The sequence below is a fragment of the Paraburkholderia sp. MPAMCS5 genome (genome assembly GCF_036016995.1).
Taxonomy (GTDB): Bacteria; Pseudomonadota; Gammaproteobacteria; order Burkholderiales; family Burkholderiaceae; genus Paraburkholderia.
Map to the genome: position 1 here is coordinate 57,672 of NZ_JAYXBK010000017.1, position 55,397 is coordinate 113,068.

At 62.2% G+C, this 55,397-nt stretch carries 49 protein-coding genes (1 of these 49 only partly in view); 31 read left to right on the top strand and 18 right to left on the bottom strand.

Translation table 11 applies throughout. The features are described from left to right. The 3 genes from cpaB to VOM14_RS27070 all read right to left on the bottom strand — a co-directional run. On the bottom strand, window positions 1-270 hold the 5' end (the start) of the coding sequence (gene cpaB, locus VOM14_RS27060) for a Flp pilus assembly protein CpaB (RefSeq protein WP_327631803.1). The gene continues 738 nt to the left of window position 1, outside the view; the window shows 270 of its 1,008 coding nt (coding positions 1-270); the start codon lies at window positions 268-270; the stop codon falls past the left edge of the window. Between the two features lie 26 nt (window positions 271-296). Then, entirely contained in the window at window positions 297-794 is a 498-nt protein-coding gene (locus VOM14_RS27065) for an A24 family peptidase (RefSeq protein ID WP_327631804.1), read from the bottom strand. Window positions 795-891: 97 nt separating this feature from the next. Further along, window positions 892-1,077, bottom strand: a complete 186-nt coding sequence (locus VOM14_RS27070) for a Flp family type IVb pilin (RefSeq protein WP_327631805.1) — start codon at window positions 1,075-1,077, stop codon at window positions 892-894. A gap of 751 nt (window positions 1,078-1,828) precedes the next feature. Here VOM14_RS27070 and VOM14_RS27075 point away from each other — a divergent pair. Continuing rightward, complete coding sequence (locus tag VOM14_RS27075; RefSeq protein ID WP_327631806.1) at window positions 1,829-2,542, top strand: methyltransferase family protein; 714 nt, start codon at window positions 1,829-1,831, stop codon at window positions 2,540-2,542. A gap of 354 nt (window positions 2,543-2,896) precedes the next feature. Here the strand turns inward: VOM14_RS27075 and VOM14_RS27080 are convergent, their stop codons facing one another. From VOM14_RS27080 to VOM14_RS27090, 3 genes are all read right to left on the bottom strand, one after another. Next, a complete protein-coding gene (locus tag VOM14_RS27080) occupies window positions 2,897-3,544 on the bottom strand; it encodes a hypothetical protein (protein WP_327631807.1) in 648 nt (215 codons plus the stop codon). Window positions 3,545-4,021: 477 nt separating this feature from the next. After that, window positions 4,022-4,753, bottom strand: coding sequence for a glycine zipper 2TM domain-containing protein (locus tag VOM14_RS27085; protein ID WP_327631808.1), 732 nt, complete (start codon window positions 4,751-4,753; stop codon window positions 4,022-4,024). A 334-nt stretch (window positions 4,754-5,087) separates the two neighbouring features. Next, the gene (locus VOM14_RS27090; RefSeq protein ID WP_327631809.1) at window positions 5,088-5,798 is read right to left on the bottom strand and encodes a FadR/GntR family transcriptional regulator; all 711 of its coding nucleotides are present in this window, start codon (window positions 5,796-5,798) and stop codon (window positions 5,088-5,090) included. A 231-nt stretch (window positions 5,799-6,029) separates the two neighbouring features. Between VOM14_RS27090 and VOM14_RS27095 the strand changes: the two genes are divergently transcribed. From VOM14_RS27095 to VOM14_RS27125, 7 genes are all read left to right on the top strand, one after another. Then, window positions 6,030-7,052 (top strand): zinc-binding alcohol dehydrogenase family protein, encoded by a 1,023-nt coding sequence (locus VOM14_RS27095; protein WP_327631810.1) that lies wholly within the window; start codon window positions 6,030-6,032, stop codon window positions 7,050-7,052. Between the two features lie 17 nt (window positions 7,053-7,069). Further along, on the top strand, window positions 7,070-8,203 hold the full coding sequence (locus VOM14_RS27100) for a mannitol dehydrogenase family protein (RefSeq protein WP_327631811.1): 1,134 nt from the start codon (window positions 7,070-7,072) through the stop codon (window positions 8,201-8,203). A 241-nt stretch (window positions 8,204-8,444) separates the two neighbouring features. Next, window positions 8,445-9,731, top strand: coding sequence for an MFS transporter (locus VOM14_RS27105; RefSeq protein WP_327631812.1), 1,287 nt, complete (start codon window positions 8,445-8,447; stop codon window positions 9,729-9,731). A gap of 34 nt (window positions 9,732-9,765) precedes the next feature. Beyond that, window positions 9,766-11,313: a UxaA family hydrolase gene (locus tag VOM14_RS27110; RefSeq protein ID WP_327631813.1), complete on the top strand. Its 1,548-nt coding sequence runs from the start codon at window positions 9,766-9,768 to the stop codon at window positions 11,311-11,313. Between the two features lie 117 nt (window positions 11,314-11,430). Continuing rightward, on the top strand, window positions 11,431-12,669 hold the full coding sequence (locus VOM14_RS27115) for an alpha-hydroxy acid oxidase (RefSeq protein ID WP_327631814.1): 1,239 nt from the start codon (window positions 11,431-11,433) through the stop codon (window positions 12,667-12,669). 11 nt (window positions 12,670-12,680) lie between these two features. Next, window positions 12,681-14,099, top strand: coding sequence for an FAD-binding oxidoreductase (locus VOM14_RS27120; RefSeq protein ID WP_327631815.1), 1,419 nt, complete (start codon window positions 12,681-12,683; stop codon window positions 14,097-14,099). A gap of 376 nt (window positions 14,100-14,475) precedes the next feature. Then, window positions 14,476-16,236: a methyl-accepting chemotaxis protein gene (locus VOM14_RS27125; RefSeq protein WP_327631816.1), complete on the top strand. Its 1,761-nt coding sequence runs from the start codon at window positions 14,476-14,478 to the stop codon at window positions 16,234-16,236. 201 nt (window positions 16,237-16,437) lie between these two features. Here VOM14_RS27125 and VOM14_RS27130 read toward each other — a convergent pair whose 3' ends face one another. Continuing rightward, window positions 16,438-17,148: an IclR family transcriptional regulator gene (locus VOM14_RS27130; RefSeq protein ID WP_327631817.1), complete on the bottom strand. Its 711-nt coding sequence runs from the start codon at window positions 17,146-17,148 to the stop codon at window positions 16,438-16,440. 163 nt (window positions 17,149-17,311) lie between these two features. Between VOM14_RS27130 and VOM14_RS27135 the strand changes: the two genes are divergently transcribed. The 10 genes from VOM14_RS27135 (at window position 17,312) to VOM14_RS27180 (ending at window position 29,780) form a co-directional block, all read left to right on the top strand. Further along, window positions 17,312-18,010 carry an RraA family protein gene (locus tag VOM14_RS27135; protein ID WP_327631818.1) on the top strand — a complete coding sequence of 233 codons (699 nt, stop codon included), beginning with the start codon at window positions 17,312-17,314 and terminating at the stop codon, window positions 18,008-18,010. Continuing rightward, complete coding sequence (locus tag VOM14_RS27140; RefSeq protein WP_327631819.1) at window positions 18,010-18,957, top strand: hydroxyacid dehydrogenase; 948 nt, start codon at window positions 18,010-18,012, stop codon at window positions 18,955-18,957. Before VOM14_RS27135 ends, VOM14_RS27140 begins: the two co-directional genes overlap by 1 nt. 20 nt (window positions 18,958-18,977) lie before the next feature. After that, window positions 18,978-19,907 carry an SMP-30/gluconolactonase/LRE family protein gene (locus tag VOM14_RS27145; protein ID WP_327631820.1) on the top strand — a complete coding sequence of 310 codons (930 nt, stop codon included), beginning with the start codon at window positions 18,978-18,980 and terminating at the stop codon, window positions 19,905-19,907. Between the two features lie 93 nt (window positions 19,908-20,000). After that, window positions 20,001-21,374, top strand: a complete 1,374-nt coding sequence (locus tag VOM14_RS27150; RefSeq protein WP_327631821.1) for an MFS transporter — start codon at window positions 20,001-20,003, stop codon at window positions 21,372-21,374. Window positions 21,375-21,421: 47 nt separating this feature from the next. Continuing rightward, window positions 21,422-22,573 carry a porin gene (locus VOM14_RS27155; protein WP_327631822.1) on the top strand — a complete coding sequence of 384 codons (1,152 nt, stop codon included), beginning with the start codon at window positions 21,422-21,424 and terminating at the stop codon, window positions 22,571-22,573. Window positions 22,574-22,585: 12 nt separating this feature from the next. After that, window positions 22,586-23,632 (top strand): amidohydrolase family protein, encoded by a 1,047-nt coding sequence (locus VOM14_RS27160; protein WP_327631823.1) that lies wholly within the window; start codon window positions 22,586-22,588, stop codon window positions 23,630-23,632. Beyond that, a complete protein-coding gene (locus VOM14_RS27165; RefSeq protein ID WP_327631824.1) occupies window positions 23,629-24,921 on the top strand; it encodes an MFS transporter in 1,293 nt (430 codons plus the stop codon). Before VOM14_RS27160 ends, VOM14_RS27165 begins: the two co-directional genes overlap by 4 nt. Then, a complete protein-coding gene (locus VOM14_RS27170) occupies window positions 24,918-26,159 on the top strand; it encodes an MFS transporter (protein WP_327631825.1) in 1,242 nt (413 codons plus the stop codon). The genes VOM14_RS27165 and VOM14_RS27170 overlap by 4 nt, the downstream gene beginning before the upstream one ends. A 14-nt stretch (window positions 26,160-26,173) precedes the next feature. Further along, window positions 26,174-27,499, top strand: coding sequence for an MFS transporter (locus VOM14_RS27175; RefSeq protein WP_327631826.1), 1,326 nt, complete (start codon window positions 26,174-26,176; stop codon window positions 27,497-27,499). A gap of 595 nt (window positions 27,500-28,094) precedes the next feature. After that, window positions 28,095-29,780, top strand: a complete 1,686-nt coding sequence (locus tag VOM14_RS27180) for a tannase/feruloyl esterase family alpha/beta hydrolase (RefSeq protein WP_327631827.1) — start codon at window positions 28,095-28,097, stop codon at window positions 29,778-29,780. Between the two features lie 207 nt (window positions 29,781-29,987). On the opposite strand, the gene VOM14_RS27185 is transcribed toward VOM14_RS27180, so the two are convergent. Then, window positions 29,988-31,430: an aldehyde dehydrogenase family protein gene (locus VOM14_RS27185; protein WP_327631828.1), complete on the bottom strand. Its 1,443-nt coding sequence runs from the start codon at window positions 31,428-31,430 to the stop codon at window positions 29,988-29,990. A gap of 33 nt (window positions 31,431-31,463) precedes the next feature. Continuing rightward, window positions 31,464-32,648, bottom strand: coding sequence for a fumarylacetoacetate hydrolase family protein (locus tag VOM14_RS27190; protein WP_327631829.1), 1,185 nt, complete (start codon window positions 32,646-32,648; stop codon window positions 31,464-31,466). A gap of 144 nt (window positions 32,649-32,792) precedes the next feature. Between VOM14_RS27190 and VOM14_RS27195 the strand changes: the two genes are divergently transcribed. Further along, a complete protein-coding gene (locus VOM14_RS27195; RefSeq protein WP_327631830.1) occupies window positions 32,793-33,557 on the top strand; it encodes an IclR family transcriptional regulator in 765 nt (254 codons plus the stop codon). A gap of 380 nt (window positions 33,558-33,937) precedes the next feature. On the opposite strand, the gene VOM14_RS27200 is transcribed toward VOM14_RS27195, so the two are convergent. After that, window positions 33,938-34,420, bottom strand: a complete 483-nt coding sequence (locus VOM14_RS27200; protein WP_327631831.1) for a nucleoside deaminase — start codon at window positions 34,418-34,420, stop codon at window positions 33,938-33,940. Between the two features lie 64 nt (window positions 34,421-34,484). Next, window positions 34,485-35,438: a hypothetical protein gene (locus VOM14_RS27205; protein ID WP_327631832.1), complete on the bottom strand. Its 954-nt coding sequence runs from the start codon at window positions 35,436-35,438 to the stop codon at window positions 34,485-34,487. A 634-nt stretch (window positions 35,439-36,072) separates the two neighbouring features. Here VOM14_RS27205 and VOM14_RS27210 point away from each other — a divergent pair. From VOM14_RS27210 to VOM14_RS27220, 3 genes are read left to right on the top strand one after another with little or no spacing between them, the layout of a single operon-like run. After that, complete coding sequence (locus VOM14_RS27210) at window positions 36,073-38,889, top strand: xanthine dehydrogenase family protein molybdopterin-binding subunit (RefSeq protein ID WP_327631833.1); 2,817 nt, start codon at window positions 36,073-36,075, stop codon at window positions 38,887-38,889. After that, window positions 38,886-39,458: a (2Fe-2S)-binding protein gene (locus tag VOM14_RS27215; protein WP_327631834.1), complete on the top strand. Its 573-nt coding sequence runs from the start codon at window positions 38,886-38,888 to the stop codon at window positions 39,456-39,458. The genes VOM14_RS27210 and VOM14_RS27215 overlap by 4 nt, the downstream gene beginning before the upstream one ends. After that, a complete protein-coding gene (locus tag VOM14_RS27220) occupies window positions 39,458-40,699 on the top strand; it encodes a c-type cytochrome (protein ID WP_327631852.1) in 1,242 nt (413 codons plus the stop codon). The genes VOM14_RS27215 and VOM14_RS27220 overlap by 1 nt, the downstream gene beginning before the upstream one ends. A 405-nt stretch (window positions 40,700-41,104) precedes the next feature. On the opposite strand, the gene VOM14_RS27225 is transcribed toward VOM14_RS27220, so the two are convergent. After that, entirely contained in the window at window positions 41,105-41,560 is a 456-nt protein-coding gene (locus tag VOM14_RS27225; RefSeq protein ID WP_327631835.1) for a hypothetical protein, read from the bottom strand. Between VOM14_RS27225 and VOM14_RS31505 the strand changes: the two genes are divergently transcribed. Further along, window positions 41,448-41,777: a DUF6232 family protein gene (locus VOM14_RS31505; RefSeq protein WP_442955589.1), complete on the top strand. Its 330-nt coding sequence runs from the start codon at window positions 41,448-41,450 to the stop codon at window positions 41,775-41,777. The genes VOM14_RS27225 and VOM14_RS31505 overlap by 113 nt on opposite strands. Before the next feature lie 3 nt (window positions 41,778-41,780). Here VOM14_RS31505 and VOM14_RS27230 read toward each other — a convergent pair whose 3' ends face one another. Next, the gene (locus tag VOM14_RS27230; protein WP_327631836.1) at window positions 41,781-42,080 is read right to left on the bottom strand and encodes a hypothetical protein; all 300 of its coding nucleotides are present in this window, start codon (window positions 42,078-42,080) and stop codon (window positions 41,781-41,783) included. A gap of 258 nt (window positions 42,081-42,338) precedes the next feature. Here VOM14_RS27230 and VOM14_RS27235 point away from each other — a divergent pair, with 258 nt between their 5' ends. Beyond that, complete coding sequence (locus VOM14_RS27235; RefSeq protein WP_327631837.1) at window positions 42,339-42,902, top strand: hypothetical protein; 564 nt, start codon at window positions 42,339-42,341, stop codon at window positions 42,900-42,902. A gap of 31 nt (window positions 42,903-42,933) precedes the next feature. On the opposite strand, the gene VOM14_RS27240 is transcribed toward VOM14_RS27235, so the two are convergent. Then, on the bottom strand, window positions 42,934-43,500 hold the full coding sequence (locus tag VOM14_RS27240; protein WP_327631838.1) for a Uma2 family endonuclease: 567 nt from the start codon (window positions 43,498-43,500) through the stop codon (window positions 42,934-42,936). A gap of 338 nt (window positions 43,501-43,838) precedes the next feature. Between VOM14_RS27240 and VOM14_RS27245 the strand changes: the two genes are divergently transcribed. Next, a complete protein-coding gene (locus VOM14_RS27245) occupies window positions 43,839-44,048 on the top strand; it encodes a hypothetical protein (RefSeq protein WP_327631839.1) in 210 nt (69 codons plus the stop codon). Between the two features lie 65 nt (window positions 44,049-44,113). On the opposite strand, the gene cls is transcribed toward VOM14_RS27245, so the two are convergent. Beyond that, window positions 44,114-45,376, bottom strand: a complete 1,263-nt coding sequence (gene cls, locus VOM14_RS27250; protein ID WP_327631840.1) for a cardiolipin synthase — start codon at window positions 45,374-45,376, stop codon at window positions 44,114-44,116. Between the two features lie 364 nt (window positions 45,377-45,740). Here cls and VOM14_RS27255 point away from each other — a divergent pair, with 364 nt between their 5' ends. From VOM14_RS27255 to VOM14_RS27280, 6 genes are all read left to right on the top strand, one after another. Continuing rightward, a complete protein-coding gene (locus VOM14_RS27255) occupies window positions 45,741-46,343 on the top strand; it encodes an amino acid synthesis family protein (RefSeq protein WP_327631853.1) in 603 nt (200 codons plus the stop codon). Continuing rightward, complete coding sequence (locus tag VOM14_RS27260) at window positions 46,312-47,130, top strand: alpha/beta fold hydrolase (RefSeq protein ID WP_327631841.1); 819 nt, start codon at window positions 46,312-46,314, stop codon at window positions 47,128-47,130. Before VOM14_RS27255 ends, VOM14_RS27260 begins: the two co-directional genes overlap by 32 nt. A 1-nt stretch (window position 47,131) precedes the next feature. After that, window positions 47,132-48,055 carry a flavin reductase gene (locus VOM14_RS27265; RefSeq protein ID WP_327631842.1) on the top strand — a complete coding sequence of 308 codons (924 nt, stop codon included), beginning with the start codon at window positions 47,132-47,134 and terminating at the stop codon, window positions 48,053-48,055. A gap of 11 nt (window positions 48,056-48,066) precedes the next feature. Next, window positions 48,067-49,104 (top strand): LLM class flavin-dependent oxidoreductase, encoded by a 1,038-nt coding sequence (locus VOM14_RS27270; protein ID WP_327631843.1) that lies wholly within the window; start codon window positions 48,067-48,069, stop codon window positions 49,102-49,104. Window positions 49,105-49,116: 12 nt separating this feature from the next. Continuing rightward, window positions 49,117-50,586 carry an aldehyde dehydrogenase gene (locus VOM14_RS27275; RefSeq protein ID WP_327631844.1) on the top strand — a complete coding sequence of 490 codons (1,470 nt, stop codon included), beginning with the start codon at window positions 49,117-49,119 and terminating at the stop codon, window positions 50,584-50,586. A 157-nt stretch (window positions 50,587-50,743) separates the two neighbouring features. Then, window positions 50,744-52,168: a purine-cytosine permease family protein gene (locus VOM14_RS27280; RefSeq protein ID WP_327631845.1), complete on the top strand. Its 1,425-nt coding sequence runs from the start codon at window positions 50,744-50,746 to the stop codon at window positions 52,166-52,168. A gap of 60 nt (window positions 52,169-52,228) precedes the next feature. On the opposite strand, the gene gabD is transcribed toward VOM14_RS27280, so the two are convergent. The 3 genes from gabD to VOM14_RS27295 all read right to left on the bottom strand — a co-directional run. After that, window positions 52,229-53,689, bottom strand: a complete 1,461-nt coding sequence (gene gabD, locus VOM14_RS27285) for an NADP-dependent succinate-semialdehyde dehydrogenase (RefSeq protein WP_327631846.1) — start codon at window positions 53,687-53,689, stop codon at window positions 52,229-52,231. Window positions 53,690-53,750: 61 nt separating this feature from the next. After that, on the bottom strand, window positions 53,751-54,458 hold the full coding sequence (locus tag VOM14_RS27290; RefSeq protein WP_327631847.1) for a GntR family transcriptional regulator: 708 nt from the start codon (window positions 54,456-54,458) through the stop codon (window positions 53,751-53,753). 11 nt (window positions 54,459-54,469) lie between these two features. Further along, the coding region (locus VOM14_RS27295) for an ABC transporter ATP-binding protein (RefSeq protein WP_327631848.1) at window positions 54,470-55,397 on the bottom strand (928 nt) is incomplete at its 5' end.

The window sequence follows — 55,397 nt, forward strand, 5'->3', positions numbered from 1 at the left end:
GCCTTTAAGATCCGCGGCGAGCGCATCGCCCTTGTTGTCGTTGACGAGCGCGCCTTGCGGAACCTGCTTGTGCGGCATGTCCTTCCACGCCAGATCGCTGTCGCGCAACAACATGCCTTCGGGCAGATCGGCTGCCGCCACCCGTACGCGATCGACCTCGGGCGCGCGCGCGGGGCCCGGCTGCGATGCGGCCACGAAGAGCGCGCGGAACACCACCGCGCCGATCGCGGCGAACAGCACAAGGAGGGCGAGTTTCAGAAAGCGGGGCATGGGTTTGTATGAGACGGCCGGATAAATTAGAGCGGGTTCAGAAGCGGCAGCCAGACAGCGGCAATGCCACCGGCCGCGAGCGCGACGCCATAGGGCACGGCATGTCGCGGATCGTGTCGCGGGTCATGTCGCGGGCCGCGCGGCGAAACTGCGGTTCGGCGATTGCGGTACCGGTCGATTGCGAGCATCGTGACGCCCAGCATCAGTCCACAGCAGGACACGACGAAGAAGACGGGCCATGCGTATGCGGTCCCTGCCCACAGAAACACGGCAGCAGCGAGCTTGACGTCGCCGCCGCCCATCCAGCCGAATTTGAATAACAGTGCAAAGCCCACGAACGAGAGCGTCGCGGCAGCGGCGTGTGCTGCGAGGGAGGAAAGGCTGATTCCCGTCACGGCGGCATCCACACCGTAAAGACAGGCGACGAGCAAGACTGCGCGCGTGGGCAAACGGCGAAAGCGCAAGTCGCTGAGCGACAGCGATGCCAACACGAGACAGGTTGCAAATTTTGTGGCGTACTGCATCGAATGCTTTCCCTGATGTCCTGCTGCGCCTGCCAGACACCCGGCCCCTTGCGGGAGCCGGGTTGCTCCCTGCTGCGACACAGCCTGGAGACAGCGTTTAGCCGTTCTGGGCGTTGGTCACTTTCGCGATCATGTTGGAGAACAGCGTAGGCAGACCGCCCGCGCCGCTGAACACTGCACCAGCCGCGACGACTGCAATGACGACGATGCCTGCGAGCACCGAATATTCGAGTGCGCTAACGCCGCGTTCGTCACGCGACAGGGACTTAAAGAATTGCAGCATAAGGAGACTCCTGTGGAAAAACTCGTGTGGATACCAAGATTACGGGCCGCTTCTAGTTCGAAACCGTGCTCTTTAGCATCGGTTGTCGAATGCTCTGGAATCTCCGTCGTGCGAGCATGTCGGAAAAGGGCTGCGAACTCTCACACGGCCGAAAACGTTTGCATAGCAGAGGTGCGATGCTAGTCCCGAGCTTTCAACGAACTCATCTTAAGAGGAGCGCATGCGTCCCAAAACCTGGAAATAAGGCTGATCTTCCCGTCAATTCAAAGATAGTGTTAAACCTTAAGTATTTCTGAAGAGACCTTTCACGCAGAGCTCTCCCAGCATGCAAGTTGTAGTGGCAACTAATCACGTCATGAGATATTTCGAGCGAAGTCCGGACCAGTCATTTTTACCGGAGCGGAGTAGGTTTATTCGGCGCGATGGTGTTCGCAAAACAGGGTTCCAGAGAAGACGCATGGGCTGCGGTTGGAGCATTCACACGCGTGTGCTATTTGTTCGATAGTGCCTCTTGATGATCCCTGCTCCGAGTAATGGCGCCGGTCCCTGAATATCGGCGTCAAGACGAAAAAGACGGGCTAAAGAAAACGGGCGCACAGCCGTTAAGACATTCGAAATAGAGTTCGCCCGCTGAAGGCGGCAGATCTCTGATAGCCCCACTTCTGTTATTGATTTCCGGCATTTCCGGCATTTCCGGTACGCGGCTCGCGAGCTGCGCGACGATCCTCCTTAGCATCGACACGCAACGCCAATGGAACAAGAAAACCTGGTGCAGCCACACGCGCACACCGCCGCGATCCACTTCGATAATCCGGTGCTCGCATCGTTTCCTTCTTCTGCCGCACGGCTGACGTCAAAACAACTGGCAATCGAGATTGCGTTGCGGGTTTGCACGGTATCGGCACTGTCCGTATTTCTCGTTTCCGCGATCATCCAGGTTCTGAAAGACCCTTCGCGAGTCACGCTGTTGCTCTTCCTGTTCACCTCGCTTCTGGACATCGGCCTGGTGGTCTTCACTCGTGTGGCGCGCGAGCGTGACTTGAGTCCCGTCAGCATGGTGATGTCCATTACAGGAACCTTCTATTACGTCGCTTTTCGGATGGAGCCCGGCATCCATCTCGTTCCTGAGACGGCAGCCGTCAGCTTGCAAATCGTCGGCATCGTCATTCAGCTCTGGTCGAAGCTCACGCTGCGGCGCTCATTTGGACTTTTGCCGGCGAATCGCGGGGTGGTTGTGAGCGGGCCTTATCGCATCTTGCGGCATCCGATCTACGTCGGGTACATGATTAGAAACGTCGGCTTCTTGCTGCCGAACTTTGGACTTCAGAATCTCGTGGTGTTCGCGGTGCACTTCTGCGTGCAGATCTGCCGGATCGCTCGGGAAGAACACGTATTGTCCAAGGATAAAAGCTACCGCGAATATATGAGCCGCGTGCGATACCGATTGATCTTCGGTGTGTACTGAAGGCTTGTGTTGACGAGCGCGATGGCCGCTCGGGAAGCGCTGGTTCAATCGCGAATCACTTACATCCAGTTACAATTAATCGATTCGAAAGTGACGGCGAGTGCGACTAGGCGTCGATTGCCGGCGTCTTTGCGGGGCGAATCGCTTGAGTCTTGAACTCGACGCGCCGCCATGATTGCGGGACGCCAAGGCGGTTTCGAGTGAGATCAGTCGCGTGAATTGGTCTGATGAAAAGCCGCTCCAGACGATGAGCGGCTGATCCCCGCCGGCCTCATGAGAAGCCCGTCAGTCACAGCATCCCGGCGCCGCCAGGAATCGCCAGATAACACATGTAGGAATGCCAACCTTTCAACGTTAACCGTTGCTTTCTATCTTGTCGGCCAGCAGATTTAGCGCGCTCGATACTTGACGGCTGAAGTAGTTCGGCCGTTCACGCTCATAGCCGCGCAGCAGTTCCGTGGTGTCGCGTTCCACCCAGCGCCAGTGAGGCCCCTGTTTCGCGAATGCGGGATGATCGTGCAGTTCGGACGGCACGGGATGGTCGTCCTCCCACGCCCACAGAAACGGCTGCTTTTCCCCGGAAAACGGCACGCCGATCGCAGCCGCCACCGTCGCGTCGTGGCGCATCGTGAAGTCCACGATTTCGGTTCGCGTGCGTCCCTCGGCGTCGGCGTGACGCGCCTCGATCCAGCAGTGATAGCGCGCGAGTTGCGACAGATGCTTCGCGCTGCGGCGCCGCTCACGTGTCGAACAGAGCACGTACAGGTTGCCATTGCCGAAGTCCATCACCTCGCCGCCGGCAACGGCCCGATAGCGCACGCCCGTCAATAGCGTGAGGAATTGCGCGCCGACGATTGCATAGTCGGCGCAGCGCATATAGCCGTCCTTGGTCGTCGCCGCCGACACGCTTCTATGAACCGCTTCGGCGACGACTGAATGCAGCGCTGCATCCACCGGTGCGTTGAGGATGGGCGGCTGGTTTGCCGTGACTAGATCTCGCACTTCTGGGGCCCGATTCGACTATCTTATTTTGATGCTTAAGTATAGAGCTGTAATGTTACAGCAAATTACGTTAGCGCGACGAAAGATAGTCGTTGCCACGCAACATTGGCCGCTTGCCGGGCAAGCGAGGCTGAATCGCTGCCGCCGGGTCGAACGGCGATCAAATTCAGGGCAAGGGGAAAGAAAGGGGCGAGTCGAAGTCTCAGCACGTGGTGAGCGAGAGAGAACTTTCACGCGGAAGGACTGCGTTATATGAGGTGGTGATTGCAACACGAAATTGCTTGCGAACCTCGGCGAAATCGTATGGCAGACACTTTAGAAGAGACAGTTCGTTAGAACCTAAGCTAAGCTAACTGATTAGCATCCTTGCTGCGACATGGAAGTATCGGTCCTCCGTGCAGCAGCGGCCAATACTCGTGGAATCGGATGCTGCGATCAGCGGCGTGATCGCAGCATCCGGCAGCCGACAAGCCAGGCTTACGACGCCACAAGCGAGTCGCCGGAGACATGAACACGCTCGCCTATCTGCACTGTCGGCTGCGTGGAGTAGGTGAAATTCCGGTAGCTGCCATCCTGCATTCTGACCTGTACCTGATAGCTCGTCGCCTTGCGTACTGCGTGCTCGATGCCGTTGCCCGCCAATCCTCCGCCAACCGCTCCCGCAATCGTTGCGAGAACACGACCGCGTCCGCCTGCAACCTGATTTCCCAGCAAGCCGCCAGCCACGGCTCCGCCTACAGCGCCGAGACCCGTTGTCGGCTCGGGTTCCTGACTTGTATTGATGGCGACGACTTCGCCCGTGCTCGGGTCGACCGCGGCCGGACGTGGCGCGGGTTGCGCGACGTTACGATACGCGTCGTTGTTGGAATACGTGGGAGCCTGCTCGACCGGACTGCTCCGATGATGATGCACAGGAGGCCGCAGGGGCGCATCTTCCCGCGTGACGTGTCGCTGAACATCGGGTTGCGCCGGAGCAAGCGACGCGCTGGCGCTCCGCGCCACGACCGGTACAGGCTGGGTCGAAGCCTGGGTCGAAGCCTGGGTCGAAGGCTGGGTCGAAGGCGCGGTTGTCGCGCGGGACGTCGGAAGCACGCCGGTCATCGCAGCGATACCTGTCGCGCTGGCCAGGATAACGGCCACCGCCGCACCGGCCACCAGAGGATGAATGCGATTGCGCTGCGGCAAATCGGAAGTCGGGTTTGTGTTCATGTCGCGCTCCGTTGACGTGTGTCAGCAAAAACGCCGCAGCCCGCAATCCGGTGGACGTCCCGACAGCCAGACTTGTAAGCAGTTGTAGCGCTTGCTGGCGGATCTCCGGCGGCGATGTCTCCAGTGCATCCGCTCGGACGCCATCCGCCGCCTGACGCTAGCGCAAAAAACAAGGCACTCACGCCCGATGCCACGCCTGGCGTCAATCCGCGTCAGACCAGAAGCGCCGCGCGCCGCCTTCGAATGGAGATCAACCACGCGCTTGAGAGGGCGGAGCAAACCGAAACCTGATTGCTTCACTGCCGGTGAGCGCGCTTGCCGCGCCACACAGCCGCTACGTGGTCCGCTGTCCGCCGGTGAGCACCCGCTCCAGCGACATTTTCAGGTGACGCTGCATGGTCGCCTGTGCCTGGATCGCGTCGTGAGCTTCCAGTGCTTCGAGGATCACGCGATGTTCGTCGGGAACGGCGCCCCACGTGCTCTCGTTTTCGAAATGCCCGCGCAGCTTCTCCGACAGCGGACTATGCCTGGCATCGAAAAGCGAACTCACGGTGCGCACGAGCACCTCGTTGCCAGACATCTGCGCAATCGCGACATGGAATGCGCGGTCGGCGGCAACGGGAATTCGTCCCGCTTCGACTTCGCGCTGCATCTCGTTGTAGATGTCGCGCAAGATCTTCAGGTCCTTCGCTTTGCAAAAGGGCGCCACGCTCGCGGCGATCGAGCCCTCGATCACGCAGCGCGCGCCCATGATGTCGAGCAGGCTGTCGCCCAGTTCGGCCTGCGACAGCGCAACCTCGCTTTGACCATGCGGCGTCGCGCACACATACACGCCGGAGCCCATGCGGATTTCGACGAGCCCCTCCAGTTCGAGCGCGACCAGCGCCTCGCGCACCGACGGGCGCGAGACGCCAAGCGTCTCGGCGAGCGCGCGCTCAGGCGGCAAGCGGCCAGTCGGCGCGAAATCCGGCTGTGCGATCAGCTCGCGCAACTTTTCCGCGATCTGCAGGTAGAGGCGGCGAGGGTCGGCAGGTTTGACTGTCACGAACATGTCCTGACGATGGAGTGTCGGCAAGCCCAATGGGGCGAGCGCCGATTGTAATTTGAAGCGTCCGGCCGGCAAACAGCAGTCATGCACATCTGGGGAGTTTCCCGAGGTTCATCAAAATTGGCTTGACCAATATACGATGCCACTTTAATTTTGCCAATCTGGTAAGGCCAGATTTCGCGCGATGCATATCTGACCAGCCCGTCCCCGTATCCGATCCAATACTCGATGAAGACTGTCATTTGCGAACAACCCGGCCAGTTGGCCCTTGCCGAGCGCGCCATCCCGAGCGCCGGTCCTGACGACGTGTTGATCCGCATCAAGCGGATCGGCGTGTGCGGCACCGATCTCCACATCTTCACGGGCACTCAGCCCTACCTCGCGTACCCGCGCGTGATGGGGCACGAGCTGGCCGGCATCGTCGAGTCGGCGCCGGCAAGCGCACGCGTGAAGGCGGGCGACCAGGTGTACGTGATGCCTTACCTGTCGTGTGGGCGCTGCGTCGCGTGCCGCGCGGGCAAGGGCAACTGCTGCGTGAACATCCGCGTGCTCGGCGTGCATACCGACGGCGGCATGGCCGAATATCTGGCGGTGCCGCAGGCCTTCGTCTTCAGCGCCGCGGGCGTCACGCTCGACGAGGCCGCGATGATCGAATTCCTCGCCATCGGCGCCCACGCGGTCAGACGCGCCGACGTGCAGCCCGCGCAGCGCGTGCTGATTGTCGGCGCCGGTCCGATCGGCATGGCCGCGGTGATCTTCGCGAAGCTGCGCGGCGCCGAGGTCAGCGTGCTCGATGGCCGCGCCGACCGGCTTTCGGTGTGCGCCGGCGCGTTGCAGGCGGATCACACGGTGCTGCTCGACACCACCGACGCCGCAACGGATGCCGCGCAGCTCGCCGCGCTCACCGGCAACGAATTCTTCGACGTGGTGTTCGACGCAACCGGCAACATCAAGGCGATGGAGCGCGGCCTGCAGTTCGTCGCGCATGGCGGCAAGTATGTGCTGATCTCCATCGTCAACGACCGGATTTCGTTTGCCGATCCGGAATTCCACAAGCGCGAAACGACGCTGCTCGCCAGTCGCAACGCCACGGTTGCCGACTTCGAAACGGTGCTCGACGCGATGCGCGCGGGGAAGATTCCGACGTCCGCATTGAATACGCACGTGCTCGAACTCGGCAATCTGCCGGCCGAATTCCCGCGACTTCTCGATCCGAACGCCGGCGTCATCAAGGCGCTGGTCGCGTGCTGAGCGAGGAGCCAACGACAATGGGCAACCCCATTCTTCAATTCGGCACGAGCCGGTTTTTGCAGGCGCACGCGGATCTTTTCATTTCGGAAGCGCTCGACGCGGGCCGCGCGCTGGGGCAGGTGACAGTCGTGCAGACCACGGCCAATCCCGAGAGCCTCGCGCGCATCGATGCGCTGCGCGAGCGCGCGCATTACGACGTGCGCATTCGCGGCGTGCGCCGCGACGAAGTGATCGACACGACAACGCCATGTCACGCGATCAGCGAGGCGCTGAATGCGAATACGGACTGGCCGGTGGTCGTCGAGCGCTTTGCACGCGATGCGCGCGTCGTGATCTCGAACACGGGCGACCGAGGCTACGAGTGTTTCGCCGAAGACACCGCCGAGTTGCTGCACGACGGCGCGCGCGTGCCGCGCGGCTTCGCGGCGAAACTCGTGGTTCTCCTCCATGCGCGCTTTAACGCAGGTGCCGCGCCGCTGACGCTGTTGCCGTGCGAACTCGTGTCGCGCAACGGAGAGACGTTGCGCACCCTCGTCGCGACTATTGCGCGCGAATGGGGAACCGGTTCCATGTTCGTCGGCTATATCGAAGAGACGTGCATCTGGGTGAATTCGCTGGTGGACCGCATCGTGTCCGAGCCGATCCGGCCGATCGGCGCGTATGCCGAGCCGTATGCACTCTGGGCAATCGAGCGATGTCCTGGGATGGTGCTGCCGTGCGAACACGAAGCGATGATCGTCACCGACGACCTGCCGCACTACGAGCGTCTGAAGCTGCTGTTGCTCAACCTCGGCCACACGTGGCTCGCCGAGCGCTGGCAGGCCGACTCGCGCGATGCGAACGAAAACGTGCTTCACGCGATGCGCGATCCGCTGCTGCGCGCCGATCTCGAATCGCTGTGGCGCGACGAGGTGCTGCCGGTCTTCGACGCGCTCGGTCACGGCGATGATGCTCGCGCCTATCTGAACGACGTGCGCGAGCGCTTCGAAAACCCGTTTCTCGATCATCGTCTTGCCGACATCGCGCGCAATCACGAGCAGAAGAAGCAGCGGCGTTTCGGGCCGGTGATCGAGCTGGCGCGCGAACTCGGCTTGCGCATCGAGCAGCCGCGCCTGAGCGCCGCGCTCGCTTCGTGTGAACACCTGGAATGAAACACCTGGAATAGCCACCAGCCCGTGACCGCGAGGATCGCGAGATGGGCCCGGCCGAACAGCAATAACAACCACTCCGCTGCATGGGACCGCTGCATGGGACCGCTGCGTGGAACCGAAGAGAAAGAGCATAGCCGTCGCCGCGCCCTGACAAGGCGCGTCGCAACAGAGTCCGCCTGACAGGCATCGTGGCGGACGAGCAGTTAAACACGATAGATGCCCGTATTGGAGGAGACATTTCATGAGAAAAATGCGTTGGGTGGTGATCCTGCTGTGCTTTCTGGCGATCGCCGTCAATTACATCGACCGCGCGAATCTCGCGGTCGCCGCGCCGCAAATAGAAAAAGCGCTCGGCATTGGACCGGCCGAGATGGGCTTCATCCTGAGCGGCTTCTTCTGGACCTACGCGTTCATGCAGATGCCGTTCGGCTGGTTCGTCGATCGCGTCGGCGCGCGTATCGCGTTGCCGATTGCAGTGGGCTGGTGGTCGGTGTTTACCGCCGCCACCGCGCTGACGAGCAGCGTCGCGGGGATGTTCGGCTGCCGCCTGCTGCTGGGCGTCGGCGAGGCGGGCGCGTATCCGTCGTGCGCGAAGCTCGTGAGCCAATGGTTCCGGCCCCAGGAGCGCGCAATCGCGACGAGCATCTTCGACAGCGGCTCGCGCGTCGGCTCGGCATTGTCGATTCCGGTTGTCGCGCTGATCATCAGCACGCTCGGCTGGAAAGCGGCGTTCATCCTGACCGGCCTGCTCGGCGCGGTGTGGATCGTCGGCTGGCTCGTGATCTACCGCAGCCCCGCGCACGCCGACATGAGCGGCGCGCAAGACACCGCGCCCGTCGCGAGTGTCGACAATGAGCACAGCAAAGTCACGTGGGCGTCGCTGTTTCGCCACCGCACGCTGTGGGGCATGATGCTCGGCTTCTTCTGCCTGAACTTCGTGATCTATTTCTTCATTACGTGGTTCCCCAGCTATCTCGTGCAGACGCGCGGCTTCTCGCTGAAATCGCTCGGCACGCTCGGCATGATTCCGGCGCTGATCGCGATTCCAGGCGGCTGGCTCGGCGGCTACGTGTCAGACGCGCTGTTCCGGCGCGGCTGGAGTCTGACGGCGGCGCGCAAGACTTGTATGGTCGGCGGGATGCTGTTGTCGTCGGTGATTACGTTCTCGGCGTTCACGTCGAATGTGTATCTGATGCTCGCGTTCTTCGGCATCGCGTACGGCAGCCTCGCGTTCGCCGCCGCAAGCATCTGGTCGCTGCCCGGCGACGTCGCGCCGACGCCGCGCCATGTCGCGTCGATCGGCGGCATTCAGAACTTTGCGTCGAACCTCGCCGGCATCGTGATTACAACGTTCACCGGCGTGATGGTGTCGCTCAGCAAGGGTTCGTTCACGATTCCGCTCGTCGTGGCAGGCGGATTCTGCTTTCTCGGCGCGTTCAGCTATCTTGTGCTCGTGGGCCGCATCGAGCCGCTGACGCTCGCATCCGAAAGCGACAGCGTGCCCAAGGGCGCGGGCTCCACGGTCTGACGTATCCCAATCTTCCTGTTTTCGAGGCCTTTTCATGTTGACTCAAGCTAGCGTCGCGCCCGTGGTGATCCGCCTGCATCCCGGCGACGATGTCATCATCGCCACCCGGCAGCTCATGCCGGGCACGCGCATCGACGCGGAACAACTCGTCGTCAAGGGTTTGATTCCGCCTGGGCATAAAGTGGCGACGCGCGACATCGCGAAGGGCGAACCGGTCAAGCGCTACAACCAGATCATCGGCGTGGCGCGCGAAGCGATCGCACGTGGCCAGCATGTTCACGTTCACAATCTCGGGATGTCCGAGTTCGCGCGCGAACATGCATTCGGTGTCGATGCGCATCCCACCGCCTACGTGGACGAACCCGCTCATTTCATGGGGATTATTCGCGACGACGGACGGGTTGCGACGCGCAATTACATCGGTATCCTGACTAGTGTGAACTGCTCGGCCACCGTCGCGCGGGCCATCGCCGATCACTTCAGGCGGGACGTGCGTCCCGATGCCCTCGCCGGCTTTCCGAACGTGGACGGCGTCGTCGCATTGACGCACGGGCTTGGCTGCGGGATCGACATGCAAGGCGAGGGCATGGCGATTTTGCGCCGCACGCTGGCCGGCTATGCGGTGCATCCGAATTTCGCGTCGGTGCTCTTCGTGGGGCTCGGCTGCGAGACGAACCAGATCGACGGCGTCCTCGAAGCAGGCGGCCTTGAGAACAGCAAGGCGAAGCTGCGCAGCTTCACGATCCAGGACAGCGGCGGCACGCGCAAGACGATCGAGCGCGGCATCGCCATGGTGCAGGAGATGCTGGCCGAGGCGAACCGCGTGGAGCGCGTGCCGGTGCCGGCGTCGCATCTGTGCCTGGGCTTGCAGTGCGGCGGGTCGGACGGCTATTCGGGCATTTCCGCGAATCCCGCGCTGGGTGCGGCGGTGGACCGGCTCGTGCAGCATGGCGGCACCGCGATCCTGTCGGAGACACCCGAAATCTACGGCGCCGAGCATCTGCTGACGCGCCGCGCGGCAAGCCAGGCGGTTGGCGACAAGCTGCTCGCGCGGATCGCCTGGTGGCAGGACTATTGCGCGCGCAACGGCGGCGCGCTCGATAACAACCCATCGGCGGGCAACAAGGCGGGCGGCTTGACGACCATCCTCGAAAAGTCGCTCGGCGCAGTGGCGAAGGGCGGCACGACGAATCTGGTGGAAGTCTACGAATACGCGCAGCCTGTCCATGCAAAAGGTTTCGTGTTCATGGACTCGCCGGGCTATGACCCGGTGTCGGCAACCGGGCAGGTCGCTTCAGGCGCCAATCTGATCTGCTTCACGACCGGGCGCGGCTCCGCTTACGGCTGCTCGCCGTCGCCGTCGCTCAAGCTCGCGACCAACACCGCGTTGTGGGAGCGCCAGGCAGACGACATCGACCTGAATTGCGGAGGCGTCGTCGACGGCACGGCCAGCATCGATCAACTCGGCGAAGCGATTTTCCAGATGATGCTCGATTGCGCATCCGGCACGCGCTCGAAGAGCGAACTGCACGGTTATGGACAGAGCGAATTCGTGCCCTGGCAGGTCGGCGTGGTGACCTGAGGCAGGACACGGCGCCGGCTTGCGGCGAGCCTGAACGCGCGTGGCGTTCGCGGATCGAAGCCGGCGCATGGCAGCATGCACACCGGATAGACGAATAGATCAGCCAGGAGAGTTGAATTGAAACGCCGCCTTTATTCAGGCCGCGACGTGAACCGCGCGCACAGTGTCGACGATCTGCGCGCGATGGCGCGCAGGCGTCTGCCGAATTTCTGTTTTGAGTACATTGAAGGCGGCTCCGAAGACGAGACGACGCTGCGCCGCAATCGTGACGTCTTCAGCGAAATCGCTTTTCTGCCGCGCACGCTGGTGAATGTCGAGCAGCGCAACCAGAGCAGGATGTTGCTGGGCGAGCGCATCGCGTCGCCGTTCATGATCGGCCCGACCGGCTACAGCGGACTGATGTTTCGCGAGGGCGATGTCAAGCTGGCCAGCGCCGCGGCAGCGGCCGGCATTCCGTTCGTGCTCAGCAACGTGTCGACCATCGCGCTGGAGGACGTCGTGCGCCGAGCGGGCGGCCGCGTATGGATGCAGGTCTACATGTACCGCACGCGCGAATTTCTCGCCAAACTCGCGCAGCGCGCGAGGGCGGCCGGCATCGAAGCGCTGGTCGTCACCACGGACAGCGCCGTGTTCGGCAAGCGCGAATGGGATCTGCGCAACTACATCAAACCGTTGACGCTCGACTGGCGCAACAAGTTCGACGTGCTGCGCCATCCCGGCTGGATGGCCAACGTGCTGTGGCCGGGCGGGATGCCGCGCTTCGCCAACCTGGGCGATCTGCTGCCGCCAGGGCAAAACAGCGTGAAGGGCGCCACGATTACGTTGGGACAGCAGTTGGACCCGTCGCTGTCGTGGGACGATATTCGCTGGCTGCGCGACCTGTGGCCGCACAAGCTGATCGTCAAGGGTGTGCTCGGCGCGGCGGATGCGCTGCGTGCAGCCGAGGTGGGCGTCGACGGCATCGTGCTGTCGAACCACGGCGGCCGCCAGCTCGACGGCGCGGTGTCCGCAATGGATGTGCTGCCGGAAGTCGTCGACGAAGCCGGCGGCAAACTCAGCGTGATGCTCGACGGCGGATTCCGCCGTGGTTCGGACATCCTGAAGGCCGTGGCCCTTGGCGCCGACGCCGTACTGCTCGGCCGCGCGACGACCTACGGTCTGAGCGCCGGCGGCCAGCCGGGCGCCGAGCGCGCCATTCAGATTCTGAAAACCGAAGTCGACCGGACACTGGGTCTGCTCGGCTGTAGCGATATTTCCGCGCTGGATCGCAGCTATCTGCGCTGGTTGGGACAGGGCGTCCCGCTATCGCGTCCGCCGGCACAGACAGCGCGCGGTCCTGTGTCCGCCGTGTCATAAGGAGAAGTTCGATGCAGCGAAACCATGCTGGAACGACGCGCAGCGATGCGGCGATTGCCGCGCTGCGCGAGGCGCTTGGCGCGGATGTCGTGAGCGCGCCGCCCGAGTTCGGCAGCCGCCAGGTCGCCGACTGGAGCGGCACGCCCGCGGTTCAACCCGTGGCGCTCGTCCGGCCGCGCACGACCGACGAGGTCGCCACCGCGCTGCGGATCTGTCATCAACACCGGCAGCCGGTCGTCACCCAAGGCGGGATGACCGGACACGCGGGCGGCGCCTGCGTGCTGAACGATGAGATAGCGCTGAGTCTGGAGCGCATGAACGGCGTGGTCGAGATCGATCCCGTCAGCGCGACGATGACCGTGCTCGCCGGCACGCCGTTGCAGGTCGTGCAGGAAGCAGCCGACCAGGCCGGCTTCATGTTCGCACTCGATCTCGGCGCGCGCGGCAGTTGCACGATCGGCGGCAATATCTCGACGAATGCGGGCGGTAACCGCGTGATCCGCTACGGCATGATGCGCGATCAGGTGCTCGACGTCGAAGCGGTGCTCGCGGACGGCAGCGTTATCGGCGGCGAGCGCAAGATGATCAAGAACAACACCGGCTACGATCTGCGCAACCTGCTGGCGGGCAGCGAGGGCACCTTGGCGGTCATCACCCGCGCGGTGTTGCGCCTGCGGGCCAAACCGCGCGCGGTATCGACCGCGTGGTGCGGCATGCCCGGCTACGAGGCGGTCACCACGCTGCTCGGCCGCGCGCAGGAGCGCCTGCCGGCTGGCGTGTCCGCGTTCGAGGTGATGTGGCCGAGCTACTGCAACTTCATCCGGGCGCGCATGCCCGAACTGCGCGTGCCGCTTGCAGGCGATCACGCTTATTACGTGCTGCTGGAGAGTTGCGGCGCCGACCCTGAGCGCCAGGCGGCCGCTTTCGAGGAATTTCTCGCCGACATGCTGGAGGCAGGCGTGATCGCCGATGCCGCGATCGCGCAGTCGGAGTCTGACGCGGCGGCATTCTGGGCGATTCGCGACGCACCCGGCGAATATCCCCGCCTGATCCCTGGACGCATCTCGTTCGACATCAGCTTCGCGGTCGCGCAAGCGGGTGAGGCGGCCCAGCGTTGCGACGAGCGGCTGCGCGCGCGCTGGCCGCAGGCGACCATTCTCGTCTATGGCCATCTCGGCGACGGCAACCTGCACGTGGTGGTGCAGGAGCCGGGCTGGACGGCAGAGACCATCGGCGAAGTTCAGCGGGTCGTTTATGAACTGACCGCGGAGATGAGCGGGTCCGTGTCGGCCGAACACGGCATCGGCGAGGAGAAGCTGAAGGTGCTCCCGCTGTCGCGTTCGCCCGCCGAACTCGCCGCCATGAAGGCGATCAAGCTCGCACTCGATCCGTACAATCTTCTGAATCCCGGCAAGGTGATCGCCGCATAGGGCATCGCCGAATTCAAGGCCGGCGTGGCACGCCATCCGCGCGTATTACGGGTGTTACGCGTATTACGCCTGTTACGGGTGTCAGGCGCGGCGGCCGGCGGCCGGCGTGCGGCGTTTGCGCCTCGCGTGACCCGCGACCACGGCACCGGCCCACGCGAAATTATCGGCGCAACCCTTTAGCGCCGCCCGGCCGTGCCGTATACCTGAATGTAAGGCGACCTGCCCGGGGATCTGGCCAATGCGTCTGCGTGAAGCACTGGCCCATCAACCGTCCCTCACAGAGATGAAGATGAACTTGCCCACGCAAGGCGTGAATTCTTTGCGCGGCTTCCGATTCAGGTCGAATCGATCATCTCTAATCGGGTCCTCATAACACATGAATTTGTCCGCACTCAGGATTGGTCCGCGCCTCGCCGTCGGATTCGGGGCCGTTCTCATCTTCACCGCCATCGCGATCGCGACCGGTTTCGCCGGATTGAAAGCCGAGCGTGAAAGCTCGGATCGGGCGATCAGTCACGTTTATCCGCAAGCCGCCGCCGCGAATCGCGCCGCGTTTCTCGTCGAGGACAACGCGCGCCTCGTTCGCAACCTCATCCTGAAGACCGAACAGAACGAGATCGCGGCCGACAAGGCTGTGTTCGACAAGAACTCCAGCAGCACCGCGGATCTGCTGGATCGATTGAAGACGCTGGCCGACAGTGACGAAGCACGGACGCGCCTTGGCAAACTGGTTGCCGCGCGGGCCGATTATGGCCGCTACACGGACGCGGTGATCGAGTTGGCGATGCAAGGCAAGAAGCCCGAAGCGACGCAGGCACTGTATGGACCCGACTACAAACTACAAGGTGTCTATCTAAGCGCGCTGGCGGATTTCGTGAGCTATACGGAATCGCAGATGCAGCAGGCGGACAGTCGCGTCACGAGTGTCTATGAGAGCAGCCTGGTGTGGCTTTTCGCCTCCGGCGTGTTCGCGTTGCTGGCGGGATCGGGATTCGCGTGGCTTGTCACGCGCTCGATCGTCAAGCCGCTGCGCGATGCGGTCCGCGTGTCCGAGGCGGTCGGTGCGGGCGATCTGACCTGCGTCATCGACGCACAGGCGCACGACGAACCGGGGCAGGTGATGAGCGCGTTGAAGGGCATGAACGCGAATCTCGCTCGCATTGTCGGCTCAGTTCGGGTCGGGTCGGACCACCTCGTCACGACGTCGCGCGAGATCGCGAGCGGCAACGCCGATCTATCGGCACGCACGGAAGAACAGGCAGCGTCGCTCGAAGAAACCGCATCCAGCATGACGCAATTGACGCAGACGGTGAGGCAGAACAGCGACAATGCGCGGCAAGCCAACTCGCTCGCCATCCGCGCGACGGAAAAAACCGATTCCGGCAACGAAGCGGTGCAAGACATGGTCCGGTCGATCGGCCGAGTCAGTGAAAGCTCCGAACAGATCTCGCAGATCACCGGCACGATCGAAGGCATTGCTTTCCAGACGAATATTCTCGCGCTGAACGCGGCTGTCGAAGCCGCGCGCGCCGGCGATCAGGGACGCGGTTTTGCGGTCGTCGCGAGCGAAGTCCGGAGTCTTGCGCAGCGGTCGGCGGCTGCCGCGAAGGAAATCAACGAACTCATCGCGTCGTCGGTGTCCCTGATTCAGGACAGTGCGAAGCAGGCGACGGAAGTCGGCGAGACGATGAGCGACCTCAAGCAGTCCATCAAGCAGGTATCGGATATCGTCGGCGAGATTGCGGCCGCGTCGGACGAGCAGAGCCGGGGAATCGATCAGGTCCATCAGGCGGTTTCGCAGATGGACGAAGTGACCCAGCAGAACGCGGCGCTCGTCGAACAGGCTGCGGCCGCCGCGCAGTCGCTCGAAACCCAGGCGCTGAGCCTCAAGGAAGCGGTGTCCGTCTTCAAGCTGACCGATCAGGCTTCCTCGATGCCAGCCGCTATTCGGCCGCAGGGCAACGCACGTGGGGAGCCGAAAAAGTCGGCGGCGGTGGCGGCGGCCAAGCTTCGCGCAATCACACCAACGGATCGCGCGCCGGCTCGCGCGGGCGCTGCACTCTCAGTCCCAAGCCCAAGCCCAAGCCGGGTCGCGGCGCCGGCAGTCGCCGCCGACGAAACGTGGGAGACCTTCTGAACCGGAGATCGGCGAATTCGCACCTCGCCGTATCAGGAAGCTGAAGCGTGTTGCTGCGGATCGCGGCCAATTCGTCGGACTCGCGTCGGAGGGCGGACGCCGCCAGGCAGAGAGCGGAGAGCGTGGCGCGCGCAACCATGTCACGGCCTGGCGAATCCCGAAGGCATCGGTCTCCGCCAGTTCCGCGCGCTCTCATCCAGGTCACGCGCCGTAGAATTTCTCGCAGAACGCCGCGCTCGCGCCCAGCTTTCGCGAAAGGTCGGCAGCCGCGTCCAGTTGCACACGATTGAGTTCACCCGTCACGTGTGCCGGACTGAGGCGCGACGCGGGGCCCGACAGCGTGAGCGCCGCCATGAACTTGTCGCCCGCGCCGAAGATGGGTATCGCGAACGCCGCGGTGTGAACATCGCGCGCGCCCGCAGTGAAGAGCGGCAGCGCGGGCGGTTTGTCATAGATCGGTTCGCCCAGTCCCCAGAAACGGATGACCTGTCCGATGGCTGTGTCGTCGAGTGGAAAGGAAGTTCCGGCGAGCCGCGTCTCCCGCAGGCCTTCTGACGGTTCGGCACGGAAAAGGCAGAGCCGCTGACCGTTGTCGTGAACGTAGTACGATGCGCTTTCCTTCGTCAGCGTAGCCAGCGCGTGCAGTGCGGGCTCGACCACCGACGACAGATGAAATGACTGCTCGTACAGCTTGCCCAGATACAGCACGCGATGCCCGAGCGAATAAGCGCCACCCTGCGAGCGCACGACATAACCCATTCGCTCCAGTGAGTTCATGAGCCGATAGACCGTGGTCTTGTGCATTCCGGACGCCTGGGCGAGCATCGCGAGCGACTGCGATTCGGCGCCCGGCCTGAAGCAATCCAGCAGCGAAAGCGCTTTCTCTACAGCGACTACTCCGTCGTTTCCCATCTTGAACTCCCATCGTGGATAGGGGGATTGTACACAGTAAAACGATGGTTTACTGTGTAAAAGGGTTAACGCTAGTGTCATCGCCAGCGTAGCGTCGCTATAGTGTTTTCACGCTGTACACCACAGTTGTACACAGTAAAACATTAGAGCCGAGGTGAAATTCATGAGCACGACGTCTGCAGGTACTTCCCCCATCAATCGCAACATCGAACGCGTGTCGCCCGAACTGGTCGCGGCGGCCGCCTGTTATCAGGCAGCCATCCTCGCCGACGTCGCAGGCCGGCGCGGGACCGTGCATGGTCGCGTGCAGCCGTTGTCGCCGAAGATGAAAGTCGCGGGCCCGGCCATTACCGTCGAAGTTCGCCCGGGCGACAACCTCGCCATCCACGCCGCACTCGCCATCGCGAAGCCGGGCGACGTGATCGTTGTCGACGGCAAGGGCGACATCTCGTGCGCCTTGCTCGGCGAGATCATGGCGACTCAGGCCAAAGCGAGCGGCATCGCGGGCATCATCATCGACGGGGCCGTGCGCGACGCCCACGAACTGGCCAACGGCGACTATCCGATCTTCTCGGCCGGCCTCAACCCGTGCGGCCCGACCAAAAGCGTCGCGGGACTCGTCAATGCGCCGATCTCGATTGGCGGCACGGCGGTCAATCCCGGCGACCTCGTGGTCGGCGACGCGGACGGCGTCGTCGTGATTCCGCGCAAGGACGTCGCGCATATCGTCGATCTCGCGCAGAAGAAGCTGGACGGCGAGACGGCGCGCATCGCGGCGATCCACAAGGGCGATGTACGGCCGGGCTGGGTCGAGAAGGAACTGCGCGCAGTAGGCATGCTGGCCGAAGGCGAGGCGCTGTGATGCAGACCGGTTCGCACAAACACGCCGTTCTCGTGACGGCCGCCGATCTCGCGCCGCAAGCGCTCGACATGCTGACGCAGTTCGACGTCATCTTCGCGGGCAAGCAGCCCACCGAAGACGACGTCGTCGCGCTATGTGCCGCACACAAGCCGGTGGCCATCATCGTTCGGTATGGCAAGGTCAATGCCCGGATGATGGATGCGGCCGAAAATCTCCAGGTGATTTCGAAGCACGGCAGCGGCATCGACGTGATCGATCAGGCGGCCGCGGCCGAGCGCGGCATCGCCGTGCGGGCGGCTGTCGGCGCGAACGCCGCAGCGGTGGCGGAGCATGCGTGGGCCTTGATTCTCGCGTGCGCCAAGTCGGTCCCGCAACTCGACGCGCGCATGCGCGAAGGCCATTGGGACAAATCCACGCACAAGTCCATCGAGCTTGAGGGCCGCACGCTCGGTCTGGTCGGACTCGGCGCGATCGGCCGGCGCGTGGCCGCGATCGGCGTCAGTTTCGGCATGAACGTCGTCGCCTTTGATCCATACGCGAAGGAAGCGCCCGCGGGCGTGAAGCTCGTGTCGCTCGACGAGCTGTATGGCGAATCCGACATCGTCTCGCTGCATTGTCCTTTGACGGCTGAGAACCGCCAGATGCTGAACCGCGATACGCTCGCACGCTTGAAGCGCGGCGCGATTCTCGTCAACACGGCGCGTGGCGGACTCATCGACGAAGAAGCGCTGGCCGGGGCGCTCGCGAGCGGCCAGCTCCGCTCGGCGGGTCTCGACAGTTTCGGCGTCGAGCCGATGGCGACGCCGCATCCATTCCAGCAGATCCCGAATGTGATCCTGTCGCCGCATATCGGCGGCGTGAGCGACGCCGCTTACGTGAACATGGGCAAGGGCGCCGCCGGCAATGTGCTGGCCGTGCTCGAAGAAAACGCCCGCAACGCAGTCTGAAGTCTGCAAGAAGGTCCAGCATGTTCTATCTCATCTCGCCCGAAATGCGCACAGCCGAAGTCTTCACGCGCATGCCGGAAAAATTTCGCAAGCCCGATGTCCAGACCGATTGGGCGCGCGCGAATCGCGGCGGCTTGCCGACGGATTCGTTCCTCGAAGGACCTGTCTGGGACCCGGACGGCTATCTGTTCGTGACCGACATCCCGCACGGACGCATCTTCCGCATCTCGCAGTCGGGCGAGTGGGATCTTGTCGCGCAGTACGACGGCGAGCCGAATGGGATGAAACGCTTTGACGAGTCCCATCTGCTCATCACCGATTACCGTAATGGCCTGATGTTGCTCGACATCGAGCGCGGCGAAGTCAGGCCGTATCTCGAGCGCCGCAACTCCGAGCGCTTCCGGGGCGTGAACGACCTCACGTTCGATTCTCGCGGGAACCTCTATTTCACCGACCAGGGGCAGACGGGCCTGCACGATCCCACGGGGCGCGTGTACCGGCTTTCCGTCGATGGCAAGCTCGACATGCTGCTCGGCAACTGCCCGAGCCCGAACGGCCTCGTACTGTCGCCCGACGAGAACGTGCTGTTTGTCGGGATGACGCGTGGAAATTGCGTGTGGCGCGTGCCGTTGCAGGCAGACGGTTCGGTGAGCAAGGTCGGGCAGTTCTTTACCTCGTACGGACCGAGCGGTCCTGACGGGCTGACGGTCGATGTAGACGGCCGCATTTTCGTGGCGAATCCGGGTCTCGGCCGCGTATGGGTGCTGAATCGCCGCGCCGAGCCCGTGGAAATTCTGATGGGACCGGAAGGCACCTCGGTCACCAATATCTGCTTCGGCGGACGGGACATGAAGACGCTCTTCATGACGGAGTCGACGAACGGAACGGTCCTGAAAGTCGAGATGGCCATTGCGGGCTCGCTGCCTCATCAGGCAAAGCAAGCGAATTGAATCCCTCCGGCCGCTGAGCAGGCTGGTCGGCTCAGCGGCTGCGGCACTTATACCAACACATCGCGCCAGACGAAGTGCGATGGAGGAGCAAGCATGAATATTTCGCCAACGGCAAACACCCCGCTCGCTGCAAGCGAGAATCAGGCGCAGTCCCGCCCACGCCTCGCCGGCGAAGAGTATGCAGCCAGCGAGCGAACGCTGGCCAAGGCGTTCCGGCGGATCTTGCCGTTTATCTTCCTGTGTTATGTCGTCAGCTATCTCGACAGAACCAACGTCGGCTTTGCCGCGCTGACCATGAACAGGGACCTCGGACTGACAGCCTCGCAGTTCGGCGTGGGCGCGGGTCTCTTCTTCATCGGGTATTTCCTTTTTGAAATCCCGAGCAATCTCATCATGCAGAAGGTGGGCGCGCGCATCTGGATCGCGCGCATCATGATCACGTGGGGCCTGTTGTCGATGGCGACCGCGTTCGTGGTGGGCCCAAAGAGCTTTGCGGCCGCGCGCTTTCTTCTCGGACTCGCGGAGGCCGGCTTTACTCCCGGCATCTACCTCTATTTCACACACTGGTTTCCCGGCAAATGGCGGGCGAAGGTGACGGCCGCGTTCCTCGTCGGCATTCCCGTCGCGAACATGATCGGCTCGCCGATCTCCGGCGCGCTGCTGCAACTCGGCGGTCTGCATGGTCTGCGCAGCTGGCAGTGGCTGCTGCTCATCGAAGGCTTGCCTGCCGTTCTGCTCGGTATCGTGTGTCTGTTCTCTCTCGCCGACCGCCCGGAAAAAGCGCGCTGGCTGACCGCCGAAGAGAAGGCGACACTCGCGCGACGCCTCGAACTCGAACAGGGCGACATCGGCGCGAAGCACGGCAGGAATCTGCGCGACGCGCTGACCAACTGGCGTGTGTTCGTGCTGGCGTTCATCAACTTTTGCGGCATTGTCGGCTCGCTTGGCGTCGGACTCTGGATGCCGCAAATCATCAAGCAGTTCGGTGTGGAGCACGCCGTGGTCGGCTGGCTGACCGCGATTCCCTATGCGATCGGGGCCGTGGTCATGCTCTTGTGGGCGCGCCTCGCGAGCCGCTCGCGCAACTGCATTCCGTATGTTGCCGGTGCTTTGGCGATCGCGGCCTTGGCGCTCTGTATCAGCGCGTTCATCGACGTCCCGCTTTTCAAGCTGATGGCGCTTTGCGTCACCGTGAGCGGCATTCTCGCGTTTCAGGCGACCTATTGGGCCATTCCCTCCGGCTTCCTCACCGGACGCGCCGCTGCGGGCGGCCTCGCGCTGATCGTTTCGATCGGCAATCTCGGCGGCTTCGTGGGCCCGTCGATGATCGGCGCGCTCAAGCAGATGTCCGGCGGCTTCACTGCGCCGCTGCTCGCCGTGTCGGCCGTCATGCTTCTAGGCGCATTGACGATCGCATGGCTGGGCGACCCCGGCGCCGACGCGGGCGAAGCAACGTCCGGCCGCTAACTGCCACTGAGTTCACCCCAACCCATAACTCACTGTTTGGAGACTACATGTTGTCAAGGAAAGTCCGCAATAAAACCAACTCGAATGCGATTTTCATGCTTGGGGCGATCGCGGCCGCAAGCCTCGCGCTGATTTCGGAGACGGCGAATGCACAGAGCAGCGTCACGCTGTATGGCATCGCCGATATCGGCGTCGAGCACATCAACAACACCGCGTCGGGCGGCGCTCAAACGCGCATGGTGTCCGGTAATCTTTCGGGCTCGCGCTGGGGCCTGAAGGGCGTCGAGGATCTGGGCGGCGGTCTGAAAGCGCTGTTTCAGGTCGAAAGCGGTTTCAATCTGAACGACGGCACCATGGCGCAGTCCACGAAGGGCCTGGGCAGCAACGCGTCCACGACCTCCCGGCTGTTTGGGCGGCAGGCGTGGGTGGGCCTTTCCGCACGAGGGCAGCAATTGACTTTTGGCCGGCAAAACGCACTGATCTACGATCAGGCGGTCGTATTCGATCCGATGGGTGTGGCGTCGCGATACTCGGCGCTATCGCTCGACTACGCGCTCGCTGCGCGCATCGACAGCTCGATCAAATACACCGGCAAATTGGGTCCGGTGACGGCGCAGGCCATGTACAGCACGCGTTACGACGCGGGCTACGGCAGTGAAGTGCCGGGCGCGGAACTCACCGGCCGGTTCTTCAGCGGTGCGCTGACTTACGCAACGGGCCCGTTTGCCGCGACCGCGGTTTACGAGCAACGCAACAGCAACACGGTCGCGAGCAACACGAGCACGGAACGTCGCGCGATGGCTGCTGCAAGCTATGTGTTCGGGCCGGTTAAAGGATTCGCCGGTTATCGCTTCCTGCGTGCTTCCAATGCTTTCCTGCCGGTCAATCCCATTGCCGTCGCGAACGGCTCGCAGGCCACTACCGCCAGCATGTACTGGCTCGGTGCGCAGTATCAGATCACGCCGGCCTTTCAACTCACCGCGACGGGCTATTACCAGGACGTCCATTCGACGGGCGCCGATCCGTGGATGGCGGTGCTCTGCGCCGACTACTTCCTGTCGAAGCGGACCGACCTTTATGCAACGGCAGCCTATGCCCACAACAAGGATAAGTCGGCACTGGGCGTGAACGGTTACGGCACGGTCGCGCCGGGCTATAACCAGACGGGTTTCACCGTCGGCATGCGCCAGAAGTTCTAAGCGGAAAGAGCCATGCAGATCGTCCATGCGCCCCATTTGCCGATCCGGGAAGACTGGCTCGCGTTGCGCGAGGAGCCCGTTCTCGAACCCGAACTGCCCATCGTCGATGCACACCATCATCTTTGGGATCGTCAGACAGGACGTTATCTGGCTGAGGAGTTCGGCAAGGACGTCGGCGGCGGACATCGGATCGTATCGACCGTCTATGTCCAGTGTCGCTCGATGCTGCGACAGGACGGCCCGGAGGCGATGAAGCCCGTTGGCGAAGTGGAGTTCGCCAACGGCATCGCCGCGATGTTCGCGAGTGGGGCGTATGGTCCGGCCAGATGCTGCGAGGCGATCGTCGGCGGCGCCGATCTGACGCTGGGCAAAAAGCTGGACGCCGTGCTCGACGCCATGGTCCAGGTTTCAGCCGGACGGTTGCGGGGAATCCGCAACCCGCTCGCGTGGCATGAAAGTCCAGATGTCGTTTCAAGTCCGGTCGCGCCACCGCGCGACCTGATGCGAAGCGACGCGTTCCGCCAGGGAGTGCGAACCCTCGCGCGCCACGGCCTGACGCTCGATGCGTGGGTGTACCACACGCAACTCGATGAGCTATACGAGCTTGCGATGCACGCGCCCGACGTCACGATTGTCATCGATCACTTCGGCGGCCCGCTGGGCGTTGGACCGTATGCCAATGAAGGCGCGCAGGTTCGCGGGTCATGGAGGCGCTCGCTGGAGCGCCTCGCCAGCCTGCCCAACACGCGGATGAAGCTGGGCGGCGCGGGGATGAAGGTATTCGGCTCCGAGTTTGCCGCAGCGGCACTTCCGCCGTCGTCGGAAGATCTCGCCGCAGCCTGGAGGCCCTGTTTCGAAACGTGCGTCGAACTCTTCGGCGTCACGCGCTGCATGTTCGAGAGCAACTTTCCCGTGGACAAGGGAATGTTCAGCTATGGCGTCCTCTGGAACGCCTTCAAGAGACTGGCGAGCGCCATGTCCGCGGATGAAAAGGCGTCACTGTTCAGCGACACCGCGGCATCGACCTATCGCCTGCAGATTCAAGGAGACACAGCATGAAGTCGAGCACGAGTTTTCCGGCGACCGAGCCGAAGGTCGATGCCAATGCCGCCGCCAGTGGGCGAGGCTACAGGAACATCACCGCGATGGAGTGGCGCTCGCTGTCGCTTGCGGGGTTGGGCTGGACCTTCGAGAGCTACGATTCCTTTCTGCTTTCGCTCCTGCTTCCCACGCTCGCGCTTCAGTTCGGTCTGAGCAAGGCGCAACTCGGCGTCTTCACGAGCATCACGGCGGCTGGCCAGATTGTCGGCGGCATTCTGTTCGGTTACGTGTCGGACCGGCTCGGACGTGTCCGGACGGCGTTGCTGTGCATCGGCATCTACTCGCTGTTTTCCGGTCTGCTCGCTTTCGCGCCGAACGACCACTGGTTTGCGAGCTTCCGTTTCTTCGGCGCGTTGGGCATGGGCGGAACGTGGACGGCGGGGGCGGCTCTGATCGCGGAAACGTGGCACGCGAGCCGGCGCGGAAAGGGCGGTGCGCTCATGCAGATGGGTTTGCCCATCGGCGCAATCCTCGCAATCACGATTTCGGGCATTGTCAGCGCCACGAACGGCGGGCTCGCAGGCAACGGCTGGCGCCTGCTTTTCCTGATTGGCGCGCTGCCGTTTTTCATTCTGTTCTTTGTCGCGCGCAAGACGCCTGAGTCGCCGATCTGGCTCGAGCATAAGCGCGCGAAATCCCAGCCGGCGAACCTGCATGCGAAGGGCAGCGAGAAGCTCAACGTACGAGGTCTCCTGACCGCCTTCACGTTTATTTTTTTTCTGCAGTACCTTTATTGGGGCGTTTTTACTTGGACGCCCACGTTTCTGATCGCGGTGAAGCACCTCGATTTTGTGCATAGTCTCAAGTTCGTCTTCTCGCTTCAGTTCGGCGCCATCACGGGATTCCTGCTGTTCTCCGCATGGGTTGACCGCCTCGGACGTCGGCCGATGTTTATGGCTTACCTCCTCGTCGGCGCGTGCGCGGTCGGTGTGTATATCGCGTCGGCGAACCCATTGGTGCTGATGGTCGCGATATTCTTGACCGGCTTCAGCGTCAACGGAATCTTCGCAGGATCGGGGCCGTTCCTCGCGGAGATCATCGGCAACACCGCGTCGCGCGGCTTTTTGATGGGCCTCGCCTACAACGGCGGACGGCTCGGCGGATTTATCGCACCCTTGATCATTGGCGCACTGGCATCGACGTCGGGCGGATTCGTGCTCGGACTGTCGACCACCATTGTCGCTTTCGTGGCTGCCGCAATCGTGGTGTACTTCGCGCCGGAAACACGCGGGAAGGCGCTCTCGTGACGACGGCAAGCCCGCCACGAGGCATCCTTAGCCAGCTCTTTCCCGCACTGGCGGAGGCGTCGCTGCGGCGCTATCTGGGCGGCCAGGTTGCGTCAGTTCTGGGAAGCTGGACGCAGAACGTGACGCTGAATCTGCTCATCTATCATCTGTCGGGCTCGGCAGCGATTCTTGCGCTGCTCAACTTCCTGCTCTACGGCCCCCAGTTGATCGTGGCGCCGATTGCGGGCTCGCGCATCCGTTCCGCCAATGCAAAACGCGCGACGCTGTGCGTGCTGATGACATCGCTGTTGCTGACCGGCAGTCTCTTCACGCTGTCGCTACTGGGTGTGTTGAGCGTGAACCTGATACTCGCCCATGCGCTTGCCATCGGCGTTTCAAGTGCGATCGAGACGCCGGCGCGACAGGTTCTGCTCCTGACCAGTCTGGAAGATGCGAGCCTGACGTCGAACGCGGTCGCGATGAACACGATGGTCTACAACGTGGGCCGAATGGTGGGCCCGACCATCGCCGGGTTTGTCTATCCGACGCTCGGGCCGCGGACGTCATTCGTGATTTACGCGCTCGCGCTCTGCTTCATGGCGACATGCGTGCACTCGATACGGACCGCCTCGGACGAGAGGCCGTCCCGCTCGGACAGCAGCCTGCGGGACGCGGTCGGATATGTCCTGTCCGATGCGTTCTCCGCGCGCTATCTGCCGATTCTCGCGTGTATCGGATTGTTCGCGGGCAGCTATCAGACGCTGGTGCCTCTGCTCGCGGATCACGGCTTTCACGATGCCGCGCGATTCACGGGGGTGTTCTTCGGATGCGCCGGCGCGGGCTCGTTGAGTGCGGCAATACTTCTATCGTCGGCGCTTGGGCCACGGGCATCCGGCCGGTTCATCGCGTGGGCGCCGTGGGCCGCCGTCGCCGCTCTTGCTGTATTGGCCAGCACCACGACCGCGGCGGCGTCGATACCGGCGTTTTATGCGTTGGGCTTCAGCCTCACTTTCGCAGCGACATCGACGAACGCAACCATCCAGCGGCAGTGTCCCGAGGATGTACGGGGCGGGCTCGTCGGAATGTACGGGATGGCCTACAACGGCACGATGCCCTTCGGCTATCTGCTCGTTGGAACCGCCTCGGAGGCGCTCGGCGTGCGTGACACATTCGCGGCGATGGCCGTTGTGCTGGCCGCAGGCGTCGCGTCCATTGTCGTCTGGCAACGATTCAAGAAACAGCGCTACGGCGCGCAATAAATGGGAGACTAACAATGCAATCTACTGGCGTTACCGACACCTCGGCACTCGAAAGCCGAACCGTACGAAAGGTCGTGTGGCGACTCGTCCCTTTTCTGATGATCTGCTATCTGCTTGCGTTCATCGACCGGGGCAACGTGGGCATGGCTTCGCTTCAGATGAATCATGATCTGGGCATGTCGGCGAAAGCATTTGGATTCGGCAGCAGCCTGTTCTTCATTTCCTACTTCTTTTGTGAAGTGCCGAGCAACCTCGCGCTGGAAAAGTACGGTGCGCGTGTCTGGATCGCGCGCATCATGATCACGTGGGGCATTGTGTCCGCGGCGACGGCGCTGGTGCACAACGCCGTGAGCTTCTATATCCTCAGGTTCCTTCTGGGCGCGGCCGAAGCTGGGTTCTTTCCGGGCGTCCTGTTGTATCTCTCGTACTGGATTCCGGCTTCATATCGCGCGCGTATTGTCGCGACGTTCATGGTCGCTATTCCCGCCGCGAGCTTCATCGGCTCGCCGATCTCGGCGCTGCTGCTTCGCATGGACGGCATCGCCGGGCTGCGCGGCTGGCACTGGCTGTTCCTTCTCGAAGGCATTCCCACGGTTCTGCTGGGCATTGCGTGTCTGTTCCTGCTGACGAACAAACCGGACAGCGCGCGCTGGCTCACGGACGACGAGCGGAAGTGGCTCTCGACCGAACTCGCCAATGAACACAAGGCGCCGAAGAAAGTGCGGTCCATGCCGCTGACGAAGCTGTTCCGCAATCGTTATGTGCTGTGTCTCGCGCTCGTCGATACGTGTGCATCGGCTGCGGGCAGCACGCTTTCGGTCTGGCAACCGCAACTGCTCAAATCGTTCGGTCTGACGGTCATGCAAACCGGCTTGCTGAATTCGATTCCCTACGCGGCATCGTGCGTCATGATGGTTTATTGGGGACGTCGTTCGGATCGGATCGGGGAGCGCCGCTGGCATACCGTTGTGCCGATGCTGCTGATCGGTTTGGGCCTGTTCGGTACATCGCTCAGCGCAGCGCTGGTGCCGACCGTCTGCATGCTTTGCGCGGTGCTCGTCGGCGCGTATTCGTTCAAGGGGCCGTTCTGGGCTCTTGCTACCAGCATGTTGTCGAACAGTGCGATCGCTGCCGGTTTGGCAACGGTCAACGCTATCGCGAACCTCCTTGGTGGCGGTCTGATGGTGAATGTCTATGGCTGGGTCAAAGCCGCGACGGGCAGTTATGCGCTGGCACTCATGCCGCTCGCTATCCTGACGCTCATCAGTGTGGCGACATTGCTGTTGCTCACGCGAAACGGACAAGCACAACAACTCGCGAGTGGGACGGAGAGTATCTAGGCGTTGCGCCTCCGACTGGACGCATGTGCCGCGGAGTAGGGAACTGGCGTCCTGAAGAGGCCGCACACACGACATCGCACGACCGGGTTGCCTGATGAAGGCAACCCGCGTCGAACGGTACGCGCCTCAGACGCACGTCAAGCGCCTCGCTTGTCGTATCCGACCGTGGGGTAAACCGCTAGCGATTTAATGCAGCCAACTGCTTGTCGCGCGAACGCCGGTTGCACTATGATGCACATTCGCGAATGTGCATCGCCGAGAGCCCCGACAGTCAACGATGCATAAATCATCGCGCTGCTCGCAGATCTGTTCCCGCCAAACCTTTATTTCCCGACCGGCCGGTACTTTTTGCCAGCTCCTGTTTTGGATACCGAATAAAAACCGTCTCTTTCCGATTCTGGTTGTCGTCTGACAACGCATAACATAGGAGAACTGAGAAATGGTACATGGGAGCGAAACCGGACAAAGGAGCGTGTGGTCCGTCCTTTGTTTGCTGCTAGGCAGCTTGCTGGCTTTGTGTATTTCCGGCTGTGGCGGTCATGACGACATTTCGCCATCAGCACAGCAATCTGTACTACTAAGCTGTGACGACAGCATGAAAACCGCTTTTAAACCGGACGCGAACACAACGGTTGTTTTTGTCAAACAGTTCAAGGCCGGCGCGCCTTATGCGCTCGCTAACACGCCCGCATCACCGGCTCCGGCCGTCGCAGCGACCGACGTGTGCCTCGTGAAGCTCGTCGTCGGACCGGGCAATCCTGGAGCGGCTGGTGCGCCGTCTACTTCCGCAGGAATTGGCATCGAGGTCTGGCTGCCGGCGGCTTCCGCATGGAACAACATCGTCCGGGCGACGGGCAGCGGCGGTTGGGCGGGCGGCGCGGATTCCGATCCGACTCAGGTCGCAACGAAGTCTCTGTATCTGGCGGCGGTGAATAAAGGGTATGTCGTTAGCGCGTCCGATCACGGCCACGTCATTTTGAACAACGGATCGTTCGCCATGAACCCGGACGGCACGATCAACACGGTTCTGTGGCAGGACTTCGCGGAGCGGAGCATGCACGAAATGGCGGTGAAGACCAAAGCGCTGGTCAAAGCCTATTACGGTCGCCCACAGACCTATGCCTATTGGGACGGCTTTTCCACCGGAGGACGGCAGGGGTTCAAGATCGCGCAGAAGTACCCGACGGATTTCGACGGCATTCTCGCGGGGTCGCCAGCTTTCAACTGGAGCAAGTTCATCACCGCCGAACTCTATCCGCAGATCGCAATGCAGCAGTCGCTTGGGGCGCCTATCGCGGCGGCGAAACTCGCTTTCGTTAGTGGCGCGGCCGTCAAGTCATGCGATACGGTGGGCCTCGGATATCTGCTCAATCCAATGCAATGCAGCTACGATCCGACGAAAGATGTCAACGTACTTTGCGCAGGAGTGGCCGGCAATGGCGTAACCGGGGCCAGCACTAACAGCGCATGTCTGACGGCAACCGAGACACATGTCGCCAATCAGATCTGGTACGGACAGACGACTGATGGCAGCGTGCCTGACCCGGCGGTCGATAACGGCAATGCCGCCACTCTCGCAGCCAACCAGCTATGGTACGGGCTGACACGCGGCACGAGTCTCTCCTTGTCACTCGCGGGCGCCACGCCGTTTGGCATCGCAACGGATCAAGTCGCACTGGAGTTGCAAAGTTCCGCCTATGCACAGGCCTCGTTTGTCAACGCGACCGGTAATGGCGCGAACAAATGGAAGCAACTCGGATATGGCGACCTCGCCAATGCATACGCACAAGGTATTGCGTTGCAGACATCGTTTAGCAACATCAACACCGACAACCCTGATTTGAGTACCTTCCACGCAGCGGGCGGCAAGATCCTCACTTATCACGGACTCGCGGACGACAAGATTTTCCCGGAAGGATCGATCAACTATTTCGAGCGCGTTGCTGCGCAGATGGGTGGCGCTGCGTCCGTGCAGTCGTTCTACCGTCTGTTCCTGATCCCGGGACTCGCGCACGACAGCAGCTTCGCAACTAGCGCTTCGATCGATCCCACTACCAACGCACAGATCAGCACGGCGAAAATGCCGTTGCCGCAGCCTGCGGCTGGCCCGGATGAAATGTTCCAGGCCCTGCGCAACTGGGTTGAAAAGGGGCAGGCACCGTCTCAGATTCAGGTGAGTTCCGCGGACGGAAGTGCATCGCGGTCACTTTGCCTGTATCCGCAAACAGCACATTACGTCGGTGGTGCTATCACTTCTTCGGCAAGCTACTCCTGCCAATAAACCGTCAGGTTGTTCACGGGCTCTCCCACATTCGTGTCGGAGAGCCTGTTTTTGTGCGCGATCCGCGGGGGACACGCCGTTGGCTTTCTGGCTTTGCTGGCAAACAAGAGGGCAGATGAGCCCAAGGTTCTTTCAATCGAGACTGAAATCCAAAGGCTTCGCAGTGCACGTTATTCAGGATGCCTTAAGGCGAGCAATCACGCTTGCTCAAACCGACCCCGCAGAGACGTAAGCGGTTTTGACCGCCGTATAGAACTCACGCGCATAAGTCCCTTGTTCCCTCGGACCATAGCTCGATCCTTTACGGCCACCGAACGGAACGTGGTAGTCCACACCGGCCGTGGGCGTATTGACCATCACCATGCCGGCCTGTACATGTCGCTTGAAATGGCTCGCGTGTGCAAGGGAGGTGGTGCAGATTCCTGCGGAGAGGCCGAACGGCGAGTCGTTGGCCACCGCAAGCGCCTCCTCGTAATCTGCAACCTTGATCACCGACGCGACTGGACCGAACACTTCTTCCCGATTGATCGTCATCGACGGCGTGGTGTTGGTCACCAACGCCGGCGTCAGAAAAAATCCCTCTGTTGCCAGCTGAACGCGCTCTCCACCAAATACCGAGCCGCCTTCGGAGCGCGCCAACTCGATGTAGCGCTCGTCCTGCGCGAGCTGCGTGGCGTCGACAACCGGTCCGATCTGGGTGGATGCATCCAGCGGATTGCCGATCTTGAGACTTCGAAGTCGCGCTTGCATCGCCGCGACAAAGCGGTCGTGAATGCCGCTTGTCACAATCAGACGGCTGGACGCGGTGCAACGTTGGCCAGTCGAGTAGAACGCCCCGTTGATACAGGCCTCGACCGCAACGTCCAGATCGGCGTCGTCAAGAACGACCATCGGGTTCTTGCCGCCCATCTCGAGCTGAAACTTCTTCCCGCGTGCGACGCACTTCGCTGCAATCGACTGACCTGTGCCCACCGATCCGGTGAAGCTGATCGCGTCCACATCCGATGACTGCACCAGTGTTTCGCCGACGATCGAGCCAGGTCCCATGACGAGATTGATCACACCAGCCGGCGCGCCGGCTTCGGCGATGATCTTGACGAGTTCCCACACGCTGCCCGGCACAAGGTCCGCAGGCTTGATGACGACGCAGTTTCCGTAGGCCAGCGCGGGCGCGATTTTCCATGCGGGAATGGCAATCGGGAAATTCCACGGCGTAATCAAACCGATCACGCCGAGCGGCTCCCGTGTGACCTCGACGGTCAATCCCGGCCTGACCGACGGCACGATCTCGCCGCCGATACGCAGCGCCTCGCCCGCGAAGAACTTGAAGATCTGGCCAGCCCGACCTACTTCTCCCACTGCTTCGGCGAGCGTTTTCCCTTCTTCGCGCGCGAGGAGGGCGCCTAGCTCGTTTTTGCGCGCAAGGATGGTGCTGCCGACCTGATCCAGCAAGTCGAAACGCTGTTGCGGTGTGCTGAGCGACCAGGTGCGAAAAGCGGTGCGCGCGGACGCGATCGCTTTCTGTGTTTGTTCCGCGCTTGCCCGTGCAAAATCGCCGATCACGTCGCTGACGTCGGAAGGGTTCACATTGGGTGACGAGTCGCTGCCGTCGACCCATTCGCCGTCAATAAAATTCTTGAACTGTGTCATCGTAAATTCGCCGGTAAGTGGAAGCGTTGCAGATCAGCCGAGATTCAGAAGGGAGCGCGCGGCGAGGTTCGCGTACAGTGCGCGCACGCCGAAGGTCCACGGGGCAATCTCGGTTGAAAGCCGGACCGTGTTGACGAGCGCGCCGAGCGGAGGAGCGCTGATCGTCACGCGGTCGCCGAGATGGTGAGTGAATCCGCCGCCCGGCGCGTCTCGGTCTTTGATCGGGGAAAACATCGTGCCGAGGAACAACATGAAGCCGTCAGGGTATTGATGATGCTTGCCCCACGTCTGACTGACCAGATCGAGCGGATCGCGGCTGATCTCCCGCATATGGCTGATGCCCTCCAGCAGGAAGCCGTCGTCGGCCCCTTCGACGCGCAGCGAAACACTCGTTTCGCGAACCGTATCGAGCGTGAAGTGTTCGTCGAACAGACGGATGAACGGACCAATGGCGCACGAGCCATTGTTGTCCTTGCATTTGCCGAGCAGCAGCGCGGAGCGGCCTTCGATGTCGCGCAGATTGACGTCATTGCCCAATGTGGCGCCTACCACTTCGCCATTGCTGTTCACCGCAAGGACGATTTCCGGTTCCGGGTTGTTCCATTTCGAAGCGGCGAGCAAGCCGATGTCCGCGCTGAGTCCTACTGCGGACATGGGCTGTGACTTCGAAAATACTTCGGCATCCGTACCAATTCCGACTTCCATGTATTGCGACCACGCACCGCGGCGCTGGAGTTCTTCCTTCAGCTTGATCGCGGCGTCCGAACCGGGTTTGATCTTCGAGAGGTCGGTGCCGATCAGCCGCGTAATCGCGGCGCGCACTTCCTCGGCTTTGGTCGGGTCGCCACCTGCCTGTTCTTCAATGACGCGCTCAAGAAGACTCACGGCGAACGTCACGCCGCATGCTTTGATAGCCTGCAAATCGCACGGCGCCAGCAGGTAAGGTTGCCGTTCCTCACGATGGGAGCCGAGCGTGGACTCGATCAGATCGCCAACGTGGCCCAGAGATTCGCCGGCAGCTTCGCGGGCGAGTTTGGCCAGGTCGCGCCGGTCAAAAAGATCGGACACGGTCGGCGCGGTTCGTGAAATATCGAATACCTCGCCGTCGCGGACAACCACGACGCACGGTCCCGATCCGTTTGTCGTTTGACGCCAGACGCGGCCGACAAGCAGAGCATGGTCGAGATCGCCGGGCAGGTAGCTGGAAAATGAGGTCATGGACAGAGCCTGAACACGTGGAAGATGCTGACAATCGTAGAGCGGAACATCGGTCCGTGTCCAACAGGGTGCCGCGCTTTCCAATATACTGGACAACCCACTTTTCAAGCCGCGCCTTTCGGCCCAGGGCGCGACATTTACGCAATGGCTGACGAAAACGACGTACCCGCACTGCGGCGAACCCATGATCTACTCGACGTGCTATCCCGCGCGTCGCAGCCAGTGAAAGCGTCGGCGCTCGTCGAAATGACGGGCACGTCGCGCAGTACGCTCTATCTGCTGCTTGACGCGCTGGAGCGACGCAAGTGGATTGAAAAGCGCGCGGACGGCTACATGATTGGCGTCACCCTCTTCGAATTCGGCAATGCCTACGTACGGCACGACCGATTGTTGCCCACCTTTCGCAGAGAAGCGGCGGCCTTTGTGTTGCGGCATAACGAGGTGGTGCAACTGGCCGTGCTGGATGAGGCGCAGGTCGTTTATATCGCACGAGAAGACGCTCCGCGTCCGGTTCGGCTGGTGTCCGACCTCGGTTCACGCTTGCCCGCGCATTGCTGTGCATTGGGAAAGGCGCTGCTTGCCGGTCTCGGCGACGAGGCCGTGACGGCGCTGCTCCCGCCCAGACTGGAAGCGTTCACGGAAAACACGCTGACGCGGCGCGCCGATTTGTTGGAAGAACTGGCGTCAGTCCGAAAAACCGGGCTCGCCATCGAGCGTGAAGAGGCGGTCAGTGGTCTCGTGTGCTTCGCCGCATTCGTCGGCGTCACGCCTCTCGGAAGAAGAGTTGCCGTCAGTTCCAGTGTTCCGATTGGGCGTCTTAGCACAAGGCAGGAAAAGCAGATCGCGGTTTCCGTCGTGGCAATGGCCGATCGTATCGGACGCGTGCTTTACGACAAGCCGAGCGGTTGACGCTTTGACGGCAGCGCACCGCGCGCGCGTTATCCGCGCTTATGCCGCGCTGGAATGTCACATGCCCTGATTTCGTTTGCGCGGCTGTTCCGTTTCACGCATTGTTCCAACATGACATGTGAGAGACGGCAATGCACAAAGATCGACGGCTACGTTCGAGATCGGGAACAGATTTAGGCCACGGGCTTCACGGTACTGGGTCGCGGTTGCCGCCCGACCGACAGTCTGGCACGTGTCTCCATTCACGCTACCGATGAACCCATCCAGTTTGATGGCGTGAAAGTCGCATCGGGCGACCTGGAATGCGCGATTGCCGCACGGCCCAGCATGCTTTTTTGCTCATGCCAGGAGGCGCACGGCGCCCCTGGCACGACAACGTATCAGTAGGGCACCCGGTCGGCTTTGTCTTTGTATTTCTTCCAGACCTCGACGGCTTCCTCGCGCATGAATTGCTCGCTCGGAATAGAACGCTCCTCCATCGGTTTTTTCATTTCGCCGTAAATCATGGTGTCGTCGAAGTCGCCGTATTCGAGCGCGTCCGCATTCGTCGAAGCGTAGTAGATGTGTTTGATCCCGGCCCAATAGGATGCCGCCATGCACATCGGACACGGTTCCGCGCTCGTGTACAGAATCGCGTTGGGCAGTTTGAAGCTGCCCGCGGCCTTGCATGCTTTGCGAATCGCTTCCATTTCGCCATGCCAGGTCGGGTCGTTTTCCGCCACCACGCGGTTGGCGCCTTCAGCAATGATTTTGCCGTCCTGCACGATGACCGTGCCGAATACGCCGCCGGCGCCGTCGATCATGGAGGTCTTTTCCGACAGCTCGATTGCCCGCCTCATGAACTTCTTGTCGTCGTCATTCATAGCTTGCCCCTCAGAGTTTGCGGCGGCAGCGGCCATGGACGTTGCCGCCGGCGTTGGGCGCCCATCACGCTCGAAACATAAGCATGAATATCGCCAATTCGATAACGTATAGCGCGACCATCGTGCCGATGCCACGCGCTTCGCGCTGCCAGTGCCGGGCGGTCACGGGTGTCAGCCACCAGCCCATGAAATAAACGGCGACTTTCATCAGCGGCCACGAGACCACAGAAACGCTGATCGCATTGCCAATGAACGTCGCGATGGTCACGTGCAGGCCAGCAAGCAAAGGGCTGAGGAATTTGATCTCCAGCATCACCACCGGAAAAAGCACGAGCAGAACGAGCGCCGTCTGTTTCCAGGCAGGTGGCCGTGAATCCCCGGTGTCAGGGAACCAGCCCGCGAACGGGCTTTGCATTCGATAGCTCTTCCAGCTTGCGACATCCGGTTGTACTCGTTCGAGCAACTGCTTGCGATCGGACGAGCCGAGCCATGCATCGAGCTGTGTGGGATTGGAGAACCGGACGAGCGTAGTCCAGTACTGCATCTCTTCGGAAACGGGCGCCTGAACCAGCGTTCCCATGTAGCCGGGGAACATCGACTGGCTTTCCTGAATGGTTTCCGCCCACTCCCGAAATACGGTCTCCTTTCCGGGTTCCACGGCCGTCATGATGACTTCCGTCACACAGGACAACGGGTCTAGGGCGTGCAGGGTCTCGTCGTCAGATTCGGCTCCGTCAGGATTTCGCATCGGAGCAAGCTCGGCGATCAGTTGCCTGCGCACTGAAGAAGTTCGCCAGAGATCGAGGGCGTCAGGCGAGCGAAACCGCTGGATGATTCGCCAGTCGGACGATCCCGCGAAGGCTGGCGCGATGTCGAGTGCGAGGAACCCGCTGACCTGAGCAGCCGCGCTTGTGAATTTCGATTGCCAGGCCGCGAATGATTGGCCCACGCCCACGCCTTCGCGCAAGCTGATATTCGTTGTGATCGCGGTTGCCGGCGGGCGAGTCGAGTCGTTCATTGTGCTCCACCCAGTCTGTTGATACGCGGTAGTGCATCTTCGGCATTCTTTATCGACTGATAGAACAGCGAATGCTTTGCTTTCAGAAAGGAGCACGGAAAGCTCTCACACGCATGGCTGCAATTCGTCAGATCTTCTCATGTGCGCGAAGCTTAAGCATTGACCAGTTTAGGGAGAAAAAAACCGTATTAGCAAGGAGAACTGAAGCCTTTAGCGACGCACTTTCACCGATTGACTTGCAGTAATACATCGTCGCCATGCTTCGGCCTGGTCAAGTGACTCTCGCGCCTATTCTGGCACCTGGCGGATTAAGGCGAATCGATCATTCGCACAACGTGGTAGTGAATGGATACGCGACCCATTTCAAGATGAGGATGCTGGTCGGTTGAGTTATGCTTCCGCGCCTGGCGCAAATGGCCTCGCCAATCGGCGGCCGAATACGCCAGAACTGTGGGGTTACTACCGGCTTGTCGGGGGATGGGCTCACAGCTAGTCTCGTTGAACTTCCCGACCCACTAAACGGCTCCTGAGCGGCGACTGGCGCGTGTTGAGTTCAACATCGACACGAGTCAGGATGCCTCGAGTCCGACGGGCCGCCAGCATCCCCGGTGACTGGAAACTTGAGGAGAAAGACATGGGGAAATTCGGCCTGTCCCGGCGCGTCTTTCTGAAGGCGAGTGCGCTCGCCGGTGTATCGGTATTCGTGGCGCCGCTCGGAAGCCGCGCATTTGCCGCGCTGTTCGAAGAACAAATTTTGACGCCCGTGCCATGGCTCGGGAAAAACGGTGACGTGAAATTCCGCATTGACGGCGTCGCGAAAGTGACGGGCATGAAGGTGTTCGCGCGCGACATCCGCGCATCGGACATGCCTCATTGGCCGAAGACGCAGTCCCACGCGATGATTCTGCGCACGACGCTCGCGGACCGCACCTACGAGGGCTTCGATCTCTCGATGCTCGACGCCGCCGGTCTCGCGCCGGATCGCATCGTCACAGCCGACGATCTCGCGCGCGACAACCTCGCATTTCCCGCTTTCTACGGCGACGACATGCTGCTGCCTGCCGGCAAGACGCCGGCGTATCTCGGGCAAGCGGTCACGATCCTCATTTATCACGACTTCGTGCGTTTTCGTTTTGCGAAGGACAAGCTGCAATTCCGCGAGGACGTGATCCGCTACGGCGCGGTGACGGGGCCGCTCGAGCGAGATCCGTGGGCGGCGTTTCGCTTCGTGCGCGTCGGCGGCAAGACACCTTACGACGACGACACGTTCTCGAGTCTCAAGGACACGCCGCTCTTCCCGCACATGATGAAAAAGCGCGAGCCGGTCTGGGCCGACTCGAATGAAGGCGGCAAACTCGACGAGCAGGGCGCGTTCCACGCGCAGCAGATCGCGGACGCACTCGCGCATCCATCGGAAGAGTGGCTTGTTGTCGAACGTCGATATCGCACGCAGTCGGTCGATACCGCCGCGCTCGAACCGGACAACGCGAACTGCTGGTACGACGCGACGGCGCAAGCGCTGCATATGGTCGTCCCGACGCAAGGTCCGACCGAAGTGACGGAGAGCGTCGTCGAGATGACGTCGAAATCGCATTTCCCGGTAAAGAAGCTGTTCCTGCATCCGTGCTACACGGTCGGCTACGGCTCGAAGGATCACTACAACATTCCGTTCTACGGGCTCGTCGCGGCGCTGTACGGCGACGGCCGTCCGGTGCGTCTCGCCAACGATCGCTTCGAGCAGTTTCAGACCTCGCTCAAGCGCCACGCGTTCGACATGCGCTATCGCATGGCCATCGAAAGAAAGACGGGTCTCATCCAGGCATTCAAGGCCGATTTCGAAGCGAATGGCGGCGGACGCTGCAACTTCTCGCCTTCGGTCGCGATGGTCGGCGCCACGGCTGCGCAATCGATCTATTACATCCCGCAGAGCGATCTGACTTCCGTCGCCACCGCCTCGCGCGCGATCGATGCCGGCTCGGCGCGTGGCTACGGCACGCTGCAAAGCATGGCCGCGACCGAAATGATGATCGACGATATCGCCGCGCAACTCGGCATGGACCCGATCGATCTGCGTCTGAAGAACGTCTTTCGCACCGGCATGAAGAACACGCAGGGCGCGATTCCCGCAGGCGTAATGCGCGCCGAGGAAGTGCTGCGGAAGGCGCAGGCGCTTCCGCTGTGGGCAGAACGCGCGAAACGAAAAACCGCCTACGAGGCGGCACATCCGGGCAAACGCTACGGCGTCGGCTTCTCGTGCACGCAGAAGGATTTCGGCACGGGCGCGGAAAGCGCATTCGCCCAGGTCGAAGTGAGCACGGACGGCCGCGTTTCGCTGTCGCACTCGGGCGCGGAAATCGGCACGGGGACCTCGACGTCGCAGGCGCTCGCGGTCGCGAAGTGGCTGGGCAAGCCGGCCGTGGATGTGCGGATGTTGATCACGGACTGGGCCGATCTGCCGGTCGTGTCGAGCGGCGATCCCTACACCATGCTCCAGGCCGAGCAGGATCGCTTGAGCGCGAATCCGCGCTGGTCGCCGACGCGCGCCTCGCCCGTGAGCGCGTCGAACTCGGCTTACTACTTCACGCACGCCACGCAGGAGGCGGCGCGAGTCGTATTCCGCCAGGGTCTCTGGCCGGCAGCGATGGCGCTGTGGGGGCAGGGCATCGGTGGCGGTCAGGCGGCGGCGTTCGTCGTGCGCATCGAGGATGCACGCTGGGTCGACGGCAAGCTCTCCGCAGGCGGCATGGCGGCACTCCCGTTCGAACAGCTCGCGAAGAAGGCGCATGAACTCGGACTCGTCACCGGCGCGACGGTGCACACGTTCAACCGCTGGCAGTGGAGCGAGGCGCTCTTCGATTTCGCGGGAGGCACGCAACGTCTGCCCATCGACGGTCTCTCGCTGCGTTACGGCGAAGGCAAGGGCGACGGGCTCACGCCCAACGGCTACACCGTGCTCGATCGCAAGACGGTGTTCATTCCGCCCGTGAGCCGCAACAAGGCCGGCGTCACGTATTACAGCGCGGTCGGCACACTCGTCGAACTCGCGGTGAGCGAGAGCAGCGGCCAGGTCGAACTGCTCTCGCATCACTCGATCATGGAGTGCGGCAACCAGATCGCGCCGCAGCTCGTCTCGGGGCAACTGCAAGGCGGCGTCGCGATGGGCATCGGCCACGCGCTGCACGAGCAACTGCCGCTCTATGAAGACGGTCCGGGCAACGGCACCTGGAACTTCAATCGCTATCACCTGCCGCTCGCGAGCGACGTCGCCGTGTGGACTCAGACCGGCGAAGTCCTGCCGCCGCTCACCGACACCGATCCGCCGAAGGGCATCGCCGAGGTGGTGATGATTCCGGTGGTCGGCGCCATCGTCAACGCGATCGCGCATGCGATCGGACATCGCTTCACCGATCTGCCGGTGACGCCGCAAAACATTCAGGAGGTGCTCGCATGACGGCCATTTCTTCCGCCGCGGGCCTCGACATGCGCTCGCTTTCCATGACCGTGAACGGCAACAAGGTGGGTCCAATGGACGCGCCCGCCGGCTTGCCGATGATCGACTTCCTGCACGAATACCTGGGTCTCACAGGTTCGCGCCTGGGCTGCGGACAGGGCATCTGCCACGCATGCGTCGTGATCGTCGACAAGGCCGACGGCACGAGCGAAGAAGTGCGCACCTGCATTAACGGCGCGCATTTCTTCGACGGCAAGACCGTGCGGACCATCGAAGGACACGCGAAACGTAACGAGCAGGGCGACGTGGTGGACCTCTCGCCGGTGCAGCGAAAGTTTCTCGAACACTTCAGCTTCCAGTGCGGCTATTGCACGCCGGGCTTCGTCAACGCGACGACCGTGCTGCTCGAGAAACTCAAGCGCAACCCGGTCGAGAAGCACCGGATCGAGGCGATCATCATGGACGCGCTGAACGATCACATCTGCCGCTGCACGGGCTACGTGCGTTATTACGAGGCCGTGAAGGATCTCGTGCTCACCACGCCCGGACTCGTGAAGGACGCAGCATGATGCCATCGATAACGACTCGTTACGTGGCTCCGGTCGCGTTCGCGGCTGCCGCTGCGTTTTCGCTGGCCGGCTGCGGTGAGCAGCGCGCCAGCGCCGCGCCGATGACAAGCTCGCCCGAGCAGATCGCGCGCGGCCGCTATCTGACGAGGGCCGCCGATTGCGCCGCATGCCACACCGTACCGAACGGCGCGCCGTTCGCGGGCGGCGTCAAGCTCGAATCGCCCTACGGCGCGTTTTACGGCACGAACATCACACCCGATCCGAAGCATGGCATCGGCACATGGAGCGCCGACGAGTTTTACGCTGCGCTGCATGATGGCGTGACACCGAACCACAAGCTCTATCCCGCGATGCCGTACACGTCGTACCGGCAGATGACGCGCGAGGACAGCGACGCGATCTATGCCTACCTGAGGTCGGTGAAGCCGGCACCCGTGCCGAATATTCCGGCCGATCTCAAGTTCCCGTACAACATGCGCTTTACGGTGCGGTTCTGGGACATGCTGCTCCTGAAGAATACGTTGCCCGATGCATCGTCAGGACAATCCGCCGACTGGAGGCGCGGACGTTATCTCGCCAACGCGCTCGGCCATTGCGCGGAATGTCACACGCCGCGCGGCGCATTGGGCCAGATGCAGGACACGAAGGCGCTTCAGGGCGGCACGCTCGGACGCATCGGCGGCCCGGACATCACGCCGGCCGCGCTGGCGGCGCGTGGCTGGACGGGTGAGGATCTCCAGGTATTTTTCGGGAAGGGAATAGCGAAGCAAGGCTCTGCGTTCGGCGAGATGCATCCGGTGGTCTACCTGAGCACGCAGCATCTCGACGGCGGCGATCTGCGCGCACTCGCCACGTACCTGCTCGGCGACGCGCCGCCCGCGCCGGCGCCGCTCGCCGCGATAAAGGCCGGCGATGCGGCACAACTCGCCGCGGGCCGCAATCTGTATCTCGACTCGTGCGCGGGCTGTCATGGCTTCGATGGGCAGGGCAAGCCACATGTCGCGGTGCCGTTGAACGGCAACTCGACACTGCGTCAGGCCGACCCGCGCAATCTGGTCGTATCGATGCTCGACGGCCTCGCGGCACAACCGTTCACGGGCATGGAGCGCATGCAGGCCATGCCGGGTTATTCCGGCACTTATGGCGACCAGCAGATTGCGCAGCTCGCCAACTATCTGCGCGTGACCTGGGGCGGCCAGCGCGCCGACGTCACGGCGGACGGGGTGAAGGCGCTGCGGTGAGGCGGCGCAAGCCGTCGTGCGAGCATCGTCGTTCGTGATCGATGATTTGATTCGATGGCTCGCCAGGTGCGCCCGGTGGGAGCTTCTCAGAGCGAACGTCGGAGACACGCTTACCTTTACGAGGCGCGTAACGTGCAGCGGTGCGATCAGCTATTCGTGCGAAACGCACACAGAGATTGTCCGGCGACTGCATCAGCAAGCGGGGATCGAGGGCGGTAACGCGTAACGGAACAAGAAATGGACACCCGCTCGCCGCCCAGGTCACCTTCAGTCGGTCGAGTTCGCGCATGTTCAATGTGACCAGTGTCGCTGGATGCATGTCAGGCTCCGAGGTCCCACGTGGAATTGGCAAGCATACCGAGGTCAAAACACGACATTTCAGAACACGACATTTCAATAAAGCTACTACTGATCATGATGAACTTGATGCATTGGCGTTTGCTGGTTGCCGCGGCGGATGCGGGCTGTGTCTCGAAAGCCGCCGCGCAGGTCGGCATCACGCAAGAGTGAGGAATCCATGACCACGAAAAAGCACCACCACAAGCACAAGCGCACGCCGGCCCGCGACAGCAAGGGCAGATTCAAAAAGCGGAAATAGTCAGACCCGGCCCCAGCGCCGGGTTTTTTCTTGTTCGTGGCAGAATCGCGGGCTCCCAGATAAGAAAGGCCTCGCGGTGGAAGAAAAAAATATTTCGAAAAAGACGGTGTGCTGGTGACCAACGCAAGGGTGGTGATTAGCTCATTCACAGTGCCGCTTTCGTCGCTCGCGTCCGTTTTCATTGGAAACAGACCGCCCAAACGGCTCGCGCCGATATTGGTGCTTATTGCTGGAATTGCTGCCGCTATTGAGGTTTCCCGCACGCAAGATCTCGCAACCGCTTTCTCAACGCCGGTCTATTGGCTGGCGCTTGCTTGCGTCGCTCCGGGAGTCCTTTGGCTTTTTTTGCAGCGCGGAGAGTATGTGCTGGAGATTGAATCGGCGGGTGGGAAAACGCGCGCGATCCAAACGCGGGATCGCGGGTTCATTAAAGCCGTCGCTCAAGCGCTCGATCAAGCTGTGATCGAACGCCTTCCATAAGGGTCAGGCGACTGACTGCGGCCGCAGTAGTTCGAGTTGTGGCGTCGGCTCCGGCGCCGGCTGCTCGTTGATCAGCCGCAGCTCGCGCACCTTGCCGTCGACGGCGTGCAGGCGCGGCGCTAGTCGGCCAACGCCCATCTGTTGCAGGCGCAGGTTGTGTTCCATGTCGCGCAGTCGCAACAGCTCCGGAACCCACCAAGGAACCCGCTCGCGGCCGGAAAGCCAGTCGCGAACCGTGCGCTCGGTGCGACGCAGCTCGCGCGCGATGTGCTCGATTGGCTGGCCTTGCATGTAATACGCCATTTCTCTCGGGTTCCCGTAACGCTGGTTCGGTTGTTTCATTGGTCGTGTGGTTTTTCGTGGGGACGTAAAAAAAGCCGGAGCATTCTCCGGCTTTCTCGGTGCGACATTTCAATCTAGCCAGCGACTCAATCGGTGATAATTTATCTTATGTCAAATTGATTAAATGAAAACCACGCCAGCGACCTCAGCCTCCAACGTCTCATCTCCTCGCAAACAGAAGTTAAAATCGTGCATCAACCTCAGCAGAGAGATAAGCAGATGAAAGACGCGTTCGAACGCCGCGCCCTGTTGCTGCACTTCGCAGACGTACTGGAGGCGGTGAATTGGCTCATTCAAAACGATGACAGCCACAAGACCGTGCGCGAACTCGCCGCGACGAACGAACCGCTCGCGCGCTTTCCGCTGCTTGGACAGGTATCCGCGCACATGACATCGACGGAATTCGTGCGGTGCGCGACACGCGCCTTTGTGGAATGGCCGCGCGAATTGCTCGAGTTCGAGTTGGACCGCAAGCGTCTCGCTTCCACAGTCCAGCTCAATCTGTTTGCCCGCAACGCCGACGGATGGCGGGCGTACGTCGCCGGATTAACGGACGAAGTTTCGTGGTTTGGCGTCGGCCTGCCGTTGTTGAGCGCTGACGAAGATGTGCATGCCTCATCGACTGAAGCCGACGCCGGCTCGCCATCCGCGAACGAGAAGGAGGCCGAGGCCGCTGTCGCCAGCGAAGCTCCACACAACGGCGAGCAAATCGAGCAAGACCGCGAAAGCGTTGAAACCAGCGAACGGATCTATCCCACCTGGCCGTGGAAGTCCGGCGTGTAAGTCGCCGGTTCGGCACGCAGTGCAGTTAAGGTCAGACTAGGCCATTCTGCCAATGACCGCCGGAACCACAAGACGGAGTCCATTCGTCGAAGTACATGCGGTCCAGCGATAGCGTTATCCCGAATGCCGACGCTTGCAGCCGCCCGCGCGCGCCCCAGAATTGCAGCTCTCCATCCTGGGCAACGACAATGACCTCGCGAGCGCCGCCTTCGAGATATGCCGTCACCCTCGGCGCAATATCGTGCAGCGGATTGCGGTCGAGCAGCACTTCGACACATAAATCAGGGACAAACGGAACCGGGGCGTCGCGGTCGAACCGCTCCCATTTCTCCGGCGGCATCCACACGACGTCGGGTACGCGAATACCAAACGACGGCGTTGTTACGGCAACCGACATCGCGGCAACGTGCCCAATCTGTTCCGCGATCTGGCAATAGGCGTCGGTCAACACGATCTGGCGCCGCGCCGATGGATTGGGACGCTCAACCGCCTCGCCCTGCCCGTTCAGCTCGCAGGATTGTTCGAGGCCAGACGCCGCGCGTGTGTTGATCCGACACCATGTCACCACCAGGCTGTCCCGCTCAAGAAGAGTAGACACGACGATGAATCTCTCGTAGGGAAGTTGCGTAAGCGTAAACCCCTTTTTGGAATCTTTAACAATCGATAATCATCGATGCGGCGCACAATCGGGCGCGTAAATTGCATCGGCAACCGGCTCGATTTCCCACTTCGTGGGGCGCGAACAGGTGCGCCGGCCGCCGCGCAACCGGGCGATGCGACCCGCGTTAACGCGACTTCCTATTTGTTGTGCGATGCATCAAAATAGGGGAACCGAAGTCACATCAACCCGTCTTAACTTTGGGGCCACACACCGGACATGACGGCGCCATCAAAGGGGCCAGTTCAGGGCGCCCAGTCGCCCACAGGAGATTCGACATGAAACTAGACGCGACGACGTTCCGGCATCTACGCCGTCTCGCGCCGGTCATCGACGACATATTGAACGCAGGAGAGGTCGAGCACGCGGACCAGGCGGTCAGCCTTGCGATACTCGCGCAACTGTGCACGGAGCTATCCGACGCGTATCGCTGCGTCCATCCGCAAGAAACCGAGCAGGCTCGCCTCGACGCCCTCTTCTCGCGTTAACCACGTTAATCGCGTTAACCACGTTAGTCCCGTTAATCCGGTTAATCCCGTTAAGCCGGTGCGCGTCAAAGCTGCGGATCGAGCAGCGACACCACGCGATCCACCAGCTTCTCGACCCACGGACGCCGCTTCCAGTCTTCGAGCGTCACGCGTTTCGACTTCGCAAGGTCGTCGGCGAAAATCCGGGTCTGACGAGCCGCGAACGCCTCGTCGTACAGATTGAGATTCGCTTCGTCGTTGAGCTTGAACGAGCGCGAATCGAAATTCGTGGAACCGACCGACACCAGGTATTCGTCCACAATGAGCAGCTTGACGTGGAACATCGTCGGCTGATACTCGTGCATCTGCACGCCGGCTTCGAGCAAAGGCCTCCAGCACGCGCGCGACGCGTCTCGCACCGTGTGCGTGTCGATGTGCTTGCCGGGCGTGATGATCTGCACGACGACGCCGCGCTTCACCGCCTCGACGATCGCGTTGACGGTCAACTTGTCGGGCACGAAATAGGCGCTCGCGAGACGAATCGAGCGCGTGGCGGAAGTAATCGCCATCAGATACATCAGTTGCATGTCGTCGCTGCCGCCCGCCGGCGAGCTGCTGAACATGTGAGCGCGCCCTTCTCCTTCTTCAACCGGCTCGGGAAAATAGTCCGCGCCATGCAATACGTTGCCGGTTGCCCGAATCCAGTTGTCCATGAAAACCGCCTGCATATGGCCGACGACGGGGCCCGTCACGCGAAAATGCGTATCGCGCCAGTGCTTGTCGTCCTGAGCGTGCCCCGTCCATTCCTGCGCGATGCCCACTCCGCCCGTAAAGCCGATCCGCCCGTCGATCACGAGCAGCTTGCGGTGCGTGCGGTCGTTCATGCGACCCAGCCCGGTCCAGTGCGGCTTGTGGAACTGGACCACCTCCGCGCCGGCCTCCTTCAGCATGCGCAAATAGCGTTTGTCCATCTTCTGCGAGCCGACCCAGTCGAGCAGCACATGCACTGAGACGCCGGCCCGCGCCTTGCCCGACAGTGCGGTCGCGAACCGCTCGCCGATTGCGCCCGACCAGTAGATGAACGTTTCGAAGGTGATGGTTTTCCGCGCGCTCGTAATGCCTTCGAGCATCGCCGGAAAGATCTCGTCGCCGTTGATCAGTACCTCGAAACGGTTTCCGCAGACGACGGGCGGCCCGAGCAACAGCCCCATCGAGCGAAGGAACTGAGGATCGTGGCTGCCGTATAGGCGCTCGATTTTGTGCTCGATCTTCTTTTCGCCGGTCGACAGATTGGCGATCACGAGCACGACAACGAGCGTGACGACGGCTGTGAGCAGTATCGTCAGCATGCGCCGCGTTCAGCGGAGTCGAACCTGAGTGAGATGCCATTGCACGATCGTGCAGCGGCGCGCAAAGACGGGTGCATGTTCAGTCCGGGTTGTTCATTCATCGAGTGGCAATCGATGCTGAGCCGCAGCAAGCCGCATTCCCGCGATTTTCCCCGAGGCTTCGGCCCGCGGGCGGCTCTTTTCAGGCATCGATCGGGTCATCGGCGAACTCGGCACGCCGCCGCGAAGACATGCAATTTTCCCAACGTGGATGGGCCGTCCCGCGTGGGCCACGCGATTCGAATAGGGTTAACGCGGATGGTACGCCGTACTATGGCATACCAAAATGCTTCACATCATCAACGTGACCCTGGGACCTTGTGCAATGAGCCTGATTCGCAAATCCATCCTCCATGTCGAAAACGTCTTCGTGGATGGCGACAAAGCCGCGGCGAAGCCGCTGAAGATGATCGGCGCGGCGGCAATCATCAAGAACCCGTGGGCCGGGCGCGGCTATGTGGAAGACCTGTCGCCGGAAATTCGCGCGCTCGCGCCGCAACTCAGCGAGCACCTGACGAAGCTCATCCTCGATGAAGCCGGTTCGGGCGAAGCGATCGAAGCCTTCGGCAAGAGCGCCATCGTCGGGCTCGCCGGCGAGCTGGAGCATGCGTCCGCGCTGATCCACACGCTGCACTTCGGCAACACCTATCGCTCGGCGGTCGGCGCCAAGTCGTATCTGGCGTTCAACAACACGCGCGGCCCGGCGAATTCGCCGCTGCTGATTCCGATGATGGACAAGAACGACGAAGGCCGCCGTTCGCATTACCTGACGCTCCAGTTCGCGATCCCCGATGCACCGGCGGCCGACGAACTGGTGATCGCCATCGGCGGCGCGACCGGCGGCCGTCCGCATCACCGCATTGGCGATCGTTATAAAGATCTCGCAGAACTCGGAAATGATCTCAACAATCCTGCAGCTGTCAAATAATCGCGTCGCGCACTATCTGGAGCAGGGAACCGGCGAGCCGCTGGTCCTGATCCACGGCGTGGGCATGCAGGCACTGGCGTGGTATCCGCAAATCGACGACCTGTCGCCTGAGTTCCGGGTGATTTCCGTCGATATGCCGGGGCACGGCGCGAGCACCGCGCTGGACGCGAACGCCGGGCTCGCGCAGTTCGTGGCGTGGGCGATCGAATTCATCGAAGCGCTCGACGCAGGCCCGGTCAATCTCGCGGGTCATTCGATGGGTGCGTTGATCGCAGGAGGCGTCGCGGTCACGCGCCTCGATCTGGTCAAGCGCGTGGCGGCCCTGAACGGTGTCTATCGTCGAACGTCGCAGGCTCGCGATGCCGTGTTGCAACGCGCGGCCGAACTGCGCTCGGGCACCATCGACGTCGAGACGCCGCTCAAACGCTGGTTCAATGCCGAGGAAGCGCAGCGCAAGGCCGCGCGCAAGGTCGAGTCCTGGTTGAAATCGGTCGATCTCGCGGGTTACGCGACGGCTTACACGGCTTTCGCGAAAGGCGATGAAGTCTATGCCGACGGCTGGCAAACGATTGCCTGCCCTGCCCTCGTCCTGACCGGTTCCGACGATCCGAACTCGACGCCTGACATGGCCAGACAGATGGCGCAAGCGGCTTGCAACGGCCACGCCGTCGTGATCGACAACGAGCGCCACATGGTGAACCTGACCGCGCCCGAGCAGGTCAATCGGGCGCTGCGCGCCTGGTTGAACACGCAACCGCTGCCCGAAACCATGAAGCTGGAGGTGTGATATGAGCGAGGACACGGCCAAAATGAACATCCGCGAGTTGCGCGACGCATTCGGCGCCTTCATGACCGGCGTCACGATCGTGACCACGTCCACCGACGACGGCAAGCCGCTCGGCTTCACCGCGAACTCGTTCTCGTCCGTTTCGCTCGACCCCGCGTTGCTGCTGGTGAGCATCGCGAAGACGTCGGGCAACTATCAAACGTTTTCGACGACAGGACACTTCGCCATCAACATTCTCGCGGAAGGCCAGAAGGATTTGTCCAACACCTTCGCGCGGCCCAGCGACGATCGTTTCGCGCAGGTCGGCTGGCATCTGAGCGAGAACCGTAACCCGCTGATCGGCGACGTCAGCGCGTGGTTCGACTGCACCACGCACGCGGTGATCGACGCGGGCGACCACGCGCTCATCATCGGCAAGGTCGAGGCGTTCCACTCGGCGGGCTATGCGGGCCTCGGCTATTACCGCGGCGGCTATTTCACGCCCGCCAGGGTATCGGCCGAAGTGATCGCCGGGCCGAAGGTGATCGTGAGCGCGATCATCGCGCGTGACGACAAGGTGCTGCTCACCCGAACCGCGGACAACAAATGGAGTCTGCCTTCGAAGGAGATCGGCAAGGAAGGCGCCGACAAGGCGCTCGGCGAGATCTTCACGAAGTACCAGCCGGAGGCATCGGCGAGCTTCATCTACTCGGCGTACAACAACACCGAAACCCATTACCAGTACATTTCGTTTCTTTGCAGCGCGCCCGACGAGGCGGCCGTGTCGGGCGAATTCGTGAGCCTCGACGACATCGAGCCGGATGCGTTCCAGGACGGCGCGCTCGCCAGCATGCTTCAGCGCTACCGCAAGGAGAGCCAGTTGAAGAGCTACGGCATGTACTACGGCGACCACAGCAACGGCACGGTCCGCCCGCTTCTTTCCTGAAAGGTCTCACTATGCGTTTTTCGCTTTTCGTTCACATGGAGCGCGTCTCCGATCAGACCAGCCAGAAACAGCTCTACGAGGAGATGGTCGAACTGTGCCAGATCGCCGATCGCGGCGGCATGCACGCGGTCTGGACCGGCGAGCATCACGGCATGGATTTCACGATCGCGCCCAATCCGTTCCTTAACCTCGTGGACCTCGCGAACAAGACTGAACACGTCAGGCTCGGCACCGGCACGGTCATCGCGCCGTTCTGGCATCCGATCAAGCTGGCCGGCGAAGCCGCGATGACCGACATCATCACGGGCGGCCGCCTCGAACTCGGGATTGCGCGCGGCGCGTACTCGTTCGAATACGAACGTCTGATGCCCGGTCTCGATGCATGGGGCGCCGGCCAGAGAATGCGCGAACTCATTCCCGCCGTGAAAAAACTGTGGGAAGGCGATTACGCGCACGAAGGCGAGTTCTGGAAGTTCCCGTCGAGCACGTCGTCGCCGCTGCCGCTTCAGGAGCCGCATCCGCCGATCTGGGTGGCCGCGCGCGATCCGAACAGCCACGAATTCGCCGTGGCGAACGGCTGCAACGTGCAGGTCACGCCGCTGCACTTCGGCGACGAAGAGGTCGAGAAACTCGTCGGCCATTTCAACGCCGCCTGCGAGAAATTCAGCCACGTGCCGCGTCCGCAGATCATGCTGCTGCGCCACACCTACGTGGCCGGCAGCGAAGCCGACGCGCAGGTCGCGGCCGAGGAAGTGAACGTGTTCTACAACTACTTCGGCGCGTGGTTCAAGAACGAGCGTCCGGTCAGCCGCGGCATGATCAAGTCGTTGACCAAAGAAGAAATCGCCGCTCATCCGTTCTATACGCCGGACGCGATGCGCAGGAACAACGTGATCGGCACGCCGGATGAAGTGATCGCGCGTCTTAAGGCATACGAAGCACTCGGCTTCGACGAGTATTCCTTCTGGATCGATACCGGCATGAGCTTCGAACGCAAGAAGGCTTCTCTCGAACGAATGATCAACGACGTGATGCCCGCGTTCAAGTAAGGGACCGAATCCATGAGCTTTCATTTTCAGTTGTATATCGACGGACAGTTCGAGGCCGGCGCCGCGACGTTCGCAAGCGTGAATCCGGCCACGGGCAAGGTGTGGGCACAGATGCCCGAAGCCCGCACCGGCGAGGTCAACCGCGCCGTGCAAGCGGCGAGCCGCGCGCTGACCGATCCCGCGTGGGCCGGCCTGAGCGCGTCGGCACGAGGCAAGCTGCTGTACCGACTCGCCGATCTCGTTGAAAAAGCTGCGCCGCGGCTCGCTGAAATTGAAACGAACGATACGGGCAAGATCATCCGGGAAACGTCCAGCCAGATTGCCTACGTGGCGGAGTACTACCGCTACTACGCCGGCATCGCCGACAAGATCGAGGGAAGCCATCTTCCCGTCGACAAGCCCGACATGCAGGTCTGGCTCGACCGGCAGCCCGTGGGCGTGGTCGCCGCGATTGTTCCGTGGAATAGCCAGTTGTTTCTCTCGGCGGTCAAGGTCGGCCCGGCGCTCGCCGCCGGCTGCACCATCGTGCTCAAGGCCTCCGAGGAAGCACCGGGCCCGCTGCTGGAATTCGCGCGCCTTGTGCACGAGGCGGGTTTTCCGGCGGGCGTCGTCAATGTCATTACGGGCTTCGGTCCGGAATGCGGCGCGGTGCTGAGCGGCCATCCCGCGGTGGACAAGGTCGCCTTCACGGGCGGTCCGGAAACCGCGCGCCACATCGTCAGGAACACGGCGAACAATCTGGCCAGGGTTTCGCTGGAACTGGGCGGCAAATCGCCGTTCATTGTCTTCGCCGATGCCGACATCCAGAGCGCGGTCAACGCGCAGGTGGCGGCCATCTTCGCGGCGAGCGGCCAGAGTTGCGTCGCCGGTTCGCGGTTGCTGATCGAGGCTTCGGTGAAGGACGAATTCCTCGCGCTGCTGGTCGAACGCGTTGCGCGCATTCGCGTCGGCTCGCCAAACGAGATGGAAACGGAATACGGTCCGTTGTGCACCGAACGTCAGCTTCGCAACATCGAATCGGTGGTCGCGCGTTCGGTGAGCCAGGGCGCGAAAGTACTCGCGGGCGCGCAAGCGCTGGAGCGCGACGGCTACTATTACGCGCCGACCATTCTCGACTGCACGGGCGTGGAGAACGCGGAGAGCATCGCGACGGAACTCTTCGGCCCGGTGCTCTCGGTGGACACCTTCACCACCGAACAGGAAGCCATCGACAAAGCCAACAGCACCGTCTACGGCCTCGCCGCGGGCATTTTCACGACCAACCTCACGCGCGCGCATCGCGTGTCGAAGCGCGTTCGCTCGGGGATCGTCTGGATCAACACCTATCGGGCGGTCTCGCCTCTCGTGCCGTTCGGCGGCTTCGGACTCTCGGGCCACGGCCGCGAGGGAGGATTCGCGGCGGCGCTCGAATACACGACCACAAAGTCGGTCTGGCTGCGCACGTCCGACGAGCCGATCAGCGATCCCTTCGTGATGCGCTGAGCGCCGGGCGTGCCCGGCGTACCGAAGCCGCGCCCGAAAGCCGCGCCCGATTCCCACACCGGTTCAAACGCCTTCGAGGCTGCGCCTCGCCACGCCGCCGCGCCTCGCTCGCGCGCGCCGCTGGCGGACGTGGCCTGATAATCAAGTTGGAGACACTATGACAAAGCAGGCGAACGATAACAGCGTTCTGACCATCGAAAGCAACTCGATCGACTATGTCGCCCCGCAGAATCGACACGGCAAACCGGTCGATCTGTTCACCTTGTGGTTCTGCACGAACGTCGCGCCGCTGGCTGTGATTTCCGGCGCCACCTCCGTGCTGGTGTTTCACCTGGACCTGGCGAGCGCCGTGCTCGCCATCGTCGCGGGGCAGTTTTTCGGCGCTATTTTCCATGCGCTCACGTCCGCGCAAGGGCCGCTCGTCGGCGTGCCGCAGATGATTCAAAGCCGCGCGCAATTCGGCCGATATGGTTCGCTGCTGGTGGTCGGCTTCACCACGCTGATCTATCTGGGATTCTTCGTGTCGAACATCATCCTCGCGGGCAAGACGCTGCACACGGCGGCGCCCGCGATTCCGGTGACGGTCGGCACGGTGCTCGGCGCGGTTCTCGCGACACTGGTCGGCGTGCTCGGCTATCACTTCATTCATCGCTTCAATAAGGTGGGCGCGTGGTTCATGGGCGGCGCGCTGGTGGTCGGCATGATCCTGCTGGCGCCGGGCCTCGATGCTCACACCCTCCGGCAAGGTCATTTCGATCTGGCGAACTGGTTCGCGATGTTCGGACTGTGCGCGGTGTGGCAGATCAGCTTCGCGCCGTACACCTCCGATTATTCGCGCTACATGCCCGTCTCCACGGGCTTCGCGAAGACGTTCGCGTTCACGTACTTCGGCACCTCGCTCGGCACGATCTTCGCGTTTCTGTTCGGCGTGCTGGCGGTGAGCGCCGGTCAGGCGAACGACGCGATGCAGGCCGTCCTCACGCAGACAGGCATGTTCGGCTACGTGCTGATCTTCCTGTTTCTCGTCAACATCATCGGCCATAACGGCATGAATCTGTATGGCGGCGTGCTGTCGTTCATCACAGCCGCGCAGACGTTCCGCCCCGACTGGGTGCCGGGCCGCACCGTGCGGATAGTCGTCTCGACGGTTCTGCTGGTTGCTTCCACGGCCACGGCGTTGTGGGCTTCGAGCAACTTCATCGCGATCTTCCTGAACGCGATCTTCGCGATGCGCATCGTGCTCGCGCCCTGGGTGGCGATCAATCTCGTCGACTTCTATCTGATCAACAAACGGCGTTACGTGGTGGCGGAAATTGTCGGCAACGGCACGGGTCTGTATGGCTCGTTCAATGTCAAAGCCATCGCGCTTTACGTGTTCGGTATCGTGGTCCAGGTTCCGTTCATGGAAGAGAGCTTCTTCCACGGTCCTCTGTCGGCGATTGCCGGCGGTGCGGACGTCTCCTGGATGATCGGCCTCGTTGCGACAGCGCTCGCCTACTATCTGCTCGCACCCGACGACGCTTCCCGTTCCCCGCGCGGTTCGTCGCGCCGCTCTCCGGCCAGCGCCGCCGCGTCCGAGTAAATCTCACTGCGATCATGAGGCGGCTCGTCGTTGAACGAGCCGCCTTTTTACATGGCCTGATCAAACGGCCATGCAGAGATATTTGATGACGACGTAATCGTCGATGCCGTAGTGCGAGCCTTCGCGCCCCATGCCCGACTGCTTCACGCCGCCGAACGGCGCGACCTCGTTCGAGATCAGCCCCGTGTTCACGCCGACCATTCCGTACTCCAGCGCTTCCGCGACCTTCCAGACGCGGCCGATGTCGCGGCTAAAGAAGTAAGCCGCGAGACCGAACTCGGTGTCGTTCGCGAAGCGGATCACTTCCTCGTCGCTCGTGAAGCGGAAGAGCGGCGCGAGCGGGCCGAAGGTTTCTTCCTTCGCGAACTTCATCGCCGCAGTGACGTCGCGCAGCACGGTCGGCTCGAAAAAGCCGTGGCCGAGCGCATGACGCTTGCCGCCCGTCATGACGGATGCGCCCTTCGCGAGCGCGTCCTCGATGTGCGTCTCGACCTTCTGCACGGCCGCCTCGTTGATGAGCGGGCCTTGCGTGACATCGGGCTCGGTGCCGCGTCCGACCTTCAACCGGCTGACGGCCTCCGCGAGCTTGTCCGCGAACGCGTCGTAGACGGCGTCATGTACATAGAAGCGGTTCGTGCAGACGCACGTTTGCCCGCTGTTGCGATATTTCGATGCGATCGCGCCTTGCACGGCCGCGTCGAGATCCGCGTCGTCGAACACGATGAACGGCGCGTTGCCGCCGAGTTCCAGCGATACCTTCTTGACCGTCGGCGCGCACTGGCTCATCAGCAGGCGGCCCACCTGCGTCGAACCGGTGAACGAGAGCTTGCGCACGACGGGGTTCGACGTCAGCTCCGCGCCAATCGCCTTCGGATCGCCCGTCACCACGCTGAACACGCCGGACGGCACGCCCGCGCGCTCGGCGAGCACGGCCAGCGCCAGCGCCGAAAACGGCGTGGCCTCCGCAGGCTTCACGACAATCGTGCAGCCGGCGGCGAGCGCGGGGCCGACCTTGCGCGTGATCATCGCGGCCGGAAAATTCCACGGCGTGATCGCGGCGCACACACCCACCGGTTCCTTCACCACGACAATCCGCTTGTCGCTCGCGGGCGTCGGAATGGTGTCGCCATACACGCGCTTGCCTTCCTCGGCGAACCATTCGAGAAAAGACGCCGCATAGGCGATTTCGCCCTTCGCCTCGGCGAGCGATTTGCCTTGCTCCGTCGACAGGATCAGCGCGAGGTCGTCGGCGCTCTGCATCATCAGGTCGTGCCATTTGCGCAGAATCGCGCCCCGCTCTTTCGCGGTCCTCTTGCGCCACGCGGGCCAGGCCGCGTTGGCCGCGTCGATGGCCTGACGGGTCTCGATCGCGCCCATCAGCGGGACACTGCCGACCCGTTCGCCTGTTGCGGGATCGGTAACCTCGAATGTTTCGGTGTTCGAAGCATTCTGCCATTCGCCAGCAAGGTAGGCCTGTTGCCGAAACAATAGCGAGTCCTTTAGCTGCTTTGCCAATTCCATGGATGTTCCTAAAGAGGTGGAAAAAGAGGTGTTGCGCGAGCGGTGGCCCGCGCGCGAATCGTTATCCGGCGCGTTTCAGGAGCAAGCCGGCTTGTCCTTCGATCAGCAGATTCCGGGCGATGTCCGCCACGCGGCTGACGTGCGCGATGGCCGCGCGGCGAGCGGCGTCGGCATCGCCTGCCTGTATTGCGGCCAGAATCTGACGCATTTCCTGAACCGCCTGGCTGCCGCGGTCGTCGGACGCGATGGTCAGCGCTCGCAAGCGGTTGATTCGCGCGGTCAGCGACTGCACGATCTCCCACGCGACATGCTTGTGCCCAGCGGTGAACATGCGCTCGTAAAAGGCCGCCGTGCGTGCGCGCACGGCGCGATGGTCGCGGTCGTGGAATGCGCTCCGGATCGTATCGATTGACGCTTCCAGGTCCGCGATGGTGCGTTCGTCGGCGAACTGGGCACAGGCGCGCGCCGCCTCGCCTTCCAGCAAGCCGCGAATTTCGTAGATCTCGGTCGCCGTTTCCAGATCGAGCACGGCAACGATCGGCCCCTGATTGGGCAGGCTATCGACGAGCCCTTCCGTCTCCAGATGGCGCAGCACCTCGCGCACCACCGTGCGGCTCACGCCCAGCTCCTCACACAAGGTCCGCTCGACCAGCCGGTCGCCCGGCTGGAAGCGCGCGTCGAAAATGGCACTGCGCATTTTCTCGAGCGCGAGTTCCCTGAGCGTGGTCGTGCGGCGCTCGATTTTCAAAGACGAAGGCGGTTCTTGCATTGCGCGGTCCGTCAAGCCTGCGCGAACAGCCGCACATCGCGCGAATCCCAATCGACCCACGCCTGCGTGCCGATGACGATCCCACTGTCGCGATGGTCGCCGGCCGGCATCCGCACCGACAGGTCCTGTTCCCACGGCGTCGTCACCGAATAGTGCATGGCGTCGCCGAGATACGTGATGTCGCGCACCGTCACGGGCAAGCCCGCCGTGTCTTTCGCCGCGGCGAGCGCGCGAATGCGCATCTGTTCGGGGCGAACCATCAGCGTGCCGTCACCGCCCGCGGGCACCGCGGCATTCGGCGCGGCCGCGACCTGATGGCCGCTCGGAAAGACGGCGCTCGATTGCGCCGCGTCGCGCGCCGTGATGCGCACCGGCAGAAAATTCGAATTGCCGATGAAGTTGGCCACGAAGCGCGAACTCGGATTGCCATAGAGTTCCTCGCCGGTCCCGCACTGCTCGATGCAGCCCTTGTTGAAGACGGCGATGCGGTCCGACAGTCGCAGCGCCTCTTCCTGATCGTGCGTCACATAGAGAATCGTCACGCCCGTTTCCTGATGGATGCGGCGCAACTCGAGCTGGATTTCCTCGCGCAGCTTCTTGTCGAGCGCGGACAACGGCTCGTCCATCAGCAGCACGGGCGGATCGTATGCGAGCGCGCGCGCAATCGCCACGCGTTGCTGCTGACCGCCGGACAACTGCGCGGGCATGCGGTCGCGGAACTCCGACAGATGAACCAGCGCGAGCATCTGCTCGACCTTCTTTTTGATTTCCGCCTCGGGACGACGGCGCACGCGCAACGGGAAAGCCACGTTTTGCCCGACCGTCAAATGCGGAAACAACGTATAGCGCTGGAACACCATGCCGATGTTGCGCTTGTTCGGCGCCACAGAAAGTAGCGGCTTGCCGTCGAGCAGCACGCGGCCCTCGGTCGGCTCCTGA

Coding starts and splice junctions, on each gene's coding strand:
- VOM14_RS27065 (WP_327631804.1), bottom strand. CDS start 794: ATGCAGTACGCCACAAAATTTGCAACCTGTCTCGTGTTGGCATCGCTG.
- VOM14_RS27070 (WP_327631805.1), bottom strand. CDS start 1,077: ATGCTGCAATTCTTTAAGTCCCTGTCGCGTGACGAACGCGGCGTTAGC.
- VOM14_RS27075 (WP_327631806.1), top strand. CDS start 1,829: ATGGAACAAGAAAACCTGGTGCAGCCACACGCGCACACCGCCGCGATC.
- VOM14_RS27085 (WP_327631808.1), bottom strand. CDS start 4,753: ATGAACACAAACCCGACTTCCGATTTGCCGCAGCGCAATCGCATTCAT.
- VOM14_RS27095 (WP_327631810.1), top strand. CDS start 6,030: ATGAAGACTGTCATTTGCGAACAACCCGGCCAGTTGGCCCTTGCCGAG.
- VOM14_RS27100 (WP_327631811.1), top strand. CDS start 7,070: ATGGGCAACCCCATTCTTCAATTCGGCACGAGCCGGTTTTTGCAGGCG.
- VOM14_RS27105 (WP_327631812.1), top strand. CDS start 8,445: ATGAGAAAAATGCGTTGGGTGGTGATCCTGCTGTGCTTTCTGGCGATC.
- VOM14_RS27110 (WP_327631813.1), top strand. CDS start 9,766: ATGTTGACTCAAGCTAGCGTCGCGCCCGTGGTGATCCGCCTGCATCCC.
- VOM14_RS27120 (WP_327631815.1), top strand. CDS start 12,681: ATGCAGCGAAACCATGCTGGAACGACGCGCAGCGATGCGGCGATTGCC.
- VOM14_RS27125 (WP_327631816.1), top strand. CDS start 14,476: ATGAATTTGTCCGCACTCAGGATTGGTCCGCGCCTCGCCGTCGGATTC.
- VOM14_RS27130 (WP_327631817.1), bottom strand. CDS start 17,148: ATGGGAAACGACGGAGTAGTCGCTGTAGAGAAAGCGCTTTCGCTGCTG.
- VOM14_RS27135 (WP_327631818.1), top strand. CDS start 17,312: ATGAGCACGACGTCTGCAGGTACTTCCCCCATCAATCGCAACATCGAA.
- VOM14_RS27140 (WP_327631819.1), top strand. CDS start 18,010: ATGCAGACCGGTTCGCACAAACACGCCGTTCTCGTGACGGCCGCCGAT.
- VOM14_RS27145 (WP_327631820.1), top strand. CDS start 18,978: ATGTTCTATCTCATCTCGCCCGAAATGCGCACAGCCGAAGTCTTCACG.
- VOM14_RS27150 (WP_327631821.1), top strand. CDS start 20,001: ATGAATATTTCGCCAACGGCAAACACCCCGCTCGCTGCAAGCGAGAAT.
- VOM14_RS27155 (WP_327631822.1), top strand. CDS start 21,422: ATGTTGTCAAGGAAAGTCCGCAATAAAACCAACTCGAATGCGATTTTC.
- VOM14_RS27160 (WP_327631823.1), top strand. CDS start 22,586: ATGCAGATCGTCCATGCGCCCCATTTGCCGATCCGGGAAGACTGGCTC.
- VOM14_RS27165 (WP_327631824.1), top strand. CDS start 23,629: ATGAAGTCGAGCACGAGTTTTCCGGCGACCGAGCCGAAGGTCGATGCC.
- VOM14_RS27175 (WP_327631826.1), top strand. CDS start 26,174: ATGCAATCTACTGGCGTTACCGACACCTCGGCACTCGAAAGCCGAACC.
- VOM14_RS27180 (WP_327631827.1), top strand. CDS start 28,095: ATGAAAACCGCTTTTAAACCGGACGCGAACACAACGGTTGTTTTTGTC.
- VOM14_RS27185 (WP_327631828.1), bottom strand. CDS start 31,430: ATGACACAGTTCAAGAATTTTATTGACGGCGAATGGGTCGACGGCAGC.
- VOM14_RS27190 (WP_327631829.1), bottom strand. CDS start 32,648: ATGACCTCATTTTCCAGCTACCTGCCCGGCGATCTCGACCATGCTCTG.
- VOM14_RS27195 (WP_327631830.1), top strand. CDS start 32,793: ATGGCTGACGAAAACGACGTACCCGCACTGCGGCGAACCCATGATCTA.
- VOM14_RS27200 (WP_327631831.1), bottom strand. CDS start 34,420: ATGAATGACGACGACAAGAAGTTCATGAGGCGGGCAATCGAGCTGTCG.
- VOM14_RS27205 (WP_327631832.1), bottom strand. CDS start 35,438: ATGAACGACTCGACTCGCCCGCCGGCAACCGCGATCACAACGAATATC.
- VOM14_RS27210 (WP_327631833.1), top strand. CDS start 36,073: ATGGGGAAATTCGGCCTGTCCCGGCGCGTCTTTCTGAAGGCGAGTGCG.
- VOM14_RS27215 (WP_327631834.1), top strand. CDS start 38,886: ATGACGGCCATTTCTTCCGCCGCGGGCCTCGACATGCGCTCGCTTTCC.
- VOM14_RS27220 (WP_327631852.1), top strand. CDS start 39,458: ATGCCATCGATAACGACTCGTTACGTGGCTCCGGTCGCGTTCGCGGCT.
- VOM14_RS27230 (WP_327631836.1), bottom strand. CDS start 42,080: ATGGCGTATTACATGCAAGGCCAGCCAATCGAGCACATCGCGCGCGAG.
- VOM14_RS27235 (WP_327631837.1), top strand. CDS start 42,339: ATGAAAGACGCGTTCGAACGCCGCGCCCTGTTGCTGCACTTCGCAGAC.
- VOM14_RS27245 (WP_327631839.1), top strand. CDS start 43,839: ATGAAACTAGACGCGACGACGTTCCGGCATCTACGCCGTCTCGCGCCG.
- cls (WP_327631840.1), bottom strand. CDS start 45,376: ATGCTGACGATACTGCTCACAGCCGTCGTCACGCTCGTTGTCGTGCTC.
- VOM14_RS27255 (WP_327631853.1), top strand. CDS start 45,741: ATGAGCCTGATTCGCAAATCCATCCTCCATGTCGAAAACGTCTTCGTG.
- VOM14_RS27260 (WP_327631841.1), top strand. CDS start 46,312: ATGATCTCAACAATCCTGCAGCTGTCAAATAATCGCGTCGCGCACTAT.
- VOM14_RS27265 (WP_327631842.1), top strand. CDS start 47,132: ATGAGCGAGGACACGGCCAAAATGAACATCCGCGAGTTGCGCGACGCA.
- VOM14_RS27270 (WP_327631843.1), top strand. CDS start 48,067: ATGCGTTTTTCGCTTTTCGTTCACATGGAGCGCGTCTCCGATCAGACC.
- VOM14_RS27275 (WP_327631844.1), top strand. CDS start 49,117: ATGAGCTTTCATTTTCAGTTGTATATCGACGGACAGTTCGAGGCCGGC.
- VOM14_RS27280 (WP_327631845.1), top strand. CDS start 50,744: ATGACAAAGCAGGCGAACGATAACAGCGTTCTGACCATCGAAAGCAAC.
- gabD (WP_327631846.1), bottom strand. CDS start 53,689: ATGGAATTGGCAAAGCAGCTAAAGGACTCGCTATTGTTTCGGCAACAG.
- VOM14_RS27290 (WP_327631847.1), bottom strand. CDS start 54,458: ATGCAAGAACCGCCTTCGTCTTTGAAAATCGAGCGCCGCACGACCACG.